The sequence below is a fragment of the Allobosea sp. GW823-FHT01F03 genome, assembly GCF_058798075.1.
Window position 1 is genome coordinate 1,379,468 of record NZ_CM179505.1, and the last position, 55,779, is coordinate 1,435,246.

Annotated in this window: 52 protein-coding genes, 2 tRNA genes and 1 pseudogene (2 of these 55 only partly in view); 31 read left to right on the plus strand and 24 right to left on the minus strand. The window is 66.4% G+C overall.

All coding sequences use genetic code 11. The annotated features are described in order from the left end of the window. Positions 1-628 carry the final stretch of an ATP-dependent nuclease gene (locus AC3RCC_RS06415; RefSeq protein ID WP_492257956.1) on the plus strand. It extends 1,031 nt beyond the left edge of the window, so only the last 628 of its 1,659 coding nucleotides appear in the window; its start codon lies beyond the left edge, outside the window; its stop codon occupies positions 626-628. 663 nt (positions 629-1,291) lie between these two features. On the opposite strand, the gene AC3RCC_RS06420 is transcribed toward AC3RCC_RS06415, so the two are convergent. Beyond that, positions 1,292-1,630: an endonuclease domain-containing protein gene (locus tag AC3RCC_RS06420; RefSeq protein WP_492257957.1), complete on the minus strand. Its 339-nt coding sequence runs from the start codon at positions 1,628-1,630 to the stop codon at positions 1,292-1,294. 804 nt (positions 1,631-2,434) lie between these two features. On the opposite strand from AC3RCC_RS06420, the gene AC3RCC_RS06425 reads away from it, so the two are divergent. Together AC3RCC_RS06425 and AC3RCC_RS06430 are read left to right on the plus strand one after the other, a co-directional pair. Beyond that, entirely contained in the window at positions 2,435-2,785 is a 351-nt protein-coding gene (locus AC3RCC_RS06425; protein WP_492257958.1) for a hypothetical protein, read from the plus strand. Positions 2,786-2,869: 84 nt separating this feature from the next. Continuing rightward, on the plus strand, positions 2,870-3,133 hold the full coding sequence (locus AC3RCC_RS06430) for a hypothetical protein (RefSeq protein WP_291638239.1): 264 nt from the start codon (positions 2,870-2,872) through the stop codon (positions 3,131-3,133). A gap of 179 nt (positions 3,134-3,312) precedes the next feature. On the opposite strand, the gene putA is transcribed toward AC3RCC_RS06430, so the two are convergent. Further along, entirely contained in the window at positions 3,313-6,441 is a 3,129-nt protein-coding gene (putA, locus tag AC3RCC_RS06435; protein WP_492258757.1) for a bifunctional proline dehydrogenase/L-glutamate gamma-semialdehyde dehydrogenase PutA, read from the minus strand. A 155-nt stretch (positions 6,442-6,596) separates the two neighbouring features. Between putA and AC3RCC_RS06440 the strand changes: the two genes are divergently transcribed. The 5 genes from AC3RCC_RS06440 (at position 6,597) to AC3RCC_RS06460 (ending at position 11,664) form a co-directional block, all read left to right on the plus strand. Then, entirely contained in the window at positions 6,597-7,052 is a 456-nt protein-coding gene (locus AC3RCC_RS06440; RefSeq protein ID WP_083533547.1) for an Lrp/AsnC ligand binding domain-containing protein, read from the plus strand. 219 nt (positions 7,053-7,271) lie between these two features. Next, entirely contained in the window at positions 7,272-8,324 is a 1,053-nt protein-coding gene (locus tag AC3RCC_RS06445) for an ABC transporter substrate-binding protein (RefSeq protein ID WP_291638238.1), read from the plus strand. A 72-nt stretch (positions 8,325-8,396) separates the two neighbouring features. Further along, positions 8,397-9,185 carry an ABC transporter ATP-binding protein gene (locus tag AC3RCC_RS06450; protein WP_291638237.1) on the plus strand — a complete coding sequence of 263 codons (789 nt, stop codon included), beginning with the start codon at positions 8,397-8,399 and terminating at the stop codon, positions 9,183-9,185. Then, positions 9,182-9,952, plus strand: a complete 771-nt coding sequence (locus AC3RCC_RS06455) for an ABC transporter permease (RefSeq protein ID WP_291645666.1) — start codon at positions 9,182-9,184, stop codon at positions 9,950-9,952. The genes AC3RCC_RS06450 and AC3RCC_RS06455 overlap by 4 nt, the downstream gene beginning before the upstream one ends. Positions 9,953-10,044: 92 nt before the next feature. Next, positions 10,045-11,664, plus strand: coding sequence for an acyl-CoA synthetase (locus AC3RCC_RS06460; RefSeq protein ID WP_492257959.1), 1,620 nt, complete (start codon positions 10,045-10,047; stop codon positions 11,662-11,664). On the opposite strand, the gene AC3RCC_RS06465 is transcribed toward AC3RCC_RS06460, so the two are convergent. From AC3RCC_RS06465 to AC3RCC_RS06480, 4 genes are all read right to left on the minus strand, one after another. Continuing rightward, positions 11,630-12,760 (minus strand): GNAT family N-acetyltransferase, encoded by a 1,131-nt coding sequence (locus AC3RCC_RS06465; protein ID WP_492257960.1) that lies wholly within the window; start codon positions 12,758-12,760, stop codon positions 11,630-11,632. The genes AC3RCC_RS06460 and AC3RCC_RS06465 overlap by 35 nt on opposite strands. Before the next feature lie 118 nt (positions 12,761-12,878). Further along, a complete protein-coding gene (locus AC3RCC_RS06470; RefSeq protein WP_492257961.1) occupies positions 12,879-13,976 on the minus strand; it encodes a CobW family GTP-binding protein in 1,098 nt (365 codons plus the stop codon). A 26-nt stretch (positions 13,977-14,002) separates the two neighbouring features. After that, the gene (locus tag AC3RCC_RS06475; RefSeq protein ID WP_291638232.1) at positions 14,003-14,923 is read right to left on the minus strand and encodes a DMT family transporter; all 921 of its coding nucleotides are present in this window, start codon (positions 14,921-14,923) and stop codon (positions 14,003-14,005) included. Positions 14,924-14,940: 17 nt separating this feature from the next. After that, entirely contained in the window at positions 14,941-16,503 is a 1,563-nt protein-coding gene (locus tag AC3RCC_RS06480; RefSeq protein ID WP_492257962.1) for a D-alanyl-D-alanine carboxypeptidase family protein, read from the minus strand. Between the two features lie 188 nt (positions 16,504-16,691). Here AC3RCC_RS06480 and AC3RCC_RS06485 point away from each other — a divergent pair, with 188 nt between their 5' ends. From AC3RCC_RS06485 to AC3RCC_RS06495, 3 genes are all read left to right on the plus strand, one after another. Then, positions 16,692-17,597 (plus strand): EamA family transporter, encoded by a 906-nt coding sequence (locus AC3RCC_RS06485; protein ID WP_291638230.1) that lies wholly within the window; start codon positions 16,692-16,694, stop codon positions 17,595-17,597. A gap of 241 nt (positions 17,598-17,838) precedes the next feature. Further along, positions 17,839-19,008: an acetyl-CoA acetyltransferase gene (locus AC3RCC_RS06490; protein WP_291638229.1), complete on the plus strand. Its 1,170-nt coding sequence runs from the start codon at positions 17,839-17,841 to the stop codon at positions 19,006-19,008. 58 nt (positions 19,009-19,066) lie between these two features. After that, complete coding sequence (locus tag AC3RCC_RS06495; RefSeq protein ID WP_492257963.1) at positions 19,067-20,260, plus strand: MFS transporter; 1,194 nt, start codon at positions 19,067-19,069, stop codon at positions 20,258-20,260. Between the two features lie 9 nt (positions 20,261-20,269). Here the strand turns inward: AC3RCC_RS06495 and AC3RCC_RS06500 are convergent, their stop codons facing one another. Then, positions 20,270-20,542: a BolA family protein gene (locus tag AC3RCC_RS06500; protein WP_492258758.1), complete on the minus strand. Its 273-nt coding sequence runs from the start codon at positions 20,540-20,542 to the stop codon at positions 20,270-20,272. An 82-nt stretch (positions 20,543-20,624) separates the two neighbouring features. Here AC3RCC_RS06500 and AC3RCC_RS06505 point away from each other — a divergent pair, with 82 nt between their 5' ends. The 6 genes from AC3RCC_RS06505 to AC3RCC_RS06530 all read left to right on the plus strand — a co-directional run bounded on the left by AC3RCC_RS06505 (position 20,625) and on the right by AC3RCC_RS06530 (position 26,792). Continuing rightward, positions 20,625-21,242, plus strand: coding sequence for a J domain-containing protein (locus AC3RCC_RS06505; protein ID WP_452117115.1), 618 nt, complete (start codon positions 20,625-20,627; stop codon positions 21,240-21,242). Positions 21,243-21,304: 62 nt separating this feature from the next. Beyond that, positions 21,305-22,774 carry an SLC13 family permease gene (locus tag AC3RCC_RS06510; RefSeq protein ID WP_492257964.1) on the plus strand — a complete coding sequence of 490 codons (1,470 nt, stop codon included), beginning with the start codon at positions 21,305-21,307 and terminating at the stop codon, positions 22,772-22,774. A 101-nt stretch (positions 22,775-22,875) separates the two neighbouring features. Then, entirely contained in the window at positions 22,876-24,051 is a 1,176-nt protein-coding gene (locus tag AC3RCC_RS06515; protein ID WP_492257965.1) for a glycerate kinase family protein, read from the plus strand. After that, positions 24,048-25,427 (plus strand): S8 family serine peptidase, encoded by a 1,380-nt coding sequence (locus AC3RCC_RS06520; RefSeq protein WP_492257966.1) that lies wholly within the window; start codon positions 24,048-24,050, stop codon positions 25,425-25,427. The genes AC3RCC_RS06515 and AC3RCC_RS06520 overlap by 4 nt, the downstream gene beginning before the upstream one ends. 25 nt (positions 25,428-25,452) lie before the next feature. Further along, a complete protein-coding gene (locus AC3RCC_RS06525) occupies positions 25,453-26,010 on the plus strand; it encodes an RNA polymerase sigma factor (protein WP_492257967.1) in 558 nt (185 codons plus the stop codon). Further along, entirely contained in the window at positions 26,007-26,792 is a 786-nt protein-coding gene (locus tag AC3RCC_RS06530; RefSeq protein ID WP_492257968.1) for an anti-sigma factor family protein, read from the plus strand. Before AC3RCC_RS06525 ends, AC3RCC_RS06530 begins: the two co-directional genes overlap by 4 nt. Before the next feature lie 23 nt (positions 26,793-26,815). Here the strand turns inward: AC3RCC_RS06530 and AC3RCC_RS06535 are convergent, their stop codons facing one another. The 3 genes from AC3RCC_RS06535 to AC3RCC_RS06545 all read right to left on the minus strand — a co-directional run bounded on the left by AC3RCC_RS06535 (position 26,816) and on the right by AC3RCC_RS06545 (position 30,795). After that, on the minus strand, positions 26,816-28,819 hold the full coding sequence (locus AC3RCC_RS06535; RefSeq protein WP_492257969.1) for a methylmalonyl-CoA mutase family protein: 2,004 nt from the start codon (positions 28,817-28,819) through the stop codon (positions 26,816-26,818). Between the two features lie 267 nt (positions 28,820-29,086). Further along, entirely contained in the window at positions 29,087-30,250 is a 1,164-nt protein-coding gene (locus tag AC3RCC_RS06540; RefSeq protein ID WP_492257970.1) for a mandelate racemase/muconate lactonizing enzyme family protein, read from the minus strand. Between the two features lie 59 nt (positions 30,251-30,309). Then, positions 30,310-30,795, minus strand: coding sequence for an Lrp/AsnC family transcriptional regulator (locus AC3RCC_RS06545; protein WP_291638219.1), 486 nt, complete (start codon positions 30,793-30,795; stop codon positions 30,310-30,312). 185 nt (positions 30,796-30,980) lie between these two features. Between AC3RCC_RS06545 and AC3RCC_RS06550 the strand changes: the two genes are divergently transcribed. Beyond that, positions 30,981-32,204: an aminotransferase-like domain-containing protein gene (locus AC3RCC_RS06550; RefSeq protein WP_492257971.1), complete on the plus strand. Its 1,224-nt coding sequence runs from the start codon at positions 30,981-30,983 to the stop codon at positions 32,202-32,204. A 16-nt stretch (positions 32,205-32,220) separates the two neighbouring features. Here AC3RCC_RS06550 and AC3RCC_RS06555 read toward each other — a convergent pair whose 3' ends face one another. From AC3RCC_RS06555 to AC3RCC_RS06580, 6 genes are all read right to left on the minus strand, one after another. Next, on the minus strand, positions 32,221-33,537 hold the full coding sequence (locus AC3RCC_RS06555) for an MFS transporter (protein ID WP_492257972.1): 1,317 nt from the start codon (positions 33,535-33,537) through the stop codon (positions 32,221-32,223). A gap of 45 nt (positions 33,538-33,582) precedes the next feature. Then, positions 33,583-33,981: a MarR family winged helix-turn-helix transcriptional regulator gene (locus tag AC3RCC_RS06560; RefSeq protein WP_492257973.1), complete on the minus strand. Its 399-nt coding sequence runs from the start codon at positions 33,979-33,981 to the stop codon at positions 33,583-33,585. Positions 33,982-34,168: 187 nt separating this feature from the next. Then, on the minus strand, positions 34,169-34,660 hold the full coding sequence (locus AC3RCC_RS06565) for a DUF1178 family protein (protein ID WP_492257974.1): 492 nt from the start codon (positions 34,658-34,660) through the stop codon (positions 34,169-34,171). A 108-nt stretch (positions 34,661-34,768) separates the two neighbouring features. Then, entirely contained in the window at positions 34,769-35,632 is an 864-nt protein-coding gene (locus AC3RCC_RS06570; RefSeq protein ID WP_492257975.1) for a carbon-nitrogen hydrolase family protein, read from the minus strand. 12 nt (positions 35,633-35,644) lie between these two features. After that, positions 35,645-35,902: a glutaredoxin 3 gene (gene grxC, locus AC3RCC_RS06575; protein ID WP_291645647.1), complete on the minus strand. Its 258-nt coding sequence runs from the start codon at positions 35,900-35,902 to the stop codon at positions 35,645-35,647. 46 nt (positions 35,903-35,948) lie between these two features. Then, positions 35,949-36,749, minus strand: a complete 801-nt coding sequence (locus AC3RCC_RS06580) for a ComF family protein (RefSeq protein ID WP_492257976.1) — start codon at positions 36,747-36,749, stop codon at positions 35,949-35,951. A 179-nt stretch (positions 36,750-36,928) separates the two neighbouring features. Here AC3RCC_RS06580 and AC3RCC_RS06585 point away from each other — a divergent pair, with 179 nt between their 5' ends. From AC3RCC_RS06585 to AC3RCC_RS06615, 7 genes and pseudogenes are all read left to right on the plus strand, one after another. Continuing rightward, positions 36,929-38,062 carry an alkene reductase gene (locus tag AC3RCC_RS06585; RefSeq protein ID WP_492257977.1) on the plus strand — a complete coding sequence of 378 codons (1,134 nt, stop codon included), beginning with the start codon at positions 36,929-36,931 and terminating at the stop codon, positions 38,060-38,062. A gap of 444 nt (positions 38,063-38,506) precedes the next feature. After that, positions 38,507-38,582, plus strand: a tRNA-Glu gene (locus AC3RCC_RS06590). Positions 38,583-38,700: 118 nt separating this feature from the next. Then, complete coding sequence (locus AC3RCC_RS06595) at positions 38,701-40,623, plus strand: site-specific integrase (protein ID WP_291645644.1); 1,923 nt, start codon at positions 38,701-38,703, stop codon at positions 40,621-40,623. Positions 40,624-41,234: 611 nt separating this feature from the next. Beyond that, positions 41,235-42,740, plus strand: a complete 1,506-nt coding sequence (locus tag AC3RCC_RS06600) for an AICE element replication initiation protein (RefSeq protein WP_492257978.1) — start codon at positions 41,235-41,237, stop codon at positions 42,738-42,740. Between the two features lie 710 nt (positions 42,741-43,450). Beyond that, a pseudogene (locus AC3RCC_RS06605) lies at positions 43,451-43,631 on the plus strand (Mu transposase domain-containing protein); the annotation flags it as partial. A 240-nt stretch (positions 43,632-43,871) separates the two neighbouring features. Further along, positions 43,872-44,564, plus strand: a complete 693-nt coding sequence (locus AC3RCC_RS06610; RefSeq protein ID WP_492258759.1) for an ATP-binding protein — start codon at positions 43,872-43,874, stop codon at positions 44,562-44,564. 2 nt (positions 44,565-44,566) lie between these two features. Then, positions 44,567-44,743: a hypothetical protein gene (locus AC3RCC_RS06615; protein WP_365879376.1), complete on the plus strand. Its 177-nt coding sequence runs from the start codon at positions 44,567-44,569 to the stop codon at positions 44,741-44,743. Here AC3RCC_RS06615 and AC3RCC_RS06620 read toward each other — a convergent pair whose 3' ends face one another. The 4 genes from AC3RCC_RS06620 to AC3RCC_RS06635 form a co-directional block, all read right to left on the minus strand. After that, positions 44,744-44,917 carry a hypothetical protein gene (locus tag AC3RCC_RS06620; protein ID WP_291645632.1) on the minus strand — a complete coding sequence of 58 codons (174 nt, stop codon included), beginning with the start codon at positions 44,915-44,917 and terminating at the stop codon, positions 44,744-44,746. It abuts the gene before it with no gap. Positions 44,918-45,639: 722 nt separating this feature from the next. Continuing rightward, the gene (locus AC3RCC_RS06625; RefSeq protein ID WP_492257979.1) at positions 45,640-46,191 is read right to left on the minus strand and encodes a cysteine hydrolase family protein; all 552 of its coding nucleotides are present in this window, start codon (positions 46,189-46,191) and stop codon (positions 45,640-45,642) included. A gap of 153 nt (positions 46,192-46,344) precedes the next feature. Further along, complete coding sequence (locus tag AC3RCC_RS06630) at positions 46,345-46,773, minus strand: low affinity iron permease family protein (protein WP_291645631.1); 429 nt, start codon at positions 46,771-46,773, stop codon at positions 46,345-46,347. Between the two features lie 56 nt (positions 46,774-46,829). Continuing rightward, positions 46,830-47,336, minus strand: a complete 507-nt coding sequence (locus AC3RCC_RS06635) for a YciE/YciF ferroxidase family protein (protein WP_291642680.1) — start codon at positions 47,334-47,336, stop codon at positions 46,830-46,832. Positions 47,337-47,518: 182 nt separating this feature from the next. On the opposite strand from AC3RCC_RS06635, the gene AC3RCC_RS06640 reads away from it, so the two are divergent. Continuing rightward, positions 47,519-48,691: a zinc-dependent alcohol dehydrogenase gene (locus AC3RCC_RS06640; protein ID WP_291645630.1), complete on the plus strand. Its 1,173-nt coding sequence runs from the start codon at positions 47,519-47,521 to the stop codon at positions 48,689-48,691. A gap of 152 nt (positions 48,692-48,843) precedes the next feature. On the opposite strand, the gene AC3RCC_RS06645 is transcribed toward AC3RCC_RS06640, so the two are convergent. Both AC3RCC_RS06645 and AC3RCC_RS06650 read right to left on the minus strand, forming a co-directional pair. Then, positions 48,844-49,143, minus strand: coding sequence for a DUF982 domain-containing protein (locus AC3RCC_RS06645; RefSeq protein WP_291645629.1), 300 nt, complete (start codon positions 49,141-49,143; stop codon positions 48,844-48,846). A gap of 364 nt (positions 49,144-49,507) precedes the next feature. Beyond that, a tRNA-Cys gene (locus tag AC3RCC_RS06650) sits at positions 49,508-49,583 on the minus strand. 180 nt (positions 49,584-49,763) lie between these two features. Here AC3RCC_RS06650 and AC3RCC_RS06655 point away from each other — a divergent pair. From AC3RCC_RS06655 to AC3RCC_RS06665, 3 genes are all read left to right on the plus strand, one after another. After that, on the plus strand, positions 49,764-50,177 hold the full coding sequence (locus tag AC3RCC_RS06655) for a DUF1236 domain-containing protein (protein WP_291645628.1): 414 nt from the start codon (positions 49,764-49,766) through the stop codon (positions 50,175-50,177). Between the two features lie 116 nt (positions 50,178-50,293). Further along, on the plus strand, positions 50,294-50,563 hold the full coding sequence (locus AC3RCC_RS06660; protein ID WP_291645627.1) for a DUF6894 family protein: 270 nt from the start codon (positions 50,294-50,296) through the stop codon (positions 50,561-50,563). 283 nt (positions 50,564-50,846) lie between these two features. Then, on the plus strand, positions 50,847-51,116 hold the full coding sequence (locus tag AC3RCC_RS06665; RefSeq protein WP_291645626.1) for a hypothetical protein: 270 nt from the start codon (positions 50,847-50,849) through the stop codon (positions 51,114-51,116). Positions 51,117-51,435: 319 nt separating this feature from the next. Here the strand turns inward: AC3RCC_RS06665 and AC3RCC_RS06670 are convergent, their stop codons facing one another. Next, entirely contained in the window at positions 51,436-53,952 is a 2,517-nt protein-coding gene (locus tag AC3RCC_RS06670; RefSeq protein WP_291645625.1) for an ATP-binding protein, read from the minus strand. Next, positions 53,949-54,182: a hypothetical protein gene (locus tag AC3RCC_RS06675; RefSeq protein ID WP_291645624.1), complete on the minus strand. Its 234-nt coding sequence runs from the start codon at positions 54,180-54,182 to the stop codon at positions 53,949-53,951. The genes AC3RCC_RS06670 and AC3RCC_RS06675 overlap by 4 nt, the downstream gene beginning before the upstream one ends. 547 nt (positions 54,183-54,729) lie before the next feature. Between AC3RCC_RS06675 and AC3RCC_RS06680 the strand changes: the two genes are divergently transcribed. After that, entirely contained in the window at positions 54,730-55,167 is a 438-nt protein-coding gene (locus tag AC3RCC_RS06680; protein ID WP_291645623.1) for a hypothetical protein, read from the plus strand. Between the two features lie 7 nt (positions 55,168-55,174). After that, positions 55,175-55,779, plus strand: the 5' portion of a protein-coding gene (locus AC3RCC_RS06685) for an exonuclease domain-containing protein (RefSeq protein ID WP_492257980.1). It continues 583 nt past the right edge of the window; 605 of the gene's 1,188 nt are visible here — the first part of the coding sequence; the start codon lies at positions 55,175-55,177; the stop codon falls past the right edge of the window.

Genomic DNA, 55,779 nt, shown 5'->3' on the forward strand with positions numbered 1-55,779 from the left:
ATTCTATGATGGTGTGGTAATTGCTGAGTCAGATAACGATAGGGCGTTTTATCAAGAAATATATCACCGAATGCTAGAGTTTGATAAGAACCTGCCGTCGCTTTTATTTATAAACGCGCAGAATAAGCAGACAATAAAAAATATAATGGGGCCACTTCGAGAGTTCGGTATGCCCGCGGTTGCTGTAACAGATATCGATATCATAAAAGATGGTGGCGCTGTTTGGTCGTCGTGGCTGAAGGCTGCGCAAATTCCGGAGGCTCTTAACAGTTCTTTATCTGTACAAAGAGATTCTATACATAAATTGTTTATTAATAGTGCTAAGGACATGAAGAAAGATGGCGGTATTAACTGCTTATCCGATTCTGACAAGAAGGCGGCTGAGCACTTATTCGATACAATAGCTGATTACGGAATTTTCTCTGTCAAAATTGGAGAGCTCGAGAACTGGCTTAAAGCGCTAGAAATTGATGGAAAGAAAACAGATTGGACAATCTCAGCGCTTGAGAAGCTCGGCAATGATCCCTCGTCGAGTAATTATGTTAAGCCGTCTTGCGGCGATGTTTGGGGATTTATGATGTCAATTTGTAATTGGATTTCGAACCCGGGTAGAAAAGGGACATCTTAGCTAGAATTATTGAAGGTGCTTGAGAGGCGGGGATCTTTGGAAGAACAATCCCCGCCCTCCCAACCTCCCGTATGATGCCCGCATCCCATCCCCGAGGGGCGGCCGACCGGAGGCATGTCGTTTGGCGGGTGGCGCCTGCGGGCGAGGGTTGCGCCTCGCTCCCGGGAGGCTTCGGGATCCGCAACCTGAACCCCTCTCCTGGAAGGAGAGGGGCAGGGGTGAGGTGTTCGGAGCGGAAACGCTGGCCTGAACCCGGGCGCGCGGTGAGGGCGGCGCGGAACTGGCCAAGCGGCGTACACCTCACCCTGCCCTCTCCTTACAGGAGAGGGTTTTGGGTCGAGGTTCCGGCGCCCCGTCGCGGCCTCGATTTCGTCGCGCCATTCGTCTCAGACGCGCTGCCACCGCGAACCGCAACCTGAACCCCTCTCCTGGAAGGAGAGGGGCAGGGGTGAGGTGTTCGGAGTGGAAACGCTGGCCTGAACCCGACCGCGCGGAGAGGGCGGAGCGGAACTGGTCGGGCGGCGTACACCTCACCCTGCCCTCTCCTTACAGGAGAGAGTTCTATGGCGAGGTTCCTCGGCCCACGATCTCGCCATGCCATTTGTACCAAACGAGCCGCTGCGGCGAAGCGCGCGGCAAACCCTCTCCTTACAGGAGAGGGTTCTATGGTGTGCATGCTGCTCTGATCCGCGCGATGACGGCATCGCGGTCGTCCAGCACCTCATCGTTGCGGAAGCGGATCAGCATGAAGCCGTGGCGCTCGATCTCGTTCGTGCGCGCGGCGTCATAGCCCTGATCCCAGCCATGCTGGCGGCCGTCGAGCTCGATGACGAGCTTGCGTTCCGGGCAGAGGAAATCGACGGTGTAGCCGAGGAGGGGGTCCTGCCGCCGGAACTTCAGCCCGTCGAGGCGGCGGCCGCGCAGCAGCTCCCAGAGAACCTCCTCCGGCCCGGTCGCCTGCCGGCGCAGCCTTCTGGCGAATTGCCGGCGTTCGTCGGCCATGAAGCCCCCTTCACAATGCAGGCGCGGGGAGCCCTCTCCTGGAAGGAGAGGGCAGGGTGAGGTGTTCGGACCGGAAACGCCAGCCTGAACCTGACCGTGCGGCGAGGGAAAGCGGCGCTGGTCGAACGGCGTACACCCCACCCCTGACCCTCTCCTTGCAGGAGAGGGGTTTTGCGGCGCGGTTTCGCAAACTTATCCCCGCCCTCCGAACCTTCCGTATGATCCCCCGCATCCCATCCCCGAGGGGCGGCCGACCGGAGGCATGTCGTTTGGCGGGGTGGGTGCGGCGCCTGCGGGCGAGGGTTGCGCCTTGCCCCCGGGAGGCTTCGGGAACCGACCTGGGGGCAATACGACCCCTGCGCGAGGAGCTCGCTAGACTGCGCCGGCCTCACAGGCCGGCGCGATGGAAGCGCGGCCCGGAGTTTTCAAATCGCCGCTGAGCGGAGCGCCACGGGGCGTGCGGATGGGGATCCATCCGCGCCGCTTCCGGCTCAATGGAAGCGGATACCAAACCGCGCCTCGCGGCGCTCCGCTGCCCCTCATTTGCGACAACGCCCGCAGGCGAGCCTGCGGGCGGGGACGACGCTTGGGCGCGGGAGGCACGACCTGCTCCCTCTCCCCTTGCGGGAGAGGGCTGGGGTGAGGGGTCTCGCGACCTGACGGGACTAGCTTTCTACCTGCGGCCGATATCGGAAAGCGTAGCGCGACCCCTCATCCGGCGTTGCGCGCCACCTTCTCCCGCAAGGGGAGAAGGGAAGCGGCGCGCTTCCCACTCCTTGCTGGGAGCCAATCGGAGGACACCCCATGCCCCGCAATCCCGATCATCGCGGCGCGACGCGCGAGGAGTTCCAGCGCCATGAGCGCGAGCGGCCGATCATGCTGCGGAGCATCGCGACGAAGCTGGAGGCCTGGCGCTATTTCTGCCAGATGCCGGAATGCCGGCGGGCGCAGGCCTGTGTCGGGCCGCATGGCGAGCAATGCGCCTTCACCTTCCTGCGTATCGGCTTCAGCGACGAAGAGCGCGCGACCTTGAAGGAAGCGCTGGTTCTGCGCCTCGCAGGAGCTCCCCCGGACGAGGCCTGGTACGAGGCCGAGCGGCGCATCGCCCGGCACAAGGCGCAGATCGAGGCGATCGCGCTGCGCGGCGCGTGGTAGATGGCCGGACTGCGCTTGCCGCGCCCATTCCGGGGGCGGTTGCGCTAAACTCGCCGCGACAGACGATTCACGGAAGGCGCCGCCATGGCCAGGAAGACCCCCGAGCAGCTCACCAAGGAATTCGAGGGCCGCAAGGCCAAGGGGCTGGCCAAGGGCGGCGCGGCCTATTGGCCGAACGTGCTCGCCAACGCCGTACTGAAGCTCGCGGCGGAAGGCCAGGTGCCCGACGTTGCGGCGCTGCTCGCCCGGATCGAGCTGGAAGCGGCCTCGAAGGACATCCAGGTCAAGGCCGGCGCCGAGGAGGCGCTGGCGCGGCTGAAGCAGGCGGCGGCAAGGGGAGCGGAGTAGGGCGCGGGAGGCGGGGTGATAGCTCCCTCTCCCCTTGCGGGAGAGGGATGGGGTGAGGGGTCGCGCAACGCGGCGAGATCGGCGCCCCGCCGCTGGCGATGCCGGACAAGGGGCGAGCGACCCCTCATCCGTCTCGGCTTCGCCGAGCCACCTTCTCCCGCAAGGGGAGAAGGGAAGGGCTATTCCCCCATCGCGATCAGCGAGGCGTTGCCGCCGGCTGCCGCGGTGTTGATCGTCACCGTCTGCTCGGTGGCGAAGCGGGCGAGATAGTTCGGCCCGCCGGCCTTGGGGCCGGTGCCCGACAGGCCGTGGCCGCCGAAGGGCTGCACGCCGACGACCGCGCCGATGATATTGCGGTTGACGTAGATATTGCCGGTCGAGAGCTTCTGCGTGACGCGCTCGACCGTGGTCTCGATGCGCGAATGCACGCCGAGCGTCAGGCCGTAGCCGGTGGCCTCGATCGCCTCGATCACCTTGTCGAGCTCGCCTGCCTTCCAGCGCACGACATGCAGCACCGGGCCGAAATGCTCGGCGGTGAGGTCGGAGACCTTGTCGAGCCGGATGATGTGGGGGGCGACGAAGGTGCCGCCGAGCGAAGGCACGGTGCCGGCATAGGCGACACGGCCCTCGGCCTGCATCGCCGCGATATGGGCGTCGAGCCGCTGCTTGGCGGGGGCGTCGATCACCGGGCCGACATGGGTCTCGATCTCGCGGGGATCGCCGAGCCTGAGCACGCTGGCGGCGCCCTCGATCATCTCGACCATCTTGTCGGCGACGTCGTCCTGCACCACCAGCAGGCGCAGCGCCGAGCAGCGCTGGCCGGCCGAGCGGAAGGCCGACATCACCACATCGTCGGCGACCTGCTCGGCGAGGGCGGTCGCGTCGACGATCATGGCGTTGAGCCCGCCGGTCTCGGCGATCAGCGGGACGATCGGGCCGTCCTTGGCGGCGAGCGCCCGGTTGATGGCGCGGGCGGTCGCGGTCGAGCCGGTGAAGGCGACGCCGGCGACGTCGGGATGGGAGACGAGGGCGGCGCCGAGCTTGCCGTCGCCGGGGGTGAGGTGCAGCGCCGATTTCGGCACGCCGGCCTCGTGCAGGATGGCGATGGCGAGGCTGGCGATCAGCGGGGTCTGCGGCGCGGGCTTCGCGACGACGCTGTTGCCGGTGACCAGCGCGGCCGCGACCTGGCCGGTGAAGATGGCGAGCGGGAAGTTCCAGGGCGCGATGCAGATGAAGGGCCCGCGGCCGCGCAGGACGAGACGGTTCTCCTCGCCGGTGGGGCCGGGCAGGGCGGTCGGCACCGCGAACTTCGTCTCGGCCTCGGCGGCGTAGTAGCGCAGGAAGTCGACGGCCTCGCGGAGTTCCGCGATGGCGTCGTCCAGCGTCTTGCCGGCCTCGGCCTGGAGCAAAGCGAGGATCGGGCCGCGGCGGGCCTCCATCAGCTCGGCCGCCTGGCGCAGCGCCGCGGCGCGGATCCGGGCCGGGGTCGCGTTCCAGGCGGGGAAGCCGGCCTTCGCCGCGAGCACCGCCCGTGCAGCGGCGGCCTCGTCGGCCTCGACGACATGGCCGATCGGCCTCGCATCGATCGGCGAGCGCAGCTCACGGCGGTTGCCGGCGACGGGCTTGCCGTCGATCACGGCGCCGGCCTCCGGGAAGGGCTTTGCGGTCGCGCGGCCGATCTCGGCGAGCAGCGCCTCCAGGCTCGCGGCATCGCCGAGCTCGACGCCGGCCGAGTTCTTGCGGGACGGGCCGAAGAGATCGGCCGGCAGCGGGATGCGGCGATGGCGGGCGGCGCCGGGCGTGCCGATGATGTCGGCTGGCGGCACGAGCAGCTCCGAGACCGGCACGTCGGGATCGCCGGAGACCGAAACGAAGGAGGAGTTGGCGCCGTTCTCGAGCAGGCGGCGCACGAGATAGGCGAGCAGGTCCTGATGGCCGCCGACCGGCGCATAGGTCCGGCAGGCGAAGCCGGAATTCTCCTGCAGCAGGCGCTCATAGAGCGCTTCGCCCATGCCGTGCAGGCGCTGGAACTCGAAGTCCAGGTTTTCAGCAAGACGGCCGCCCGGCTGGGCGCCCTTTTGGTCGCCGGCGAGCTCGGCGACGGTCGCGACGGTGAGCGCGTTATGGGTGGCGAACTGCGGGATGATGCGCGGGCGCAGGGCCAGCAGCTGCTTGGCGCAGGCCTCGTAGTTCAGGTCGGTCATCGCCTTGCGGGTGAAGACCGGATAGTCGGGCAGGCCGCGCTCCTGGGCGCGCTTCAGCTCGGTGTCCCAATAGGCGCCCTTGACCAGGCGCACCATCATGCGCCGGTCATGGAACTCGGCCAGCGCCGCGATATGGGCGATCACCGCGCTGGCGCGCTTCTGATAGGCCTGGATGGCGAGGCCGAAGCCGTCCCAGCCGGCGAGCGAGGCATCGGCCAGCACGGCGTCGATGACGTCGAGCGAGAGTTCGAGCCGGTCGGCCTCCTCGGCGTCGACGGTGAAGTTGAGATCGTATTTCTTGGCCTGGCGGGCGAGCTCGATCACCTTCGGGGTGAGCTCGACGAGCACGCGCTCGCGATTGGTCGCGTCATAGCGCGGATGCAGGGCCGAGAGCTTGACCGAGATGCCCGGCCGGTTCGGCAGCTTGTCATTGCCGGCGGAGCGGCCGATGGCGTCGATCGCAGCGGCATAGGAGGCGTAGTAGCGGTCGGCATCTCCTTGCGTGCGGGCGCCCTCGCCGAGCATGTCGAAGGAGTAGCGATAGAGCTTGCCCGAGCCGGAGCGGGCGCGCTTCAGCGCCTCCTCGATGGTCTGGCCGAGCACGAAGTGATTGCCCATCACCCGCATCGCCTGGCGCGTCGCGGTGCGCACGGCCGGCAGGCCAAGGCGCTTGGAGAGATTGCCGATGATGCTGGTCGGGGTCTCGCCGGGCTGGATGATGCGGGCGGTGAGACCGAGCGCCCAGGACGAGGCCGAGATCAGGAAGGCGTCGGATTTCGATTCATGATGGGCGAAGTCGCCCTGGCCGAGCTTGTCCTCGATCAGCCGGTCGGCGGTGGCGGCGTCCGGCACGCGCAGCAGGGCTTCCGCCAGCACCATCAGCGCGAGGCCCTCCTTGGTCGAGAGCGAATACTCGCGCAGCAATTCCTCGATGCCGCCGAGGCCGACCTTGCGGGTGCGGATCGCTTCGATCAGCGAGGTGGCGCGGGCATCGATCCTGGCCTTGGCTGCGGGCTCCCGCCTGGAGCCGGCGAGCAGGCGCCCGGCGATCGCGCCGTCATCCTCGGCATAGGGCGCGCGGAAAACGGGGGCGGCGCTGTCGATCGGTCGCGGGGCAGGGGCGGCCATGGCGGGGGCTCCGGAGAGGCTGAACGGGATGATCTGAAGGATCGTGGCAATCATGCCGGATATCAATGGACATGTTTGGCTCTCAGATATAAAAACATCTGTCAGACCGTCATTTGACAGAGAAATATCCCGTGTTGGATCGAACCGACCGCCGCCTGCTGGCGATGCTGCAGAATGACGGCCGTGCCGCCGGCGTCGAGCTGGCCGAAGCGGTCGGTCTGTCGCCGACGGCGACGGGCGAGCGCCTGAAGCGATTGACGCGCGAGGGCTACATCACCGGTTATCGTGCGACGCTCGATCCGGTGAAGCTCGGGCTGCATCTTCTGGTCTTCGTCGAGGTCTATCTCGACAAGACCACGCCCGACGCCTTCGAGCGCTTCGCCAATGCGGTGAAACGGGCGCCCGAGGTGCTGGAATGCCATATGGTCGCCGGCGGCTTCGACTATCTCGTCAAGACCAGGGTCGCGGACATGAACGCCTATCGGCGCTTCCTCGGCGAGGTGCTGCTGGCGCTGCCGGCAGTGCGCGAGACGCGGACCTATGCGGTGATGGAAGAGGTCAAGACCGACGGCGCTCTGCCGCTCTGACCGGCCGTGTCCTGACCGCGATTAGGCGCGCCCGAGCCGGGCTGCCGGAAATTTGCGCGACTTGTTTGCCGCGCTGCATGAATTTTCATCGGATCGGCTTGACGCAGATGGACATTGCGCCAGTTTGAAGCTGCCTGCTCTGCGGCACGGGCCTTGCTCGTCGTCGCCGGAACCAATTTCCCGCCCTCGCTCCTCCTGCGCCCCATTCCGGAGTCCCAGATGTCTACGACTAAAGTCTACAGCTCCCTTTCACGCCGGCGCCTGGCCGGGCTGGCGGGCGTGCTCGGCCTGGTCGTCGCGGGGCTCGGAAGCGGCCCGGCCGCGGCGCAGACCGCGGTGCGCTTCACGCTCGACTGGCGCTTCGAGGGGCCGGCGGCGCTGTTCCTGATGGCGCAGGAGAAGGGCTATTTCAAAGCCGAGGGGCTCGACGTCACCATCGACACCGGCAATGGCTCGCGCGAGGCGATCCCGCGTGTCGCCTCGGGCACCTATGATGTCGGCTTCGGCGACGTGAACTCGCTGATCCGCTTCCGCGACGAGAATCCGACCGTCGATCTCAAGGCGGTGATGATGGTCTATGACCGTCCGCCCTTCGCCATCGTCGGCCGCAAGAGCCGTGGCATCACCAGCGATGTGAAGAGCCTCGAAGGCAAGAAGTTCGGCGCCCCGGCAGCCGACGCCGCCTTCGCGCAATGGCCGATCTTCAAGACGGTCAACAAGCTCGACGACAGCAAGATGCGGATGGAGAATGTCGGCTTCCCGGTGCGCGAGCCGATGCTCGCCTCGGGCGAGGTCGACGCCGTCTTCGGTTTCGCCAACTCCTCCTACATCAACCTGAAGTCGCGCGGCGTGCCGGTCGACGACATCGTCACCATGCTGATGTCGGATTACGGTGTCGAGCTCTACGGCAATGTCGTGATGGCCTCGCCGAAGTTCATGGCGGAAAAGCCGGAGGCGCTGCGCGGCCTGCTGCGGGCGATCACCAAGGGTATCCGCGACACCGTCGCCAATCCCGAGCTCGGCGCGCAGCTGGTGATCAAGCGTAACGATGTCGCCAAGCAGGAGGTCGAGCTCGAGCGCCTGAAGATGACGCTGGAGCAGAACGTGGTGACGCCCTGGGTCAAGGCCAATGGCGTCGGCGGCATCGACAAGGCGCGTTGGGCGACGGCGCTCGACCAGATCGGTCTGACCTTCACCTTCAAGGACAAGGCCAAGGCGGGCGAGGCCTTCGTCGACAGCTTCCTGCCGGCCGAGCCCGAGCGGAAGCTCTGAGCTTCCCGCCCTGCATCCGGCCTTCCCGGTGAAGGGAAGGCCGGCTCCTTTTCTGCTGACCATGGAGCGCCCTTGACCGCCTTCGTCGAACTGAACGAGGTCACGCATGTCTATGGCGGCGGGGACGGGCCGCCCGCGGTCGACGGCCTGTCGCTGAAGGTGCGCGAGGGCGAGTTCGCCGCGATCGTCGGCCCGTCCGGCTGCGGCAAGTCTACCCTGATGAAGCTCGCGACGGGCCTGCAGAAGCCGAAGGCCGGCATGGTCACGGTGGCTGGCCAGCGTGTCGCCGAGCCGATCAAGATCACCGGCATGGCCTTCCAGAACCCTGTGCTGCTGCCCTGGCGTACGACGCTCGACAACCTCCTGCTGCCACTCGAAGTGGTGCAGCCGCATCGCCAGCGCCTGCGTGCCAACAAGGACGAGTATGTCGCGCGGGCCGAAGGGCTGCTGGAGAAGGTCGGCCTCAAGGGCATGGGCGCTAAATACCCCTGGGAGCTCTCCGGCGGCATGCAGCAGCGCGCCTCGCTCTGCCGCTCGCTGATCCACGAGCCGAAGCTGCTGATGCTCGACGAGCCCTTCGGCGCGCTCGACGCTTTCACGCGCGAGGAGCTCTGGTGCGTGATCCGCGATCTGCAGGCCGAGCGCGCCGTCACGGTGATCCTGGTCACGCATGATCTGCGCGAGGCGGTGTTCCTGGCCGATCGGGTATTCTGCATGTCGGCGCGGCCGGGCAGGATCATCGCCGAGCGCGAGATCGACTTCGCCCGTCCGCGCGACCTCGAAATCACCTACACGCCGGAGTTCGCCGAGATCGTCCACGAACTGCGCGGCCATATCCGCGAGGCGAGGGCGGCGGCATGAAGCGCTCGATCTGGCTCAGGCTCGCGCCCTATCTGTTCACGCTCGGCTTCTTCGCGCTGTGGGAAGCGGCCTGCCGGGCGCTTTCGATCTCGGCCTTCGTGCTGCCGCCGCCCTCGGCGATCTGGGCGGCGCTGGTGCAGTACCAGAAGCCGCTCTACACCAACGCCTTCCACACGCTCTGGATGACCACGGCCGGCTTCGGGCTCTCGATCCTGTTCGGGCTCGCGGTCGGCCTGCTGGTCGGCTCCTCGCGCCTGCTCCAGGCCGGGCTCAACCCGCTGCTGGTCGGCTTCAACGCCATCCCCAAGGTCGCGGTGGTGCCGATCCTGGTGCTCTGGTTCGGCGTCGGCTGGCTGCCGCCGGTGCTGACCGCCTTCGTGATCTCGTTCTTCCCGATCGTGGTCAATGTCGCGACCGGCCTCGCGACGATCGAGCCGGAGACCGAGGACGTGCTGAAGGCGCTCGGCGCGAGCCGGTTCGACATCATGACCAAGGTCGGCATTCCCCGCTCGCTGCCGTATTTCTTCGGGGCGCTGAAGGTCTCGATCACGCTCGCCTATGTCGGCTCGGTGATCGGCGAGCAGAACGCCTCCAATCTCGGCATCGGCAATTTGATCACCCGTGCCTCCGCCGATTTCAACGTGCCGCTGGTGTTCGCGGCGCTGATCGTGCTGGCAGTACTCGGCATCTTCCTGGTCGCGGTCGTCGATTTCGTCGAGAACCGGATGACCGGTTGGGCCAAGCGCTCGCAGATGGCACGGGGCTGAGCAGAGCGTGAAGACAATGGTCGACACTGGGCCATGGTGACAGCGCTCCGTCGCCTGCCTATCGTGCGCGCCCTCTAGCCGAGGGTCTGCCGATGCTTCCCGATATCCGCGATTACAAGCGCCTGCGCGCCGCCTTCCGCTGGCAGATTCCGGAGCGCTACAATATCGGCGTCGATTGCTGCGACCGCTGGGCCGTGGCCCAGCCCGACAAGACGGCGATCATCGAGCTCAATCCGGACTGGTCGGTCACGCCGGTGAGCTATGGCGAATTGCGGGCCCAGTCTAACCGCCTCGCCAATGTGCTGCGCCGGCGCGGCATCGGCAGCGGTGACCGTGTCGCGATCCTGCTGCCGCAGGGAAGGCATGTGCCGATCGTCCATCTCGCCGCCTACAAGCTCGGCGCCATCGCCGTGCCGCTAGCGGCCTTGTTCGGCGCCGATGCGCTGTCCTACCGGCTGACCGATTGCGGCGCCAAGGTGCTGGTGACCAATGCGGCGGGCCTTGCCAAGCTCGCGCAGATCGAGGAGCCGCTGCCGGAGCTCGAGCTGATCCTCTCCAGCGACGGCGCCGATGGCCGGGCCGAAGGACTTGAGAAGGCGCTGGAGCGCGAGAGCCCGGACTTCACCCCGGTCGACACCTCGCGCGACGATCCGGCGCTGATGATCTACACCTCCGGCACCACCGGCAACGCCAAGGGCGCGCTGCATGGCCACCGGGTGATGCCGGCGCATCTGCCGGGGGTGGAGATGCCGCATGAATTCCTGCCGCAGCCGGACGATCTGATCTGGACGCCGGCCGACTGGGCCTGGGCGGGCGGCCTGCTCAACTGCCTGATGCCGGCCCTGCACCATGGTGTGCCGATCCTGGCGCGGCCGGCGGCGAAGTTCGATCCGGACGAGGCCTTCCGGCTGATGGCGGATTTCGGGGTGCGCAACAGCTTCATCCCGCCGACGGCGCTGCGCATGCTGCGCTCGGTCGAGAATCCGCGCGGGCGCTACGATCTCAGGCTGCGCACCGTCGCCTCGGGTGGCGAATCGCTCGGTGCCGAGACGCTGGCCTGGGGCCGCGAGAAGCTCGGCCTGACCATCAACGAGTTCTACGGCCAGACCGAGTGCAATCTCGTGCTCGCCTCCAGCGCGGCGCTCGGCGTGATCAAGCCCGGCTGCATCGGCAAGGCCGTGCCGGGCCACGAGGTCGCGGTGATCCGCGCCGATGGCAGCCTCTGCGAGCCTGAAGAGGAGGGGCGGATCGCGGTGCGGCGGCCGGATCCCGTGATGTTCCTGCGCTACTGGAACAAGCCGGAGGCGACGGCGGCCAAGTTCATCGGCGACTGGATGACCACTGGCGACCAGGGGCTCTGCGATGCGGAAGGCTATTTCCGCTTCGTCGGCCGCGACGACGACGTGATCACCTCCTCAGGGTACCGGATTGGGCCCGGCGAGATCGAGGATTGCCTGCTGCGCCATCCGGCGGTGTCGCTGGCGGCGGTGGTCGGCAAGCCGGACGCGCTGCGCACCGAGATCGTCAAGGCCTTCGTCGTGCTGGCCGCCGGCCAGAAGCCTTCGGAAACACTGGTTTCGGAGATTCAGGGTTTCGTGCGCCAGCGCCTGGCGGCGCATGAATATCCGCGCGAGATCGAGTTCCGGACCGAACTGCCGATGACCACCACCGGCAAGATCATCCGGCGGCTGCTGCGCGACGAGCCCAGCTGAGCGCGCCGGGGCGTTCCGGCGCGAGGCTGCCGCGCGCTCCCGGCCGCAGCCGCATTTCGGCGAGCGCCAGCCGGTCGGTGACCGCGTGCTGGCCGGCGATCTCGCCGAACAGCTCATGGAGATGGCTGCGCCGCCGCAATTGCGCGAGAAGCTGCGCCAAGGGCGCGAAGCTGGCGAAGCGTTCGTCCTGGGCGCTGGCGTAGAGCCAGCGGCGCTTGCCCCTGCCGAGCAGGATCGCCCCGGCGATCGGCTGGCCGTCCAGCGTCAGCAGGCTGGCGCGGCATTGCCGGCTGCGGGCGAGATTGCGGGTCATGGCGCGCAGGAAGGCGGTCTCGCGAATGTCCTGCAGGGTCGCGGCGCCGGCCCGGGCGCGCGGGCCGGAAGCCTCCAGCGCCAGCAGCATCTCGACGACGTCGCGCAGTTCCTGCCGCGAGGCCGAGTCGACCAGAGCGAGCTCGCCGTGGCGGGAGAGCCCATGCCGCAGCGCCGAAAGATCGGGACCGCCTTCGGCCGGAGGCGCTGGCGGCGTGGTGCCGGCGCCCAGGCTCGCTCCCCAACCCATTGCGGGCGCCTGCCTCAGGATGGCCTGGGCGAGATCGCCATCGCGATCGATGCCTTGCAGCAGGAGGCCGCTCGAGGTGGTGCTGCCCCAGCTGCCGCGCATACCGAGCACGGCCTCGACCACCGGGACGAGCTCGTCGCGGTCGATCAGGGGGGCGGCGCTGCCGAGCCGGGCGTCGTTCCAGCCGGTCAGGACATCGCTGCCGAACAGGCGGCGGCTGGGCTGAAGCGGGATGAAGCCGAGCAGGCGACCGGTGCCGCTCGGTCTGCCCTGACGGACCAGCAGGACGCCGACATTGCGGAAGCTGACGAGATGCTGTGCCGCCGGCAGCGCGAAGCCGGGCTCGTAGAAGGGGTTGGGTTCGATGGCGCGGGCGGCCAGGGCAGCCCATTCGGCTTCGATCGCGGCGCAAGCAGAAAGCTGGCGGCGCTCGATATGAAGCGTGCCGCCTGCCTTGGCGGCATGGCTGGTGCCGGCCCGCGCAGCTGGCCGACGGCCATCGGCCGGTGTGTTCAGGGCGAAGAGGTTCGGCATGGTCCTGCCTCCGGAGCCAGGCCGGATCGATACTGTTCCGTACCGGAATGGCACGTCGCGACAGCGAGAGCGGCAGGCTGGTTGGCAGGGATCAAGAAGCGGGCCAGATGCGCCCGGTTCAGCCGTGATGATGACGGGCGTGGCTGCCCACTTCCGCCGGCGCGGCACGGCCGAGAAAGGCGCTCCAGAGCCGGGCGACCACCGCCTCGTCGAGGTCGCGGGTGATCAGGACGAGGCGCGAGCGCCGGTCGGAATCGGGCCAGGCCGAAAGCTGGATCGGTGGGTGCAGGATCTGCTGGACGGCGTGGACCAGAAGCGGAGCCTCCGGTTCCTCGGCCAGCGCGACCAGGCCCTTGAGGCGCAGCAGCCTGGGGCCATGGGTCGAGCGCAGCAGGGTCCAGAACAGTTCGAAGGTCGCGCGTCGGATCGGCTCCTCTGCGGTCAGGACGAAGGCGCGGATGCTAGCGTCGTGGCGGTTGACGTCGTGGTGGTGATGATGCCCGTGACCGTCTTGGTCATGGTGGTGATCGTGGCTAGCTTCGAGCGTCTCGGCGGCGAGCCAGCGGCGCAACTCGCCGGGCCGGTCGGCGAGATCGTAGAGCCCGGCACCGACCAGCGCCTGCGCCGGAGCGTCGGCGGGCAGGATCGCGGCACCGGGATTGAGTTCGCCGAGACGGCGGCGCAGAGCGGCGACGGCTTCGGGATCAGGGGCGATTTCGGTCTTGGTCAGGACGATCCGGTCGGCGGCGATCACCTGGCGCAGCGCCTCGGCATGGGCATCGAGCGTGGCCGGGCCATTGACCGCATCGACCACGGTGACGACACCGTCGAGCCGGAAGCGCATGGCGAGATAGCGGTGGTTGATCAGGACGTTGAGGATGGGCGCGGGGTCGGCGAGTCCGGTCGTCTCGATCACGATGCGCCGGAAAGGGGCGATCCGGTGATTGTCGCGCCGGCGCAGCAGATCCTCCAGCGTCACGATCAGATCGTCGCGGATGGTGCAGCACAGGCAGCCGGAGGCGAGCAGGACCATGTTGTCCTCGGCGCCTTCGATCAGGAGGTGGTCGAGGCCGATCTCGCCGAACTCATTGACCAGAACCAGCGTGTCGGCCAGCGCCTCGTCCTTGAGCAGGCGGTTGAGCAGCGTCGTCTTGCCGGCGCCGAGAAAGCCGGTGAGCAGGGTCAGCGGGATGGGCGGAGGCGGCATTGCAGACATGATGGACGATCGCTCTGGCGAATGATTCAGGTCGGAGGCGCGAGCGCCAGCTTCGAGGCTCGCATCCGCTTTTGTTCTAATATTACATTGACCATGATCGCGGCGACGACAAGGCCTCCGCCGGCATATTGCAGCATGCCGACGCGCTCGCCGAGCACCGCGGCGGCAATGACCACGGCGAAGACCGGCTCGGCGCAGAAGGCCAGCGCCGCCGGGCCGGGCGCGACTCGCGCCAGCGCCAGGACCTGCCAGAGGAAGCCGACGAGATAGCCGCCGATCGTGACGAGCACCGCAATCGGCGCCAGGGCGAGGGCGCCAGGCGGCTGCATGCCGCCGGTGAGCAGCAGGATCAGGAAGGTCACCGGCAGGATCATCAGATGCGACCAGAACAGCTTTGGCAGCGTCCCGGTCTCGCCGAGCGCGCCGGCGGCGAAGAACTGCACCGCCGCGGCGACGCTGGCGAGCAGCGCGAGTGCGAGGCCGCGCGGATCGAGCCCATGCCAGTCGGGCCCGACGACCATGGCGACGCCGAGAAAGGCGACGAGGACGACGACGATGCGTTCCAGGCGCGGCCGCGTCCGGGTCAGCAGCGGCTCGGCCAGCACGACCAGCACCGGGAAGGTGTAGAACACCACGGCGGCGACGGTGACCGGCAGGAAGGCGACCGAGGAGAGATAGGCGCTGCCGACGAGCCCGGTCGAGAGGCCGAACAGGATGAGGGCCGGCCAGCGGCGGCGCGGCACGGAAAGCCCGGAGCGCCAGAGCAGGATGACGCCGCCGACCAGGGCCAGCATCACGAAGACGCGGTAGAAGACCAGGAGCGGGCCGCTCAGCCCGGCCATGCCGGCGATCTGGGCGCTGACGATGTTGGTACCGAAGGCGGCGGCGGAGGCGAGCGCCAGCGCGATGCCGCGTTGGCTATTGGAGCCGTCGCCGTCGGTGCGCACGGCGTCTCCGGCAGGTTTCAGGCGTCGGGCTTGGCGGCGGAGGCTGCCGGCTTGGCCGGGCGCGGGGGAGGCTTGACCAGCGCCGTGCTCGGCTTGGGCTTGGCTGGCGCAGCCTTCGACTTGCTGGCCGGCTTGGTCAGCAAGGGCTTGGCCGGCGCAGCCTTGGCGGCGTTGCGTGCTGCCGGCTTGATGCCGGCGGCAGCACCGGGACGTAGGCTCGCCGGGGTCGCGGCGCCCGGCTGGACGGCGCCCTGCAGGCGCAGCGGGCCGGAGCCGAAAGCGTTGGAGGGAGGCTGGACCTCGTCGCCCGGCGCCGTGGCGGCGAAGGCGGAGGAGCGCGCCGGAATGGCGCCATTGGCGGAGGCGGTGCGGCCGGAGCCGACGAGCCCGGCCGCGACCGGTGCGCCCGGCTGGATGGTTTCGCGCGCGAGCTGGGTGTCGGGCTTGGCGACGACATTGGCAGCGAGCGGAGCGGAGGCCGAGGCGGGCGTGCGGCCGAAGGCGACGGGGACGGTGGCGAGCGGGGCGCGCTGGCCGAGCGTGATGCGGCCGGAGGGCGAGCGCGTCAGGACCGCGCCGCCGACGCCGGATTGCGGCACGCCGACGGCGAAGCGGTCGGAGGTGCCGTCGCTGTTGCCGCCGACACCAGGGGCGGCGGAGACGGTGATCGGACCGCTGGAATCGACGTCGTCGCCGAGCGCGCCGCCGCCGCGGCGCACGGCGTCGCAGACGCTGTAGGCGCGTCCGCCAGTGCCGGAGGGAAGGCTGGCGACCGTGGTGCCGAGCCCGCCCCATTTGCCGAAGCCGTCATCGAGTAGCTGCGCCGCCTTGATGGTGCGCTCGGCGCCGGAATGGGCGCCCATCACCACGGCGATCAGGGTGCGTCCGCCGCGGGTCGCGGTCGCGACCACATTGAAGCCGGAGGCGCAGACGAAGCCGGTCTTGAAGCCGTTGATGCCATGATAGCGGCCGACGAGTCCGTTCGTGTTCTTCAGCACCTGCTTGCCGAGCTGGACGGCGCCGGTGTTCCAGTAGTCGGAATAGTCGCCGAATTCGCTCATCAGCGCCATGGCCAGCACGGCGAGGTCGCGGGCGCTGCTCTGCTGGTCGGGGTGGTGCCAGCCATTGGGATTGACGAAATTGGTGTCGCGCATGCCAAGGCGCCGGGCCTCGGCATTCATCATTGCGACGAAACTCTCGACATCGCCGCCGACGCCTTCGGCGATGACATAGGCGATGTCGTTGGCCGACTTCACCATCATGATGCGGATGGCGTTGTCGAGCGTCACCTCCTGGCCGGCGCGGATATAGACCTTGACGCGCGGCTGGCTGGCGGCCCGCTTCGAGGCCGGGATCGCGGTCTCGAGCCCGATCTTTCCGTCGCGGACCGCCTTGAGCGCGACATAGAGCGTCATCATCTTCGTAGTCGAGGCCGGGTGCCAGGCCTGGCTCGCATTCTCGCTCGAGAGCACGGCGCCGCTCGAGGCGTCGATCACCAGGCTCGTGCCGGCGTGGGCGGGCATGGCTGCGGCGAGGAAGCTGGCGAGGGTCGCGCCGGCGGCGAAGCGAAATGCGTTCATCGGCTGAGGTCTTGAACCTGTCTTGACGTGTAGTCGAGGGGCTTCAACGCGACGCTTGAGGCATTTTCGAGACGGCGGGCGATTTCCGGCCTCGCCGATCCTGCATACCTACCCTTCGCAGAGCGATTTGCCTAGCGCCGTCAACCGGTCCACAAGCGGGCAAATCGCTTTTGTTTCGGGACTTCCGCGTGAGCTTCGCCCTTTTGTGGATACCGGCGACGCTCGCCGCCTCGCTGCTCCAGACTGCCCGCAACCTGACCCAGCGCTCCTTGACCGACGCGATCGGCGTGGTCGGCGCCACGCAGGTGCGCTTCGTGTTCGGCCTGCCTTTCGCGCTGATCTTCCTCGTCCTGGTCTGCCTGGCGAGCGGCCGCCTGCCGCCGCCGCCGGATCTGCGCTCGCTCGGCTTTACCCTTTGGGGCTCGGTGGCCCAGATCCTGGCGACCGGGCTGATGCTGGCGGCGATGCGCGAACGCTCCTTCTCGGTGACGACGGCCTATACCAAGACCGAGCCGGTGCAGGTCGCGCTGTTCGGGGCGCTCCTGCTCGGCGATGCGTTGAGCTGGCCGAAATTCGCCGCCATCGTCGTCGCCACCGCCGGCGTCGTCGTGATGTCGTGGAAGCCGGGCGAGAAGCTCAGCGCCGCGGGCCTGCGCCCGGCCGTGCTCGGCATCGCCGCAGGCGCCTCCTTCGCGCTGTCGGCGATCGGTTTCCGTGGCGGTATCCTCGCCCTGCCGGACGGTAATTTCGTGCTGCGCGCCACCACCACCCTGGCCTGGGGGCTGGCGTTCTCCTCGGTGATCCTCGTCAGCTACATGGCGGTGGCCAACAGGGCCGCGCTGCGACGCTCGCTCGAGAACTGGAAGCCTTCGCTCGCCGCCGGCTTCCTCGGCGCCGCCGCCTCGCAGTTCTGGTTCATCGGCTTCTCGCTGACCAGCGCCGCCAATGTCCGCACGCTCGGCCTGGTCGAAGTGCCGCTGGCGCAGATCGCCTCGCGCCGGATTTTTGCAGAGGGCACGTCGCGGCGCGAGATCCTGGGAATGGCGATGATCGTGGCCGGTGTCGGCGTGCTGCTGGCACTCTCGGTCGGCTAGATCGCCGCGCGTCCGTTCGGACGCGGTCACCGTGATCTATCTCAGTGTTATCGCATCGGAGTTTTCCGAAAAGTGGAGGCCACTTTTCGGTCCGATGCTATAGCGCGCTGCGGGTGCGCTTGACTGGCGTTCGCTTTCGGTGACCTTTCCACGCACGGCAGAAATGCACCCATGCCGCTTGTGGCGGCGCGCGCCCGAAGGCAGATAAGGTGTAACTGCACATCATTCGGGAGATGACGCCATGAGCGCTGCAATCGTTGGCTGGGCCCACACGCCCTTCGGCAAGCAGGACGCCGAGACCATCGAGAGCCTGATCGTCAGGGTCGCGACCGATGCGCTGGTCGATGCCGGCATCACCGCCGATCAGGTCGACGAGATCGTGCTCGGCCATTTCAACGCCGGCTTCTCGGCCCAGGACTTCACCGCCTCCCTCGTGCTGCAGGCCGATCCGGCGCTGCGCTTCAAGCCGGCGACGCGGGTCGAGAACGCCTGCGCCACCGGCTCGGCCGCGGTGCATCAGGGCGTGCGTGCCATCAAGGCGGGCGCCGCCAAGATCGTGCTCGTCGTCGGCGTCGAGCAGATGACTACGACGCCGGGGCCGGAAATCGGCAAGAACCTGCTCAAGGCCTCCTATCTGCCACAGGAAGGCGACACCCAAGGCGGCTTCGCCGGCGTCTTCGGCAAGATCGCGGGGGCCTATTTCCAGCGCCATGGCGACCAGTCCGACGCGCTCGCCATGATCGCGGCGAAGAACCATAAGAACGGCGTCGACAACCCTTACGCCCAGATGCGCAAGGATCTCGGCTATGCCTTCTGCCGCGAGGAAAGCGAGAAGAACCCCTTCGTCGCCGGGCCGCTGAAGCGCACCGACTGCTCGCTGGTCTCGGACGGCGCCGCTGCGCTGGTGCTGGCGGACGAGGAGACCGCGAAGACCATGCGTCGCGCCGTCGGCTTCCGTGGCATGGCCCATGTCCAGGACTTCCTGCCGCTGTCGCGCCGCGACATCCTGAAGTTCGAGGCCGGCGCGCGCGCCTGGCAGCAGGCGCTCGCCAATGCCGGAGTCGCGCTCGACGATCTCTCCTTCGTCGAGACCCATGACTGCTTCACCATCGCCGAGCTGCTCGAATATGAGGCGATGGGCCTGACCAGGGAGGGCGACGGCGCCCGGGCGATCAAGGAGGGCTGGACCCAGAAGGACGGCAAGCTGCCGGTCAACGTCTCGGGCGGTCTCAAGGCCAAGGGGCATCCGATCGGAGCGACCGGTGTCTCGATGCATGTGCTCTCGGCGATGCAACTCGTCGGCGAGGCGCCGGAGGGCATGCAGGTCAAGGATGCCCGCCTCGGCGGCATCTTCAACATGGGCGGGGCCGCGGTGGCGAACTACGTCTCCGTGCTCGAGCGGCTCAAGTGAGAGCCCCGGGAACTTCGCGGCCGGCCGAGGCCGCCTCGGCCCGGTGTGAGGGTTCCCGGTGACGATCTTCTTCGCGCTGCTGCCGGCCTATATCCTGTCGATCTTCTACCGCTCTTTCCTGAGCGTCATCGCCGGGCCGGTCATGGCCGATCTCAAGATCGGCCCGGCCGAGTTCGGCACGCTGGGCGCGGCCTGGTTCATCACCTTCGCCGCCGCCCAGTTCCCCGTCGGCTGGGCGCTGGACCGGCTCGGCCCGCGCCGCACGGTCGGCACGGCGATGGCGATCGGCACGGCCGGCGCCTTTCTGTTCGCCACATCCGAGAACGCCTGGGTCGCGGTCTTCGCCATGGGGCTGGTCGGCATAGGCTGCTCGCCGATCTTCATGTCGGCGCTCTATCTTTTCGCTCGCACGCAGGATGTCGCGCGCTTCGGCGTGCTGTCCTCGGTGTTCATCGGACTGGGGTCGCTCGGCAATCTCGTCGGCGCGGCGCCATTGGCCCTGGCGGCGCAGAGCTTCGGCTGGCGCGCGACCATGCTGGGTTTCGCCGCGATGTTCCTGCTGGCGACAGTGCTGGCGGCGGTGCTGGTCCGCGATCCGCCGGTGGCGACCGACGCCTCGGGCAGGCAGGAAGGGCTGCTGCAGGGGCTGAAGAGCATCGTCAGCATCGGCCCGCTCTGGCTGCTGGCCCCGATCACCCTGGTCGGCTACGCCATCATCGCGACGGCGCGCGGCCTGTGGATCGCGCCCTATATGACGCAGGTTCACGGGCTCGACGCGGTCATGGCCGGCCATGCGACGCTCGGCATGGCAACGACGATGGTCGTCGGCGCTTTCGTCTATGGCGCCCTTCAGAAGCGCACCGGCCGCAGCAAGCCGCTGGTCGCCTGGGGCACGGCCGCGACCGGGGTGGGTTTCGCCTTGCTCGCCTTGCTCGGCGAGCGCTCGATGCCGGGCTCCGTGCTGCTGTTCGCGATCGTCGGGGGGACCGGCTTCACCTATGCGATCCTGATGGCGCATGCGCGGATCTTCTTCCCCGAGCATCTGGTCGGGCGCGGCATGACCTTCGTCAATTTCCTGTTCATCGCCGGGGCGGCGATGGTCCAGTTCGGCTCGGGCTGGTTCATCGCGATGCAGCGTGGCTCCGGCCACGACGCGGCGACCGCCTTCGCCAATCTGCACTGGGTGTTCGCGGCGCTGCTGCTCGCCTCGACGGCGATCTATCTGCTGACGCCGGAGCGGAAGGCGGCATAGAGCCGCGCCTCAGCCCTCCTCGGGGGCGCGCGCGACGATGGCGAGCGCGTGCACGCCGCCGGCCAGTTCCTCGGCGAGGGCGGCGTTGATCAGACGATGGCGCTCGAGCCGGCTCTTGCCGGCGAAGGCCGGCGAGACGATATCCACCCTGAAATGGGTTTCGCCGCCTTCGCGCCAGCCGGCATGGCCGTGATGCTGGTGCGATTCGTCGAGCACTGCGAGCCGCAGGGGCGCTAGCGCCCGCTCCAGTTTGGTCTTAATCCGTTCAGCCATTGCGGTCATGATCATGCCCTTGTCGCGCGGCAGATATCGCTGCTGCGATGCCCTTGTCGCTTTCGCCTTCCGGTCCCATAACCCGTCCAGCATGAACTTCAACTCACGCCTTTTCGACCGCATCAGGATCGGCGCTTCCGAGGCGGAAGCGGTCGAGGAAATCCCTGCGCGCCGCTGCGATCATCCGGGCTGTGCCAAGAGCGGCGAGTTCCGGGCGCCGATGGGGCGCGGCAAGGAAGGCAAGTTCTTCCAGTTCTGCCTCGACCATGTGAAGGCCTATAACGCGACCTATAACTACTTCGCCGGGATGAACGACGAGGCGCTCGCCGCCTATGCCAAGCAGGAAGAGATCGGCCACCGGCCGACCTGGAAGCTCGGTGTCAATTCGAAGGCGGCGCGGATGGCGCAGCGCGGCCGGGTCGCCGGCGGCGCTGCCGGGCCCGAGGTGCAGGACGGCTTCAACATCTTCGGGGCGCGCGCCGGCCAGGAGGCAAGCAAGCCGGAATCGCGCGTCGGCATCCTGGCGCGCAAGGCGCTCGATACGCTCGGCCTCGACGACAGTGCCGACAAGGCGGCGATCAAGGCGCGCTACAAGGAACTGGTGAAGCGCTTCCACCCCGATGCGAATGCCGGCGACCGCTCGCGCGAGGGCACGCTGCAGGAAATCCTCAAGGCCTATCAGACGCTGAAGGCGCAGGGGCTGGTCTGAGCCCGGCATAGATTCTTCGCAGCATCGGGGAATAAGCAGGGCGGCGCCGTCGTTTGCGGGGCATGAGCATTGTCCCGACCCCGACCCTGACCGGGGAGCGCATCGGCGCGCCACGGTCCTTCGCCCTTCCTGCCCTGACGATGCGGCCGGCGGTCCGCACCGGAATCCTGCCGCTCGGGCTCGCCGTATCGCTCGGCGCGGCAATCTGGCTCTGCCTGCCCTTCGCGGCCGAGGCAAGGATCGCGCTCATCGTCTTCGGCCTCGCGACGGTCGCCTGGTGCCTGACGGGGCTCGACGACACGCTGATCGCGCTCGCCGCGGCGGCGGCGCTGGTCGCCACGCGCACCCTCCCGGCTCAGCAACTGCATGGCGCGCTCGGCAGCGAGCTGATCTGGCTCCTGATCGGCGCCTTCATCATCGCCGCGGCGCTGCGCGCTTGCGGGCTGGCCGAGCGGCTGGCGCTCTCGGCCCTGGCCCGTGTCCGCACCGTCAGGGCGCTCTTCCTCGCCGTGACCGGGGTAATCGTTGCCACCGCCTTCGTGGTGCCCTCGACCTCGGGCCGGGCGGCGCTGCTGCTGCCGGTCTATCTCGCCCTTGCCGCGGCGATCGACGATGCCAGGATCAACCGGGCGTTCGCTCTGCTGTTCCCGACGGTGATCCTGCTTTCGGCCGGCGGCTCGCTGATCGGCGCGGGGGCGCATCTGATTGCCGTCGAGATGATCCTGCGCAGCGGCGGCGCCGGCTATGGCTATCTCGGCTGGATGGCGATGGCGCTGCCGCTGGCGGTGCTCGCCAGCCTCGCAGCCATGGCGATCATCCTGTGGCTGTTCCTCGAACCGGTCGAGCGGCGGCGGGCTCTGTCCCTGCCAGCGCCCGAGACCGGACCGCTCTGCCGCCAGCAGTTCTATGTCGGCGCCGTCATCGGCTTCGTCGTTCTCGGTTGGAGCACGCAGGGACTGCATGGCCTCGATGCCGCGGTCGTCACCCTGCTCGGCGCCGTCGCGGTGACGCTGAAGCCGTTCGCTCCGGTCTCGATGAAGCAGGCGGCGAAAGCGGTGGAATGGCAGCTGATCCTGTTCCTCGCCGCGACCACGCTGATGGGCAGTGCGCTGATCGCGACCGGCGCGGCGAAATCGCTGATGGAGCTTCTGCTTGCAGCGTTGCCACCCGGCGCACTGGGCTCGGTGCCGGTGGTCGCGGCGCTGGTCGCCGCGGTCGCGCTGCTCTCGCATCTGCTGATCACCTCGCGTAGCGCGCGAGCGACCATCCTGATCCCGCTGCTCGCCCTGCCGCTGGTCGCGCATGGCTATGATGCCAGCGCGCTGATCGTGCTGATCGTGATGGGCACCGGCTTCTGCCAGACGCTGGCGGTCAGCGCCAAGCCGGTCGCGCTCTATGCCGATCTCGAAAAGCCGACCTATGCGGCGCGCGACCTGATGCTCCTTTCGCTGGCGTTGCTGCCGGTGATGTTCGCGCTGTTGATGGGCTTCTCTCTCTGGATCTGGCCGCTTTTCGGCCTGGCTTTGCGTTGAGCCGAGGCGCGAAAATAATGAGCCGGCATCGGAATAAGCCCGGAGCGGCGTCGTTTACGGAGCAGAGGCGCAAGGCCTCGTGGCACTGTGAGGATCATCCGATGACGCTCAACATCCTGATCGCCCCTTCGGGGTTCAAGGAGAGCCTGGACGCCAGCGACGTCGCCGCCGCCATCGCCTCGGGCGTCCATGCCGCCATGCCGGACGCAAGGACCTTGCTGGCGCCGCTGGTCGATGGCGGCGAGGGCTTCACCCGGGCGCTGGTCGCCGCCACCGGCGGTCAGCTCCATGAGCTGACCGTGACCGGGCCGGTCGGCCAGCCGGTCGTCGCCTGCTTCGGCTTCCTCGGCCGCCCCGGCCCGAAGACCGCGGTGATCGAGATGGCTGCTGCCGCCGGTCTCGCTTTGGTCCCGCGCGACCAGCGCAACCCGATGCTGACGACGAGCTATGGCGTCGGCGAGCTGATCCTGGCGGCGCTCGATGCCGGTGCGGAACGCATCCTGATCGGCTGCGGCGACAGCGGCATCAATGATGGCGGGGCCGGCATGGCCGAGGCCCTCGGCATCCGCCTGCTCGATGCGAAGGGGCAGCAGATCGCCCGCGGCGGCGGCGCGCTTGCCGACCTCGCCCGCATCGATCTTTCCGGTCGCGATCCGCGTCTCGACCACGTCAGGATCGATGCCGCGGTGAACTGGCACAACATCCTGCTCGGCCCGAAAGGCGTGGCGCGCGTCTTCGCGCCGCAGAAGGGGGCGACGCCGGAGCAGGTCGTCGTCCTGGAGGCCGCGCTCGAGACCTATGCCGCCTGTCTGCGCGAGGCGACCGGGCAGGATCTGTCCTGCGCGCCCGGCGGCGGCGCCTCGGGAGGGCTCGGCGCCGGCCTGCAGGGGCTGCTGGGCGCAAGGCTGCACCCGCGTTACAATATCGTGATGCAATATCTGGCTTTCGACGATCTGCTTGGCCAGGCCGACCTCGTGATCACTGCCGAGGGCTGCCTCGACGAACAGACGCCCTTCGGCAAAATCCCGGCCGAGGTGGCGCGGCGCGCCAAGGCCCTGGGCATTCCGGTGGTGGCGCTCGCCGGCACGATCGGTCGGGGCAAGGTGCGGATCAATTTCGAGCATGGCATCGACGCCTTCGCCAGCATCCTGAAGCGACCCTGCACGCTGGAGGAGGCGATTGCCGAAACCGAAAAGCTGCTGCGCCGCGCCGCCGAGGATGCGGTGCGCATGATCGGCGTCGGCATCCGCCTGCGCGGCGAGAGGACGGCGGCATGACGCATTGCCGTCCTTCCTCCGCCGGCCTGACGCGGCTCGCGCGGGCCCTGACGCTCGGCTTCGGGTTGGCACTGATGCCCTTTGGCAGCCTGCCCGACGCCTCCGGCCGTTTCGCTGCCGCTCTCGCCGACGATGATGGCGGTGGCGATGACGGCGGCGGAGGTGGAGGAGGAACGGGCGGCAGCGGAGCCGGCGGTCCCGGAGGCGGCAGTGGAGGCGGCAGCTCGGAGCGCAGCAGCAGCGGGCGCCATATCCGTTCCTTCAACCTGTTCGGCCTGTTCGAGATCGGGCAAGGCGCGCCGCGCCGGACGCAGCGGAATACGCAGCGTCCGGCGCGGCAGGCCGTGCCGCGCGAGATCGTCGCGGCGGGATTGAACGAGGCGGATATCGCCCGGTTGCGCGAGGAAGGGTTTCGCGTTGTCGCGCAGCGCAGCCTCGGCCTCGTCGGCAACCAGACGGTGCGCATGCGCGTGCCGCGGCGTCTCTCGACGGCGCGGGCACTGGAGCGGGTGCGCACGCTGTTTCCGGCGGCCCTGGTCGATCTCAACCATCTCTATCGCGGCGTCGCGGCGCCATGCCCGGAACATCGCTGCTTCTCGCTGCTGGCGCCCGAGGCCCGCATTACCGGCAGCTGCGTCGCGCGCGGTACCATCGGCATGGTCGACACCTCTGTCGATCTCGCGCATCCGGCGCTCGCCGGCCGGGCGATCGAGGCCGAGAGCGTACGCGAGGCGGGCTACCGACCGGCGGGCGACGCGCACGGAACCGATGTCGCGATCCTGCTGACGCGAGGCACCGGCGGCGAGGGGGCACGCATCATCGCCGTCGACGCTTTCCACCGGCGTGGCGGCAGCGCCAATGCCGACAGTTTCGATCTCGTCGCGGCGCTCGATCTTCTGGCTCGGCGCCAGGTGCAGACCGTCAATCTGAGCCTGGCCGGGCCGGCGAACCTGCTGCTCGAGCGTCTCGGTGCCTTGATGCACGAGCGCGGCGCGGTGCTGGTCGCGGCCGCCGGCAATGACGGGCCGGGCACCGAGCCGCGCTATCCGGCGGCCTATCCCTGGGCGGTGGCGGTGACCGCGATCGATCGCGACGGCAAGGTCTATGCGCGGGCCAATCGTGGCGAACATCTCGCCTTCGCGGCGCCGGGGGTGCGCATCCAGTTCCCCGACAAGGCGATGCGGCCCGGCCCGCCGCGCTCGGGTACCTCCTATGCCGCGCCGCTGGTGACGCTCGCCTTCGCCCATCGCCGGATGCAGGACGAGAAGGCGGCGCCGCAGGCGCTGCTCGCCGCGCTCTCGGCCGAGGCCAGGGATCTAGGCGCGCCCGGCCGCGACCCCGTCTTCGGCTGGGGCAGCTTGTCCTGCCCGCAATAGCTTCGAGCAATACCGAGAGACACAGATGTCTGACAGGCTATCAGGCCAGAATGCGAGCGGACAGCCGCCGCCGGGAGGAGTCGGCGGGCTCTCGCCCTTCGCGACAGAGCTGGTCGCGCTGCTGCCGCGGCTGCGGCGCTATGCGATGACGCTGACGCGCTCGGCCAGCGAGGCCGACGATCTCGCGCAGGCGAGCTGCGAGCGGGCGCTGAAGGCGCAGGCGCAGTTTCAGGAGGGGACTAGGCTCGATGCCTGGCTGTTCAGCATCACGCGCAATCTCTGGATCGATGCGCTGCGCAAGCGCCAGCGCGAGGGGCGCACCGAGGAGATCGACGCCCATCTCGATCTGCCGGGCGAGGATGGCCGGCAGGTGAACGAGGTCGCGCTGACCGTCGATTCCGTCCAGCAGGCGCTGGCGCAGATGCCCGAGGAGCATCGCCGGCTGCTGATGCTGATCTGCGTCGAGGGCTGCAGCTATCGCGACGCCTCGCAGCAATTGGCGATCCCGATCGGCACGGTGATGAGCCGCCTGTCGCGGGCGCGGCAGGGTCTGGCGGCAAGACTGGGAATGGAAGCGAAATGACGAAGCCCGTGGTTTCCGACGAGATGCTGATCGCCCTCGCCGATGGCGAACTCGCCGCCGGCGAGGCGGACCGTCTGCATGCTTTGGTCACGGCCGATCCCGAACTGGCCGAGCGCTTCGCCGTCCTGGCCGAGACGCGCTTCCTGCTCGAAGCCGAGGGCGAGGCGAAGCAGGAGCAGGAGCCGGTGCCGGAGCGGCTGCTGGCCGCGATCGCCGCCACCGATATCCGCCCGACGCCCGTTCAGCCGCAACTGACGGTGATCGCCGGCGGCGCCCCGGAAAAGCAGCCAGCAGCGCCGCGTCCCGCCGTCCCTCGCGCGGCCTGGCGCCTGCCGCTGGCGGCGAGCTTCCTGCTCGTGGCGGGCGGAGTGGCTGGCTATCTCGCCGGGCGCGGCGGGCCGGGCGCCGAACCCGGCATCGCGGTCGCAGGCCTCGCGCGCGCTGGGCTCAGCGCGGCGCTCGACACCGTGGCGAGTGGCGGCACGGTTGCGCTGCCGGCGGGAAAGCTGCGCATCATCGCCTCGCACAAGCTCGCCGATGGCCGGCTCTGCCGGGAGTACACGGTCTCCGGCGCCGGTGAGGGCGCGCCCGGCTGGAACGGGATCGACTGCCGGGACGGGCAGGGCTGGCGGACCGAGTTCGTCGCGGCGACCCCGCCCGAGACGGCGGGATACAAGCCGGCGAGCGGCGGCGCGCTGGCCGAGGCTTTCCTGCTCGATCGCGGCGCGGAAGGCCCGCTCGATCCGGCGGCCGAGCAGGGGCTGCTGAAAGGGGCGAGGTAGCCGGCCGGGGGACGCGGCCGGCGTCAGCGCTCCTTCGCCGCGAGCCCGGCGACATCGGCGATGATGCCATCGAGGGCGAAGTCCTTGGGCGTGTAGACCGCCGCGACCCCCATATTGCGCAGGGCGTTCTCGTCATCGGGCGGGATGATGCCACCGACCACGACCGGCACCTCCATGCCGGCGACGCGCAGGCGCGCGGTGACGTCGCGCACCAGCGGCAGATGCGAACCCGAAAGAATGGAAAGGCCGATGATATCTGCCTCGGTTTCCTTCGCCTGGGTCACGATCTCCTCGGGAGTCTGGCGAATTCCGCCATAACTGACCTGCATGCCGGCATCGCGCGCCCTGACCGCGATCTGCTCGGCCCCGTTCGAATGGCCGTCGAGCCCGGGCTTGCCGACCAGGAAGCGCGGCGTGCGGCCGAGCTTTTCGGTCGCGCGGGCGACGGCGGCCTTGACCGTGGCGAGCCCGGCATCGTCGCCGAGCTTGGTCGTGTCGACGCCGGTCGGGGCGCGGTACTCGCCGAATATCTCGCGCAGGGTCTGGGCCCATTCGCCGGTGGTGACGCCGGCCTTGGCGCAGGCGATCGAGGCCGGCATGACGTTGCGGGCTTCCTTGGCGGCGCTCGCCAATTCCGCCAGCGCGGCCTCGGCCGCTCTGGCGTCGCGGGCCGAGCGCCAGGCCTTCAGCCGACCGACGGCCTCGATCTCGACCGAATCCGGGACGGTCACGACATTGCCTTCGCCGGCCGAGAGCGGCGAGGGCTCGCTATTGGTGAACTTGTTGACGCCGACGACGATCTGCTCGCCGCGCTCGATCGCCTCGATCCGGCGCGCGCCGTTCTCGACCAGCGCCTGCTTCATATAGCCGGTCTCGATCGCGGCCAGGGCCCCGCCCATGGCGTCGATCTTCGCCAGTTCCTCGAGCGCCGCCGCCTTGAGCTCGGCGACCTTGCTGTCGATCACGGTCGAGCCGTCGAAGATGTCGCCGAATTCGAGCAGGTCGGTCTCATAGGCCAGCACCTGCTGCATGCGCAGCGACCATTGCTGGTCGAAGGGGCGCGGCAGGCCGAGCGCCTCGTTCCAGGCCGGCAGCTGCACGGCGCGGGCGCGGGCCTTCTTGGAGAGCGTCACCGCCAGCATTTCGATCAGGATGCGGTAGACATTGTTCTCGGCTTGCGGCTCGGTCAGCCCGAGCGAATTGACCTGCACGCCATAGCGGAAGCGGCGATGCTGCTCCTCGGTGACGCCATAGCGGCCGAGGGTGATCTCGTCCCAGAGTTCGACGAAGCTGCGCATCTTGCAGAGCTCGGTGACGAAGCGCATGCCGGCATTGACGAAGAAGGAGATGCGCCCGACGACGCTGCCGAATTCCTCCGCCGAGACCTCCGGCCGGGCCCTGATCGAGTCGAGCAGGGCGATCGCGGTCGCGAGCGCGAAGGAGAGTTCCTGCACCGGCGAGGCACCGGCTTCCTGGAGATGGTAGGAACAGACATTGGTCGGGTTCCATTTCGGCAGTTCGCGGGCCGTGAACACGACGATGTCGGTGGTCAGCGCCATGGAGGGGCGCGGCGGGAAGACATAGGTCCCGCGCGAGAGGTATTCCTTGACGAGGTCGTTCTGGGTCGTGCCCTGCAAAGCCGGGCGCGGGGCGCCCTGCTCGTCGGCGACGGCGATATAGAGCGAGAGCAGCCAGGCCGCCGTCGCGTTGATCGTCATCGAGGTGTTCATCTGCGCCAGCGGAATGTCCTGGAACAGGGTCCGCATGTCGCCGAGATGCGTCACGGGCACGCCGACCTTGCCGACCTCGCCGCGCGAGAGGACATGGTCGGGGTCGTAGCCGGTCTGGGTCGGCAGGTCGAAGGCGACGGAAAGCCCGGTCTGGCCCTTGGCGAGATTGGTCCGGTAGAGCCTGTTGGATTCGGCGGCGTCGGAGTGGCCGGCATAGGTCCGGAAGATCCAGGGTTTATCACGCGACAAAGGCTTGTCGCGCTGGGCCTGCTTGCCGAGAGGATCGATCGCGTTCATGGCCGCTCCCTGCCGTGCCGTCTTCTTGAGCTCGTGCAAACTGATTGTTGCACTGCAGCGAAGATAACGCCAGTGGGGGCGAAAGGTCGCCTCAGACCTTGGGATGAGGGCGGAGCAGGGCTATCGCTCGGGATGAGCTGGGTCGTTGCCTCTCCGTCATGCTCGCCCTTGTGGCGAGCATCCACGTCTTGAGCGTCGTCTTCGATTGCCGAAGACGTGGATGGTCGGGACAAGCCCGACCATGACGATGGAAAGCGGCGCGGAATGCTACTCCGCCAGTTCGCGCATCACCTTGATCAGGTCGGACTTGCCCTCAAAGCCGATGCCCGGCAGGTCCGGCATGGTGATGAAGCTGTTTTCGACCCGAACCGTGTCAGGGAAGCCGCCATAAGGCTGGAACAGGTCGGGATAGCTCTCATTGCCGCCGAGGCCGAGGCCAGCGGCGATGTTGAGCGACATCTGGTGGCCGCCATGCGGGATGCAGCGGTCGTAAGCCCAGCCGGCGACCTTCAGCGCGGCGAGGGTGCGCTGGTATTCGCAGAGCCCGTAGGAGAGGGCGCAGTCGAATTGCAGCCAGTCGCGATCCGGCCGCATGCCGCCATGGCGCAGGAGGTTGCGCGCGTCCTGATGGCTGAACAGGTTCTCGCCGGTCGCCATCGGGCCGGGATAGAATTCGGCGAGGGCAGCCTGGAGGGCGTAGTCGAGCGGGTCGCCCGCCTCCTCGTACCAGAACAGCGGATAGTCGCGCAGCGCCTTGGCATAGGCGATCGCGGTCTCGAGGTCGAAGCGGCCATTGGCGTCGACGGCGAGCTGCGCATCCCCACCGATCTCGGCCAGCACAGCCTCGATCCGGCGCCGATCTTCGGCGAGCGAGGCGCCGCCGATCTTCATCTTCACGACGCGATAGCCGCGGTCGAGATAGGAGCGCATCTCGGCGCGCAGAGCATCGTCGTCCTTGCCGGGATAGTAGTAGCCGCCGGCGGCGTAGACGAAGACCTTCGGGTCGGCCAGCCGGCCATGGCGCTCGGCGAGCAGGCGGAAGAGCGGCTTGCCGGCGATCTTGGCGGTGGCGTCCCAGATCGCCATGTCGAGCGTGCCGACGGCGACCGAGCGCTCGCCATGGCCGCCCGGCTTCTCGTTCTTCATCATCGCCGCCCAGCAGCGATCGGGATCGAGATTGTCGCCGGTTTCGTCGACGAGGCTCTTCGCCTCGGCTTCCAGCAGGCGCGGCGCGAAGCGTTCGCGGATCAGCCCGCCCTGGCCGTAGCGGCCATTCGAGTTGAAGCCGTAGCCGACGACGCGACGTCCGTCGCGGACGACGTCGGTGACGACGGCGACGAGGCTCGTCGTCATCTTCGAGAAGTCGATATAGGCATTGCGGATCGGCGAGGCGATCGGTTGCGTGATCTCGCGGACGTCGACGATGCGCATGGTCTTCTGCTCCCCTTTGGGGCGCTTATGCCGCTGGGTGGTCGGTCTGACAACGGCCGCTATCGGCGGGGCTGTTCGGTGCCGGCTACATGGAGCAGCTCATTCGAAACATGGGTTTCGAGGATCACCATGGTCGAGGTTTCCGCGACGCATGGGATCGATTGCAGCCCGGCGCTGATGAAGTTCCGGAGTGCGTCGATGTCCTTGACCCAGACGCGCAGCAGATAATCGACATTACCGGTCACCAGCAGGCATTCCGTGATTTCGGGACGCCCCTGGATGGCGCTCATGAACTGGCTGGCGGCATCCGGGCTCTGCTTGGCGAGCTTGACGCTGACCATGACGCAGATGCCGAAGCCGAGCGCCATCGGGCTGATCCGCGCCGAATAGCCTTCGATCACGCCTGCATCTTCGAGCCGTTTGATGCGCCGGGTGCAGGGCGTTGCGGACAGGCCCACCAGCTCCGCCAGTTCCAGTATCGAGATGCGCCCGTTGTGCTGCAGAGCAGCGAGAATGCGCCGGTCGATGCGGTCCAGTTCGATCATGGGTGAGTTCCACTAGCAGTAGTCGAATCTGATAGCTGAAAAATGGATCTCTGAGCGAATTTCCACGAAAGATCGCACGGATTCGCTCAAGCTCTGAGTGCTATGGTGGCGTCAAACCCTGGGGTAGAAGATGCCCGCTGTCGACGAGAAGGTGATCGAGCTCCATGCCGAAACTTGACGGGCCCATGCCGAAATCGCGTCCTGCCCTCGCCAGCTGGCTCTCGACCGGCAACAGCATCACCCAGCAGTTCATGGCGATCGGCGGGCAGGCCGATTTCGTCAGCCTCGCCGGCGGGCTACCGGCGGCGGAGCTCTATCCGGTCGAGGCGATGGCGGCCGCGCAGGAGCGGACGCTGACGCGCTGGGGTTCGGCGATCCTGGAATACGGGCCGATCGAAGGGCTTCCGGCGCTGCGGGCGGCGGTGGCGGAACGGGTCTCCGCGGCGAGCGGGCGCCGCTTCGGTCCGGAAAACGTGCTCCTCACCACCGGCGCGATGCAGGGGCTCGATCTCGTCGGCAAGCTCCTGGTCGACCCCGGCGAGCTGATCGTCTCGCAATTCCCGACCTATCTCGGGGCGCTCGACGCCTGGCGGCCGCGTGCGCCGCGCTATGAGAAGCTCGACTGGAGCCTGCAGGCGCCGGGCCATGACGTGGCGCTGCGGCAGGCCAAATTCGTCTATGCCGTGCCGAATTATTCGAACCCGACCGGCGTGCTCGTCTCGCAGGAACAGCGGGCCGGGCTGCTCGACAAGGTGATCGAGGCCGGGACCTGGCTGGTCGAGGACGACCCCTATCTGCCGCTGCAGTTCGACGGGCCGGCCGGGCCCGGCATCCTCGCCCATCATGCGCAGCGCCAGCCGAACGGCGCCTATGACGGGCCGGTGATCTATCTCGGTACGCTCTCGAAGAGCCTGGCACCGGGAATGCGTGTCGGCTGGATCGTCGCCGAGGCCTCGCTGATCGCGGCGCTGGCGCTGGTCAAGCAGTCGACCGACATCGCCTCCAGTCTGCTGACGCAGGCGCTGGCGCTCGAAATGATCGAGAGCGATTTCGAGGCGCAGCATGTGCCGAAGATCGTCGCGACCTATCGCGAGCGGCGCGACGCGCTCTGCGCCGCCGCGAGCGACCATCTCTCCGACTGGTTCGAATGGGAGGTGCCGCCCGGTGGCATGTTCGTCTGGATGCGGGCGAAGACGCCGGAGATCGACACCGACGTGCTCTATGCCCATGCGTTCCAGGAGAAGGTCGCCTTCGTGCCATCGAGCGTCTTCGATCCCAATGGCGCCCTGAAGAGCGCGATGCGGGTGAACTTCACCCGCTCGGCGCCGGATGTGCTGGGCGAGGGCGTGCGCCGGCTGGCGCGGGCGACAAGGCGCCAGCTCGAAGCGCGGCCAGACCGGGCGGCCTGAACGACCTCGCTTTGGCTCAGGCCGGCTTCGCGACCAGCGCGCCGGCCTTGCCGCCGCGCATGGTGATGCAGAAGGCGGCGGCGAAGAGGCAGAGTGCGCCGGCGATGAAGAAGGCCGGCAGATAGCTGTCATAGACGGTGCGGCTGAAGCCGGCGCCATAGGCGGCGAAGGCGGCGCCGAGCTGGTGGCCGGCGAAGATCCAGCCGAAGACGAGGTTCGCCTTCTCGCCGAAGCGATCGGCGGCGAGCTTCACCGTCGGCGGCACGGTCGCGACCCAGTCGAGCCCGTAAAAGACCGCGAACAGAGCGAGGCCGTAGAACGAGAAGCCGGTGAAGGGCAGGTAGAGCAGCGAGAGCCCGCGCAGCCCGTAATACCAGAACAGCAGCCAGCGGCTGTCATAGCGGTCGGAGAGCCAGCCCGAGCCGACCGTGCCGAGGAAATCGAAGATGCCGATCACGGCGAGCACGCCCGCCGCCGTCACCGCGGCCATGCCGTAATCGCCGCAGAGCGCGATGAAATGGGTCTGCACCAGCCCGTTGGTGCTGGCGCCGCAGACGAAGAAGGTGCCGAACAGCACCCAGAAGGTGCGGGTCCGTGCCGCCTGGCGCAGTGCGACGAGCGGCGAGACGAGCATCGCTACAAGGCTTGTCGGCGCGGCAGGCGCGGGCACCAGCGCCGTCTCGCCATAGGGCGCGAGCCCGACATCGACCGGCCGGTCGCGCATCAGGGCGAGAACGGCGAGCGCCGCGACGACGATCAGACCAAGGACCAGCAGCATGGCCGAGCGCCAGCCGACCTGACCGGTCAGCCAGGCGAGCAGAGGCAGGAAGACGAGCTGGCCGGTCGCGGTGCTCGCCGTCAGCAGGCCGACGACGAGGCCGCGCCGGTGCGAGAACCAGCGCGTCGCGACGGTCGCGCCGAGCACCATGGCTGTCATGCCGGTGCCGAAGCCGAGCACGACGCCCCAGAGCAGCATCAGCTGCCAGAGCTCGGTCATGGCAAAGGAGCCGAGGATGCTCGCGGCGATCAAGGTGAGCGCGACGGCGACGACCGGGCGCAGGCCGAAGCGGTTCATGAAGGCGGCGGCGAACGGGCCCATCAGGCCGAACAGCGCGAGCCGGACCGCCAGAGCCGAGGAGATTTCGGAGGTCGCCCAGCCGAACTCCTTCTGCAGCGGCCCGATCAGCACGCCGGGCGCGCCGACCGCGCCCGCGGTCACCAGCATGGTCAGGAAGGTCACGGCGGCGACGACCCAGCCGTAATGGATGCTGCGGCGGGCGAGGGCGCCGGCGAGGCCTGAAGGGGCGGGCGGGGCGGCGAGGTCCGGTTGCATGGCGGCTTCCTATTGCGGGTAGATGCCCGTATTTGTGTGAAGAAATCAGAGTGAATCGAGGGCGGAGCGCAGCTGCTTCATGAAATCGGCCCCGTGTCGATCGTCGAGGGCCTTCTGGGCGCCATCCCAGAGCGGGGCGCCATCGGCCAGAACCTGGCGCCCGGCATCGGAGAGCTGAACCGTCGCCTCGCGCTGGTCCTCGCCGCGCCCGAGCGCGACGAGGCCCATCTTCTCGAGCACGCGGACATTGCGGCCGACGGTCGAACGGTCGAGGTCGACGCGGTGGCCGAGCTCGGTCAGCGTCGCCGGCTCGATGCGGGCGATCGAGCGCATCAGGCTGAACTGCGCGATGTTGACCCCGACCGGCGCGATCGCCTCGTCATAGAAGGCGATCATCCGCCGCGAGGCCGAGCGCAGGGTCGTGCAGATGCAGGGCGAGGACATGAGTGCGGGTATATGCCCGCGATGAGGCGATTGCAAGTCACAATGCGTGCCGGGCTGATCCCTGTTGGCGAGGCCCGTCATGCTCGCCCTTGTGGCGAGCATCCACGTCTCGAACGCTTCGCGCACCCAGTGGGCAAAGGCGCGGATGGTCGGGACAAGCCCGACCATGACGCGGGGAAGGCTGTCGTTAGTTCCTCGCGCCCGGCAGCTTGGGCAGCGGCAGGAAGTCGACGCCTTCCTCGTTCAGCATCTTCGCATCCTCGGCCGTCGCCTCGCCATAGATGGCGCGGCCTTCGCTCTCGCCGTGATGGATCTTCAGCGCCTCCTCGGCGAAGCGCGGCCCGACATGCTCGGCGTTCTTGGCGACATGTTCGTGCAGGGCGGTCAGCATGGCGCGGAAGGCGACTTCCTTCTCGCCCATCAGCGCGACGGGCGCGGGTGTCGCTGGCGCTGGAGCCTCGGCGGCGGGCGTTTCCGCCGGTTCGGCCTGCTCGGGCGGGCGCGGGCCGCGATCCGTGCGCGCGACCGCCGGGGCCATGACGCCGCGCTCGATCTTGATACTGTCGCAGAACGGGCAGGCGACGAGGCCGCGCCTGGCCTGTTCGTCGAAACCGGAGGAGCTGGCGAACCAGCTCTCGAAGCCGTGGCCATTATCGCAGATGAGAGCGTAGCGGATCATGTCTTCTCTGGTCGGGGCGCCACACTGCGCGGCGTGCCGAAGCGTCTCAAGGGCTCAATCAGTTAAAATGGGGCCTGCCGCCTCCGGCGCCAAGCCCGCGGGGCCGCATCATTCGGCCGCGTCGCGCTGCGGGCGCTCGGCCTGCCAGGTCTCGACCGTGAAGGGCCGCGTATGCCGCAGGCTCGGAATCCGGGTGCGGGCATTGGCGACCTCGGCGAGGTCGATCTCGGCGAGGATCACGCCCGGCTCGTTGCCGGCCTCAGCCAGGACCCGGCCCCAGGGATCGACGATGATCGAATGGCCATAGCTCTCGCGGCCATCCTCATGCACGCCGCCCTGCGCGGCCGAGACCATGAAGGCGCCGTTCTCGATCGCCCGCGCCCGCTGCAGCACCTGCCAATGCGCCTCGCCGGTCTGGCGGGTGAAGCAGGCCGGCGCGGTCAGCATGAAGGCGCCGGCTTCCGCTTGCGCCCGGTAGAGATATGGGAAGCGGACATCGTAGCAGATCGACATGCCGACCAGCCCCCAGGGCGTCTCGACCAGGGCCGCCTCGGCGCCGCCGCTGAAGGTGTTCGATTCGCGCCAGGTCTCGCCATTGGGCAGGTCGACATCGAAGAGATGGATCTTGTCGTAGCGCGCGGCGATGTTGCCCTCGGGGTCGATCATATAGGCGCGGTTGGCGATCTTCTCGCCAGCCTTGACCGAGAGCGAGCCGATCTGCAGCCAGATCTTGCGGTCGCGCGCGGTCTCGCGCAGCCCGGCGAGGACGTCATGGGTGTCCTCGGCCTGACAGGTCTCGCGCAGGCGCTTGGTGTCGCGCTCGCAGAGATTGGTGACCTCGGGGGTCTGGACGAACTGCGCGCCCTGGGCGACGGCCTCGCCGATCATCCGCACCGCATCGTCGCGGTTGCGCAGCGGATCGCGACTCGAACGCATCTGGACGCAGGCGGCGATGAAGCGCGTGCCGGACATGGCTCTCTCCGTTCAGGCGGCGAGCAGGGCGTCGAGCTTGCCCTGCGCCTCGAGGGCGTGAAGATCGTCGGAACCGCCGACATGGCTTTCGCCGATGAAGATCTGCGGCACCGAGGTCCGCCCGCCGGCCTTGGCTGTCATCGCCTGGCGCAGCTCCGGCTTGCCGTCGACGCCGATCTCCTCGAAGGCGACGCCCTTCTTGGTCAGCAGGGCCTTGGCGGCATGGCAATAGGGGCACCAGCTCGTGGTGTAGATCGTGACTTGCGGCATCGCTCGGGTCCGGTCGCTGTCTCCAGCCTTCGTATATAGGGCCGGCTCAGCTTTCCGTCACGACCCGGGCGAAGCTCAGCATGTCGACGGCCGTCGCCCCGCCGCGCAGCAAAGCGCGGGCGGCGGCATTGGCGGTCGCACCGGTGGTCAGCACGTCGTCCACCAGCAGGACGCGCCTGCCTTCGAGACGCGGGCGCATCGCCGGCGGCACCTTGAAGGCGCCCTGCAGGTTCTCGCCGCGCTGCGCCCGCGTCAGCCCGACCTGCTGCTTCGTCCGCTTGACGCGGGTGAGCGCCTGGTGCTCGCAGGGCAGGCCGGACTGCCGCGCCACCACCTGCGCCAGCGCAGCCGCCTGGTTGAAGCGGCGCGTCCAGAGGCGGAAGCGATGCAGCGGCACCGGCACGACGAGATCGCATTCCGCGGTCAGCTCATGGCCGGCCTGCGCCATCATCCGGCCGAGCATCAGAGCGAGTTCAAGCCGGTCGCCATATTTCAGCCGGTGTACCAGTTCGCGCGCCGTGCCGTCGAAGCGGCAGGCGGCGCGGGCCCTGGCGAAGACCGGCGGATCGGCGATCGCGGCGGGCGAGACCAGCCCGGCGCCGAGATCGACCTCGAAGGGCGTGCCGAGGCGCTCGCAAAAGGGCCGCTCGATGAAGCCGATTCCCGACCAGCAGGCGGCGCAGAGCCCCTGGGCCTGGTCCGTTGCTGCCCGGCAGGCGATGCAGGATGGTGGATAGATGAGCTCGACCAGTCCCTCCAGTCCGGTGCCGAGCCAGCGCCTGCCGCTGCGGAGCGCCCCGGCGGAGGCGATTGCCATCGTCTTTTGCAGCTTCTGCGGAAGGCTCATCCCCGCGATGCCTCCGCGGCGAATGGATTTTGGCTTTTTGCCGTGCGAGCCTCTCCGGGCATGTCAATTCGCCGGGCGGACCCTATCTCAGAAACGAAGGCGCGGCCCGGCCGGCAAGGCCGGCACGCCGTCTCCCCTCCCGCCGGCCGACCGGCCGCCTCCCGACAAGGACCGCCAAGATGAGTCATTCCGGTGCTTCCGTCAGCGCTTCCTCTGCGAAGCTGTTCACGCCCTTCCAGCTTGGCGATCTCACGCTGAAGAACCGCGTCGTGATGGCGCCGCTCACCCGCAATCGCGCCAGCAAGCATGATGATGCGCCGAATGCGCTGAATGTCGAGTATTACCGCCAGCGCGCCGGTGCCGGGCTGATCATCACCGAGGCGACGCAAATCTCGCAGCAGGGCCAAGGCTATATCTGGACCCCGGGCATCTATCGCGACGCGCATATCGCTGGCTGGAAGGCGGTGACCGACGCTGTCCATGCGCAGGGCGGCGTGATCTTCGCCCAGCTCTGGCATGTCGGCCGGGTCAGCCACAGCGTGCTGCAACCCGGCAACCAGGCGCCGGTCGCGCCGTCTGCCCTGCGGGCCAACACCAAGACCTATATCGAGAGCGGCTTCACCGATGTTTCGGAACCGCGGGCGCTCGCGCTCGACGAGATCCCCGGCATCGTCGCCGACTTCGTCCGGGCGGCTGAGAACGCCAAGGCCGCCGGCTTCGACGGCATCGAGCTGCACGGCGCCCATGGCTATCTGCTCGACCAGTTCCTGCGTGACGGCTCCAACAAGCGCGACGACGCCTATGGCGGCTCGATCGAGAACCGCGCCCGGCTGACGCTGGAGGTGATCGACGCCGTCGCCCAGGTCTTCCCGAAGGGGCGCGTCGGCATCAGGATCTCGCCGGTGAGTCCGGCCAACGATGCCCGCGACCAGCATCCGCAGGAGCTGTTCGGCTATCTCGTCGGCGAGCTCGACAAGCGCGGCATCGGCTTCATCCATGTCGTCGAGGGTGCGACGCGCGAGGCACGCGACTATCTGCCCTTCGACTATCAGGCGCTGCGCAAGGCTTTCCGCGGCGCCTACATCGCCAATAACGGCTTCACCCGCGCGCTCGCCATCGAGGCGGTCGAGAAGGGCGAGGCCGATCTCGTCGCCTTCGGCCGGCTCTTCATCGCCAATCCCGACCTGCCGGAGCGCCTGCGCCGCGACGCGCCGCTGAACACGCCGGATACGGCGACCTTCTATGGCGGCGATGCCAGGGGCTACACCGACTATCCGGCGCTGGCGGGGCCGGCCGGCGCGCCGGCGACCTGAGGTTCACCTCGTCGCCTTCTTTCGACGGCGGCCCTGGAGCCTGTCACCTGCCTGCGGAGGCAAGTCGTCATTCCCGGCGAATCGCTGGCGAGGCGGGCTGTCGACCGGCTCAGGGGCGAGCCTCCATAGGGCGGCACAGGTGCCCAAGCTCGGCCTGCGCGCCCCGGATGACTCGTGGTCAAGGTCCTGAATGATGCGGGGCTGTGGATAAAAGTGCCCGCGCCCCGGCCTGCGAGTACGGCTGCTTTGGGCCGAATGAGCGTATGAAGGCGGGCAAATGCCGGCGTTCCGGCTGCGCGCCCGGGCAGGGCAGGGGGCCCTGGCGCGGAGATGCACGAGGCGGCCGGGGCCTCCGCCCGGGCCTGTGTGAAGCTTTTGTCATCGCGGTGCAGGAAAGGCTTGCAGTGCGGGCAAGGCCCGACTATACGGACGGCCTGCCGCGCTGCTCCCTTCGTCTAGCGGTCTAGGACGTCGCCCTCTCACGGCGAAAACAGGGGTTCGAGTCCCCTAGGGAGCGCCATTTTCGCCGGAAATCCTTGATTTTTCAGCGTTTTTATGCGAGGTTTAGCCTCGCTGCGACGGCTGGTAGGAATTCTGGTAAGAATCCTGGTTAGAATCCGGCGCTCTGGAGGTGCCGGATGGGCCGCATCAACGCCAACGGAAATCCGTTTCTCGTCGAACGCGCTGAAGGCGGTTTCACCTATTTCCGCAACATCCCGCCTGCGCTTCGGGCTGCTGCAGCGGGAGAGGTCGCATTGCCATGGACGGGCGAGCGACGCGCGGTTGGTGGACGTGCCACCATCAAGATCGCACTAGGCACGCGTGACATCGCCCTCGCGCGCAAGCGTTGGTTCGATGTTCACCCGCAAGTCGAGGACATCATCGAAGTCGCGCGCCTTCGGCTGGTCCGATCGAAGCGTCCCGAAACGCCGCGCGCGGTCACTGGCTTGTCCCCGTCGGATATCGAAACGATGGCGAAGCGCTACTACCAGCAGATTCTGAGCCGCGATGATGACGAGGCGTTGAGTGACGACACGCTCGCCGACGAGACGGAGATCGTCCTGGAGGAGGCTGGCTGGTCGAAGTCCGATCCGGGCGCCATCCGGGCGGCGCGGCGAGAAGCGCATGAGCGCGAACTCGGAGCGCTAACGCGCGGCTTGGAGGACATGAAGGCCTTCGACTACGACAGCTCTTCTCTTGTTCCGAGGCTCGCCTCGCTGACCGCCGATGGGCATTCGGAGGCCAGCGCTCGCGCGATCAGGCAGATGCTCGACGATGCTGTCGGAGAGAACGAGGTCGATGCCGTTCTCGCCGAAAACGGCGTGATCATTCCCCGCGTGCATCCCGATCGCCGACGGCTTGTTCTTGCCCTCTTGAGAGCAGGGATGGAAGCCCATCGGGACGTGCTTGCGCGACTGAATGGAAAGCCCGTCCAGACGCCGGTTCCGGTCGAGCCGCTGAAGCTATCCGACCCCGACGAAGGTTCGAAGTTGCGGGATGCCTACGAGGCCTGGAAGCTCCAGCAGAAGCCGGCCGACAAGACAGCAGAGGAATACGGTGTCTATGTCGAGCGTTTCATCGCCATCAACGGCAACCTGCCGATCCGCTCGATCACGAAGAAGCAAGTCCTTGCCTATCGCGACGGGTTGAGCCTCTTCCCGCGGAATGTACCGGCCGACCTCCGGGAGGCCAGTGTCGCAGTCATCCAGGAATGGGCGGCGAAGAACCGGGCGAAGCTTCTGTCGCGGAGCACGATCAACGACAAGGCGATCGGAGCGATTTCAGCGATCCTTGCCATCGCGCTGAATCACGACGAAATCCCGAGCAATCCCTGTGCTGGGACGAAGTTCAAGCTCAAGGAAGGCGAGGTTGTCAAACGCCAACCGTATACCGACCAGGATCTTGAAAAGCTTCTGGCCTCGCCCGTCTTTTCCAAGGGGACGCGCTATTCCGCAGGCGGAGGCGAGGCGCAGAAGTGGCTGCCGCTGATTTCGATGTACAGTGGCGCGCGTCTGGAAGAGATCGGTCAGCTGCGGACGGCGGATATCCGCTGCGAAGACGGAATTCATTACTGCGACATGGAGACGATCGACGATACGCCCGGCCAGGAGACGCGCCGGAAGACCAAGTCGTCGCGGCGCAAGGTCCCGATCCACCAGCGTCTGATTGACCTCGGGTTGCCGACATACGTCGCTGCGCAACGGAAGGCAGGAGCGGTTCGGCTCTTTCCCTTGCTGACGCCGTATCGTGGGAAGATCACGCACGGGTTCAGCAAATGGTGGGGACGCTACGCGCGAAAGTTCGTGCCGGCTGAGGAAAACAAGACCTTTCATAGCTTTCGCCACCGCGTCACCGATCAGTTCCGCAACCAGGCCAAACCGCTCTACGCGGTCATGCAGGAGGTGCTTGGCCACGATGTCTCCGACACGACGAGCGGGTATGGAGCCGGCTTCGATTTGCCAACGCTCAATTCCGCGGTTCAGGCCCTCGATTATGGCCCGAAGGTCGAGAAGGCCCTCAGGGCCATGGCAACCGTCGGCGTTTCGTCGGCTCGACGATAGCGCTAGCGCCGCGCCGACATTCCGCACGTATGCGTCGGCTAGAAGGACCCTTCCTTCTTGATTCCCTGCCCGCGCGACACCCAACTCACATTTCGGGCCGGCGGACCGAGCGTGACATGTCGGTGGATGATGACCTCGATGATCCTGATCAGGCGTCCGCAGGCCCGGCTGGTAGCGCGAGCGGAACGGCGCCGTCAGGAACGCATCATCCTGCAATGGGAGAAGGTTTTCGCCGCAAATGCGCGGCCACTGCGTTGGAAACCAGCGCCCGACGGCGCCAGCCGACCCTTCCGGCAGGAGCGCGCTGCCGATCGGCCTTTTGGAGGGCCGCTTGTCGATAGTCGTCATGATTTGGTCCTTTTCGTGCAGGGTTCCCCCGGGGCATTCCCGTTTCCTTCTTCTCCGTGGCGACTTCGATCAGCGCAGAGCTGCCTTGAGCATGCTGGGCTGCCATCGCACCGGCGATGCAGGATGGCAGGCAAGGCCGAGCGGGTCGCGCGTGCGTCATGAGCGAGTGCGGACACGATAAACGGATTCTTGGGTGCTCTCACGATACAGCAGGCCGCCGCGTGTGCGGCGGGCGACGTGGCGACCAGCCGGGGGCAGCAGCGGTGAGAAAAAAGGACGATCCACCGCCATCCGACCTCGATCTCCTTCGCAAGATCTTGTCACCGACGGGTGCCTTCATTGAGTTGTTTTCCTGGCAGGGAGAGGGCTTTGCCTCCGTTCCCATCGGCGCAGGTCGCCAAGCCTTCGCGGTCGCGTCGCGTGGGTTCAGGGCATGGGTACGCCGAGAATTCCTGCGCGAGCACAAGCGCCATCCATCGCCTCATGCATTGCGGACGGCGATCAATGAAATCGGTGATCATGCAGCCGATGAACCGGAGAAGCGCATTTTTCGCCGTGTCGGTTCAGACGGAAAAGACTGGTTTATCGACCTCGGCAACGAAGCGCGCGACGTCATCGTCATCAGTCAGGGTTTATGGAACCATGCCACGCGAGCACCGGTGCATTTTGCCAGAAGCCGCGCGATGCGCCCCTTTCCCAAGATTCGCAGCCAGGGTGCGGTCAATGGCAATACGAACGAGCTAGATGTCGCTTGTCAGGCTAAGCATCGAGAAGCGTTCAAGGCTTTCAAGGCGCTTCTGAACCTTGATACCGCTGATGATTTTCAGCTTCTCATGACGTGGTGCGTATGCGCGCTCACTCCGGATGGTCCCTATCCAGTCCTGACCGTATGTGGTGATCAAGGCTCTGCAAAATCGACGCTTGTCCGACTGACCCATGAGTTGGTCGATCCAAGCAGCGCGCCTTTGAGATCGCTGCCCTCTTCGGAGAAGGACTTATTTGTCTCGGCCAGCAACGCCCGTCTCCTTGCTTTCGACAATGTCTCGCGCATCTCGGCGCCGATGAGCGACAATCTGTGCAAGATTTCGACGGGCGGAGTTTTCGCGATGCGGCGGGCGAGGACCGACGCCGACGAGGTTTATCTCGAGTTCAAAGCTCCGGTCATCCTAAATGGAATCGGGGATCTTATCCTAAGACCTGATCTCGCCGATCGTGCCCTGGTCATCAACACGACTGCGTTTCCTGAGGGTGGCCGCCGCGATACCGCATCCGTCAACAAGGCCTTTTCTGCTCTTGCACCAAGATTGACGGAGGCCCTGCTGGATCTTCTCGCTTTTGCGCGTCGCAAGTTCTTGAGCGAGGAGTTCGGTGAATGGAGCCCGGGCCCCCTGCCGCGCATGGCTGAATTCGCGATGCTCGGTATCGCGATCGAGGATCTTTTCGGCGGGCCTGGAAGCTTCATGAACGCCTATGACAAAAATAGGCAGACTGCGGCGGACGAACTTGCCGAGCTGGATCCGATCCTGCTGACCATCCTCGAACTGTGGGACGAGAATAAAAACTGCTGGAGCGGAACGATGCAGGAGCTCCAAGCCGAAATCGCCCGACGCCTGAAAGCCTCGGGTTCGCGCCTTCCCGTTCCCACCGGTCTCGCCCAGATCTCAAGCCATGTGAAGCGGATCAAGCCGATCCTCATCGCCAAGAAGATCAACGTCGCGTTTCACCGAGCCAAAACCAAAGACCGGCGGCGCACGCTCCATTTGTTTTAGCTTCTGGCAAAAATCGTGGGTCAGCCATTCTCAGCCTCGTTCGGACGATCCCGGACGGTGATTTCACTGCTGGCCCAGGTAGCGTCCGCAATCACCCCTGCTTGAATCTATCGAACGAGCTTCGGAGGCGGAGGTCGCTCAAGCTTCGAAAAGGCTGCGAAAGGTCAGCCGTTGCTGGAATGGGCCGCCGATGCCGGCACTCGCTCGAGGAGAGCTGACTTCGTGATCCGAGCCGTTCAAATCAGGCGATATTGCCCAGCGGGTCCTTGCCGGACGCTGCGGACGCTGCGGACGGCGAAATCAAGAAAAAGGTCTCATTCAAATTTTCCTGCGCCCATCCCGCGAGAAGCTCCTGACTGCGATATGGGGGCGACCCGTGGGACTCCCGGGGTGCGACGAGCCCGCGCGATCACCCCGGACCTACCACGGTCCTCTGAGCTTGTTCTCGCGACAGAACAGCGAGGGAGCGCGTTCCTGTCGGCCAGATATGAGACAGGTCGATTATTGGCCTATTCGGCTGCCCTGGTTCGGGTGGAATCTCGGTCGCAGCTGTTGCTCCGTCCTCCTGCTCCGAGCACGCGAACGGACCGTCACGGCTCTCCCTGCGCCCCGCCACGCTCCAGCGCGCGCTCTGCGGGCTCCCACGCCCCAACACGCCGGGCAGCCCCTCGGGCCCTGCGTGCCGGATGCCGCTTGCGCCCTACCAGGCGGTGCTTCGGCTCGAACGGCGCGTGTCGCACGAAGGCATGGTCTGCGTCGGCGGCAATTTCTACAGTGTGCCGGATACGACGGGGCGCCGCGTTCTCGACGTTCACGTGCTCGCCGATTCCATCCGCATCTTCGAGGACGGCGCGCTCATCGCCTGTCACGCCCCGCTCGAAGGGCGCGGCGAAAAGCGGTTCGATCCCACGCACCGCAAAAATCCGGCTCTGCCGCGCCGACGGCCAAGCGAGGCCAGCCCGCCCCTGATCCTGCGCGCTGGCGATCGTGCCGCGCGTCGCTCGCTCGACTTCTACGAAGCGGTCGGGCGGCGGCTCGCCCAGGGAGGCGCGCTATGAGCGCCCTCTCAAGCCGGCCGGCGCCGCGCCGGCGCTCATCGATCGCGTCAAGCGCAATCTCGTCGGCCTCAAAATGCCGCGCGCCCTGGAAATCCTCGACGTCACGCTACGCGGCATCGAGCGCGGTGAGACGACCGCGCTGGAAGCGATCGACATCCTGCTCGCCGAGGAACTGACCCTGCGCGAGAACCGGCGCATCAAAATAGCCATGCAGATGGCCCGCCTGTCGGCGGTCAAGACGCTGGCTGGCTTCGACTTCTCCTTCCAGCCCTCGCTCGACAGGAACCGCATCATGGCGCTCGCCGAGCTGCAGTTCATCGATCGCGCCGAAGCCGTCCATCTGATCGGCCCGCCCGGCACCGGTAAAACCCATCTCAGCCTGGCGCTGGGCGTCGAGGCGGTCAACCCCGTGTTTTCTCTCCAGCGTGATGTGAACTGGATCTTTGAGGACTTCTGGAAACGGTTCGATCAGCCGTTCGCGGCGTTCCGGCACTGGGCTCCTGATGGTCCGAGAACCGATGTTGCCGAAACGCAAAGCGCACTGGAGATCTCGATTGAACTTCCGGGCATTGACCAGAAGGAGATCGACGTTTCGCTCACCAACAATACCCTCACCATCAAAGGCGAGAAGAGGAGTAATCGCGAGGAGAGCAACAGAGGTTATTACCTATCGGAACGCTCCTACGGCTCGTTCTATCGCTCGATCCCCCTGCCGGGGGTCTCGACACGGACAAGGCCAGCGCCGAATTCAAGAACGGCGTCCTGATCGTGACACTGCCAAAAACACAGGAGGCGTTGTCGCAGGTGAAGAAGATCGCGGTGAAAGCGGCTAGGAGGCACTCCATGCGGCGGATCTCAGACCGCCGCATTTCGAACGGCGAAGGTGACGCAAGGCTGTCGTCAAGCTCGCTTGGTGTGAGGTCATCTTCACCTGTCCGGACATGATCAGGCGGTCGCGACCAGCCTCCTTGGCGAAATACGCACCCGATCGGCCGCTTCGACCAATGATCCAAAGCCTTTGACAGCGGTAGGATCGCCGGCATCTTTATCGCGGCGTTCGCCGCCTGGCTGTTCAAGCTGATCCGCGAAAAGCTCGGGCTCGACATCGAGGCGCGGCATCGCGAGGCATTGCTGACCGCGCTGACGCGGGGGGCGGGCCTCCTGATCGGGCGCCTTGGCTCCGGCGCGCTGGCGGCCCGGCGGCCCGTCGACGGCCCCGGATCGCCGAAGGCTTCACCTACGTGCAGCAGGCCGTTCCCGATGCCGTCGCGCGCTTCGGGCTCGATCCGGACGCCATCGCCGAGAAGCTCGCTGCGAAGATCGGTGTCGTTGCCGCCGGCGCCACTCGCGGCTGAGGAGCGCGCCCGTGGATATTTCCGGCCTGCCGGTGGTTCTGCTCAATGCAGGGCCATTGGGCGCCGTCGTGCTCTGGCTGCTCTGGGACCCGCCCGGATAAAGAGATCGCATCCGCCATCGCCTCGCGGGCTGTCTGAGTTTCGATGTTGGCGCTGTCGCGCGGAACTTTGCGCCCGCCAGTAAATTTTCTCCCGGATCTTGGGAGGATGGTGTGGAGACTGGGGCGCTACTCATCGGCATCGCTCTCTTCGGTCTGGCCGTTATTACAAAGCGCTGGCCGTACTAAAAACCGTCGCATGAGCACGCCAATTAGGCGGTCTCGCTAACGCGGGACGGGGCTTTGTCTCGTTTGTAGATGGCGCGTGGCAACGAGGCACCGCGGCTCGCAATTGGGACCAGTGAGCGTTCCCGCCAGCTCATAGGGCGCGCAAGTGGAGGAACCCGTCGCTGGGAGCATCCGCCGATGCATGTCGTCGAGCCTGCGATCAAACAGCGCGCCAGCGATCCAAAATCTCGCTGGTTGGGGCAACCGCAATCTGTTGGCTGAAGCGCGCGCGAAAGAGTCCCAGCAGGGCGTCGTGTCCCACATCCGAGTAGCTGCATACAGCGTCCGTCGCGATCACGACTTTGAAACCATGGTCGACCGCGCTTAACGCTGTCGAGAGCACGCAAACGTCGGTCTCGGCGCCTGACAGAATGACTGTGTCGGCCGACCGGTCACGGAGATGAGCGAGTAATCTACGGCTTGCAAATGCCGAGTAGACGGGCTTGTCGAACACATGGGCGGGCGGCGCGTACCGAGCCAGTTCTGGGACGAGCTCTAGCAGGTCCGCTTGGAGCCGATCACGCGTCGTGTGTGGCCAGCGGTCATAGAAATCGCGCCAGGCTCCGACCGCGTGGTCCATGGTCGAAGGCGTGATGAACCGTGTGAAAATGGTGGCTTGCGGATGGCGCTCCACCAAGGCGACACACTGCGGCAGCACACGAGCCATCCATGGCGTGGGCCACGGTCCTTCCGGACCGAACAGCCTCTGCATGTCGACGCACAAATGAACAGTACGTGTTGTCAGTTCAGGAAGACAGTCGCCCACAAGCTCTTTTCCAAAACGGCAACCTGGCCTCGCGAAAGCGGATCAGGGAAGAAGACAACTGAAGTCACATTGAGCCAGTACGGCGGCCCCGTCACTCGATCAGGTAACGCCCGGGACGTTGCAGTCCGGTTGGCTGCGCGCTCGCTTTGCTCGACGCTCGTAGTCGTCGCGGATTGTCGCGAGCTTCTCTTCGTCGAGTTCTTCGAGATCCATGAGCTCCTCACGAGCTCCTTCGACCTTTGAAAGCAATTCGTCGAGTTTGATCTGCATCGCCGCAGTGTCGCGGTTCTGGCTGTTTTGGATCACGAACACCATCAGGAACGTCACGATTGTGGTCGAGGTATTGATGACAAGCTGCCAGGTGTCGTTGAAGCCAAAGAACGGGCCGGAAAGAGCCCAAGCGACGACGATTCCGAGCGCCGCAAAGAAGGTGCCAGGCTTGCCCGAGTAGCGCGCAACGTTTTGAGAAAGCCGGGTGAAGAAGGAAGAATTTCCAAGATCGGAAATCGGGTCTGATTGGTCGGGCATGGTTGCCTCGGAGTGGGAAAGGGTGGCTCCGACGCGCCGCCGAAACCACCCGTAAATCAGGCCGCCTTGGCCTGAGCCTGCTTGTTGATCTTGCTCTCGCCGAGCTGGGACAGCGTCTGGTCCGTCTTCATCTCCTCGGTGAGCGTCTGGTCCAGAAGTTTGGCGGCGTTCGCCATTCCCAGTTGCTGGGCCCAGGCCTTCAGTGTGCCGTAACGAGAAATCTCGTAGTGCTCCACAGCCTGCGCCGAAGCGAGAAGGCCAGCGTCGAGGGCGGGGCTGCCTTCGAACTCCTCGATGATCGACTTGCCCTCTTCGATGATACCGAGGATGGCGTCGCAGGTTTTGCCGCGCGGTGCCTTGCCGACGATCTCGAACACATCGGCCAGGCGCTCGACATGCATTTCTGTCTCATCCCGGTGCTTTTCGAACGCCTGCTTCAGTTCCGGCGCCGTCGCTGCCTTAGCCATTTTCGGCAAGGCCTTCAGGATCTGCTTCTCCGCGTAATAGATGTCCTTGAGCGTATCGAGGAAGAGGTCATTCAGGGTCTTGGGGTCGTTCGCCATCGTCAGTCTCCTATGGTGGACCGTGCCGATGAAACCGGTGTGTCAGCGGCATGTTCCAGCCCAAGTTCGTCGCTGGCTCGAGGTCGTTGTATCGCAACTCGCCGAAGCTCCTAAAAGCCTGGGAACGCTTGTCGGCTTGTGACGTTCGGAACCATGGCGGGGGCCATCCGCAGGAGAACGTCATGAAAGCCCTCTGCTGGCACGGCAAGAGCGATATCCGCTGCGAAACGGTGCCTGATCCGCAGATCCAGGATGCCGGCGACGTGGTGATCAAGGTCACCGCGTGCGCGATCTGCGGGTCCGACCTTCACGTCTACGATGGCTATACGCCGAGCATGGAAGCCGGGGACGTTCTGGGTCATGAGACCATGGGCGAGGTCGTCGAGATTGGAAGCGGTGTTCGCAACCTCAAGGTCGGCGATCGGGTGGTCGTGCCTTTCAATATCGCCTGCGGTGACTGCTTCTTTTGTCGCAAGCAGCTGTTCTCGCTCTGTGACCGCTCCAACCCGAATGCCGACGAAGCCAGGAAGGCGATGGGGCAGTCACCTGCCGGCCTGTTCGGCTACTCGCACATGCTGGGTGGCTTCCCAGGTGGGCAGGCGGAGTTCCTGCGAGTGCCGTACGCCGATGTCGGTCCTATCAAGGTCCCGACAGGCATCCCTGATGAGCAGGTGCTTTTTCTCTCGGATATCTTCCCGACCGGCTACATGGCGGCGGAGAATGCCGAAATCGAGGAGGGAGACACAGTCGCCGTCTGGGGCTGCGGGCCCGTCGGCCAGTTCGCGATCCAGTCAGCCTGGATGTTCGGTGCAGGCCGAGTCATCGCCATCGACAACGTGCCTGAGCGCTTGGCCCTGGCTGCCTCTAAGGGGCGAGCTGAGATCGTCAACTCCGATGACGGCCCGGTCTACGACAGGCTTATGGAAATGACGGCGGGGCGTGGTCCGGATCGCTGCATCGAAGCAGTTGGTGCCGAGGCGCACGGCAGCGGATCATTCGATGCCATCGTCGACAAGATCAAGGCTGCAACCTATCTCGCGACCGATCGTCCGCATGCGCTCCGGGAGGCAATGATGTGCTGCCGAAAGGGCGGAACGATCTCCATGCCCGGCGTCTATTTCGGTTATCTCGACAAGATGCCGATGGGCGCTTTCATGAACAAGGGCCTGACGCTCAAAACTGGTCAGACGCATACGCACCGCTACCTCGCGCCGCTGCTCGAGAAGATCACCTCCGGCGAAATCGACCCTTCCTTTGTCATCACGCACCGTGCCGGGCTGGAGGACGGCCCGGGCCTCTACAAGACATTTCGCGACAAGGAGGACGGCTGCATCAAAGTCGTTCTCACCCCGTGAGCGAAAGACAGGCAATTGGAAAGCTCACCCTGGTTACCGGCGCGTGGCCAGGATCCAGCCCGGCCACGACATCGTGGGCCTCAAGGCGTGGGCTTAGCCGCATTGTTCCAGTCCGTGCGCCCGGTCCCTGACGACGGGGCCGGGCCTTTGCGTTAGCGGGCGCCGTGCGAGCTTCCGCGCCGGCTGCTGATGAAAGCTGCGACGTCGGGCGCGAGGATGTCGCGTCGTTCCGCCCATGAAGCGAAGAGCCCTCGCGCTGTCTCAGTTTCGATGTCGCCACGAACGGCTGCCAGACAGCCTTTCAGTGCCAGCGAATAAACAACGTCGCGCTGCGAAGCAGGCCAGTCGGTCAGGAACATGTAGGCCTCCATCGCCGATGAAACTGCGGTGGGAACGCCGAACTGGGTCAGCACCACGACAGGACGCTCGAATTGATCTGACGGAAGTGCCAAGGTCGTATCCTCCTGTAGTAACATGGATGCGATTGCCGCAGCAGGGCAGGAGCTCCGGGCTGCAGCGCCGGAAGATTTATGGGCAATGGCAGTCGGTTCAAGGGGCAGCCGGCGGCTGCCGAGCGTCTTGCTGACGTCCTAGAGAGCCCCTCGCGAATGCAGGCCGGCCTAAGCGGCTCCGAGTGGCTCGGCGCCGCTTCGTCAAGGGCCCCCGAAGGACAGCACCGCTAGAGTCCCGAGGATGAGGGCAAGAGTGCCCAGCCATAGCGATGCGGGAAGCGACATGGGCGGGACTCGACAAAGGAATGGGCGGCTGACAACGCGGGTATCTCAAGAGAGTTCCGCTGCGCCGATTGTGCGTCCCTGGCGACCTTGCCCTGGACTCGAGCCAGGGACCTGAGGATATGCAATCCCCCGCGTTTCCATTCCGCCACAAGGTCGAAGAGACGCGACCGCGCCTCACGCCGCGAACGCAGCAGCTCCGGTGAATGCCATGCTCCCAGCATGCGCTCGCAAGTTGCTGTTGGCAAGGAAAGCCCAAAGCCAACCGATCCCAAGTGGAACCTTTTACATTGATTCTAAGTTGTGGCGCCAACTGGGGAGCAACGGGAGTTCAAGTCATGAAGAAGATCATTCTTGCTGCCGCAATCGCCTTGGCTCCGATGGCGGCTTACGCTCAGAACCCCTCGGGAGCCCAGGGTGGCGCGGCCGGCGGCGCAGCTGCTGGCGCAGTTGGCGGTGCGGTTGTCGGCGGCCCGGTAGGCGCTGTTGTGGGCGGCGTCGGGGGCGCCGTTGTCGGAGGCATCATCGGCGACAACACTCCGCGCTTCAAAACCTATGTGACCGAGCAGCGCGTCCCATCCTACACATACAGCGAAGAAGTTCGGGTCGGCGCCGTGCTGCCCGAGCGTGGCGTCACTTACCGTGAAGTGCCGGCTGAGTATGGCGTGAAGGATTACCGCTATACCGTCGTCAACAACCGCACGGTCCTGGTCGAGCCGAAGACTCGCAAGATCGTCCAGGTCATCGAGTAAGCAGGGCAAGCCAAAAGGCCCGGTCTCGCTCACGCGGGGCCGGGCCTTTTTTGTTTCCAGCTGCAGGAACCGGATACGGCCATCGGCATTTTCCCCGGAGTTGATGGGAGGTGCCGATGCCGCTGTACCGGTTTGCTGTGAACGACGAGCACCATGTCGATCTGACTGACCCTATTGAACACCCGAGCGACGCGGTTGCAGTGAGAGACGCTCACCGCGCGCTGGCCGAGCTGGTTGCAGATCTGCCTGAGGCGGCTCAGGCCGAATTCCGGATTGCGGTCCAAGATCCCTCGGGGACGGTCATCTATCAGGCCTCTGTCACCTTTCGAGGCGAGGCGGCCGCCGATATCAAGGCACGTGGTTTGAACGGCGGATCAGCCAAGTAATCGCCCTGCGCTCCGCGGTCTGCGACCCTTCGCCGCCATTCTGCCTTCGCAGTTGAAGTTACGCTGCGGCTGTCGCGTAGACACCGTGATCTTTCCAGAAACATGGGTGCGAAGTGTGGACTGTCTTGGCGGTCATTTGCGGGATGTTGGCTGTGGCCGCCACGTCTTGGTGGGCCTCCAGACGCTGGCCTCTGTAAGCCGCACGGCCTCTTGAAAACGAGGGGAGCCGGCATCTTATTATGGCCGCAATCTCAAACAGTGCCCTGTGAAGGAGGAGGGTGGGATGCCTTTCAGTTCGTTGCGAGACCCGGTCGATATTGCTCGGGCGTTGGCCGCTTGGGAAGCCGCCTGGGCAAGGGTTCAGAACGAGCAGATTGTGATGCTGGGGTCGGAGGAGGCCGAGCGAACCAGGCTCAAGTTCATCGTCGCTTCCCTTGCGCCGGTGGCGCTAGACGAGCAGGATCTCGTGGAGCGTGCCATTGATCACTTTCGGCAAAAAGCTACCAGCGACGGGGTTGTCGCGGAGAACCGGCAGTCAGACTCTATGGTGTGAAGGCCTGCGTGTGCTCATCTTGCGGCGTCCCAGGGGCTTGGGCGTGGCGTAGGGGTCGCTGGAAAGCTGCTCCAGCAACTGTCTCCATAGATCCCTTGCCGATGCGTTCTGTTTGAGCATGCGCGGTTGTCTCAACAGCGTGTAGTTGGAAGAGGGGGCTGCAATCGCCGCTCCAGAGACTCACCCGGGCGGTGCTTCTAATTGAAGGGGTGCGCAGCAGTCGATGATCGTCCAGCCGCGACCCGAAGTGGCCATAGGCCGACATGATCGCATCTAAAGCTCTTCCGCGCGCGGAGCAGACCTGAACTCGGCTCCAAGATCATTTGATGACGGGCTCAACCGCCTCTTCTTTTGTGGAGGCGGGTGCGGTGGCGGGCTTCGCCCCGACCGGCTTGACGATCAGGTTCAGGCTGGCGTCGCCGCAAGCACAGCAGAGCTGCTCCTTCGGCTTGTACTCCGGTGTGACCCAAAGCAGCTCCAAGCAGTTCGCGCATTCGAAATGCGCCGCGAACGCCTTGTAGGCGTCGACCACGTGTTGAAAGTCCTCGCGCGTCAGGTCGGCCCAGGGATTGTAGTGGACGCCGGCGTTTAGCTGCCACTGGTCCACTTTGGCTGCCTCCCTTGCGGCGGTGAAGGCGGAGGCCCGCTCTCCGATGGCGGTCACCACCTCCTGCTTGTTCCACGAGTTGGCTGAAGCCTTGGCCTTCTTGTAGGCGTCGGTCAGGGCGTTGGCGGCGCCGGTGATCAGGTCACCGAAGCCGAAGTTGCCGTCGCCCCGGTATTCGACGACGCCGCGCAGCCGGTGGCACATCTCCCCGGCGAAGTGTTCGAGATGGTGGCGTAGCGCCGCCGCCGCCGGCTGGACGTCCCCCTGCGCTAGATGGGCGTCGATCTCCTCCCAAATTCCGGCGTCCGTCCACTCGGCCGGGCCCGTCGCGACGCTCCAGTGCTTGAAGTGAGCGAAGCTCTTTCCCTTGATCAGGCCCTCGGCCTTCATATGCCGCAGCCACACCTCGTCGTGGGTGGTCAGAATAAACTGGGTATTTGGAAAGCGCTTCTTGAGAAGCGCGCACACCTCCCGGCGATGCCCCCGGTCGACCGACATCAAAACATCGTCGAGGACCGCGAACGTGAAGTTGGGGCCGAGCAGATGACTCATCAGCGCCAGGTACAGGCAGAGTCCCATACCGTCTTGGTGGCCTTCGCTGTGGAAGGCGCCGGGCGGGAACTGGCCGCGCCCATAGAAGTCCACATTGAAGCCGAGCTTGCCGAGCGAGGGCAGCAACTGGGCCGTGAATTTGCCCTCATCAGGCTTGTTGATCTCGCGGTAGAGGTCAGAGAACGTGCTCTCGACATCGGCGTAGATCGCCTCCAGGGCCGCCGTCGTAGAGGCACCGTAGGTCTCATAGACCCGGGCCGCCAGCGTGGCATTGGCTTTAGCGATCTCGTGCGCCGCTTTCGCTTCCCGATAGGCCGTCAACCGCGCCTGGGAGTTCAGCAGGAACGTCCGCGCCCCGACCTCAGCGTTTGGTTCGGGCACTGCCTTGATGGCGGCCTCGACCGCACCGAGGTCCGCGGCGAGCGGCGCCGTGTCGAACCCGGTCTCGACGATCGCAAGCGTGTCCTCAAGGGGCAGCAGCTTGCTGAGCTGCTGATATCGGCCGCCCAGGAGAACTCTGAACTCGGCCAAGTCCTTGAGTTCGAGCTTCGGCTCGAACATCGCCCCATATGGGAGGATCGTTCGGATTGCCGATCCCGCAGCGGTGATCACGTCGAGCAGAGGCGCGATCTCCGCCTCGATCGCCTTCCGCTGCTGGGCAACCTCGGATAGATGATCGAGCTTGCCTTTCAGGTGGGCCGTGAAGTGGTCGGGCGTCTGTGGCGTGTCGCAAACCGGGCATTGCTCGTCATCGTAAAGATCGAGCGCCGTCTTCAGCAGCGTCTCGCGCTTGACCTCGTTGGCGGCGTCGGCGTCGCCAGATAGCGCCAATGTTGCATCGGCGACCTTGGCTCGCCGGGCGTTAACCTCGTCGCTGCCCAAGGTTGTCAGAGCGCTGCGTAGCGTCGCCAAGTCCGCGGCGGCCTGCGCCTTGGGAACCTTCTGCACCACCCCGTCGCCTTCGGCCTTGAGACCGTCCGCCAGGTCCGTGGTCGCCGTAACGTCATCAAGCGGGATCAGGCCGAGCAGGGCGCGTTTGGCGTTGGCCGCGCCCAGCATGGCCGTCCTGCTGAGACTCTCGATCCCAAGGGCATCGAGCAGCGGCTGCGTCGCCGTCCGCACGGCGCGCTCAGCCGGCGCCACGTCCTTGCCGCAGGCGTTGTTTATCTTATTGAGTACGCCGCGCAGCTTCTCGACATCGCTGAGGCGCAGCAACGCTTGAACCTCGTCTGACCGGTCCCCGGGCTCCGCGATGATGTAGCGGATCAGCTCGCGCCGCGACAAAACGAATTCGGGATGGAGCTTGACATCGGCGAAGGCGGCCAGGACGTCAGCGTCGCCCGGCTCAATGGTCGGCACCGTGGACGCCTTAACCGTGCGAGTGATTGACGCTTTCTTGCCTAGCGACGGCAGGCTCACGTCGAGCCGGACCCACGCCTCCTCGGGCTTCTTAACGTAATCGACGTGCGGCCCATGCTGCTTGACCGACAGCTCCTTGGTGCCGCGACCGGACAGGCGAGAGAGATTGCCGGTTAGGGCGAATTCGATCGCGTCGACGATGCCGCTCTTGCCAGTGCCGTTCGGCCCGCACGCCGCGAAGTTCTCTCCCTTGGGCTCCAACTCCAGCTCGATGATCCCGCGGAACTTGCGGATGGTGATCTTGTCGATGCGGATCATGTCGCATCCGGGAAAAGGATCGCGCGGATGGCGGGCTCTGCCATGACCCCCTCGCCGAGAATGAGCGCGCGCAGCTTGCCGGCTTTGTCTTTGAGGTCTTCGGTCTTTTCGAGTTCGTCGAAGAACGCGCCCAGCACGCCGCTCGCCACGGTAGCCACGGGCGCTGCGTCGCCGGCGTGGGGCGCTTGTTCTTGCGCAGGCTCCGCCTTTTGCTGGGTATCGTTTGACATTCCTTCCTCTTCAAAACCGTCCTACTATAATGGGCTCATTACCCAATCTAGGTCGAGGCCTCAGTTCACGCTTGGATAACAGCTTCCGTCCACCAACCGCCCCGAGATGCCGGCGATGCCCGCAAATGGATCTTCTTCCTGCTCCAGCTTGCCACTGACCCTTCTTGAGCCCTAGGCGATCCCCCGGTCCGGCCTTCAAGGCGGGCAAAGAGATCTCAGACCTCGTCATTCCATTCGGCTACGACGCGAGCGTCACCTAGGACAAGGCGTGCGTCGTTCTGGGCTATTCTCCCGTCCCATCGGGCGCGCCTATGCGGCAACTACAAGCGGAACTTCGCAAGTTCGCCTAATGGCCAGCTCCGGCCGCGGCGTGGCTGCCAACCAGGTTACCGGAAAGCGGACGCTCCCGACGTCAGGAATGGGCCAACTTCGGAAGAATTGGCCAAAGGGGCTGAGAAGGGCGCAGGGCGGAATCTCCTTTGAGATCACCCCCGAGAGTGAAGATCCCTGGAGCGGGTCCTCGGGCCCGCGCTCCTTGGATTTGAATATGACGAACGAGACCTTTGCCGCCGGCCACGGCAACCTGCCCGACGACGACCAGATGCGGCTCTATGCGCGTGCTTACGCAACGCAAAAGACCGCTGACGAACTCTTCCTGCGCTGGGAGGCCTGCCACTCAGACGCCTTTTTGCTGGAGGAGGCGCCGGAGCACTTCCATGCTGACTACGGCCTCAACGGCCGCCAGCTCGCCGAGGGCGCGAGGATCGCCGCTCGCCGAATGGCGCTGCTGCTGGCCGAGGCCCCGACCGAGCTTCGCGCGGTCCTTGCGCTGAAGATCCACGTCTTTGAGTCGATGGCGCAGCTGGATGGGGAAGGTGCGCGCTCGAACGCGATCTTCATGGTCGAGGCCGCGATGAAGAACGATGCCGAGCGGCTCGGCATCGTGCTGACGCCCTTGCCGCACCCGCCTGGCCGGGCACAGTGAGGCCGTCATGTACCTGTTCTACGACCTCGAGACCTCGGGCCTCGAACCCTGCTGGGACGTCCCGCTGCAGGCGGCATTCTTGCAGGCCGATGCCAAGCTTGCGGTGCAGCGCGAACTGACGCTGCGCTGCCGCCTGCCCATCCATGTCGTGCCGTCGCCCGACGCGCTCCTCATCACCGGCGTCACGCCGGAGATGCTCGATGACCAGCCGCTGAGCCATATCGAGATGATGGCACAGATCGCCAGGATCATCGCGGACTGCAAGCCCGCGATGCTGATCGGCTACAACACAATCCGCTTCGACGATGAGGTCCTGCGGCAGAGCTTCTACCAGACCCTGCTGCCGCCGTATCTAGGAGCCATGACCGGCCATGGTCGGGCCGACGTCCTGACCATGCTTCGCGCTGTCGTGATGCTTGAGCCGGACGCGGTCGCGATCCCCCGCGATGCAACCGGTAAGCCCGTCCTCAAACTCGGCGACGTCTGCCGCGCCAATGGCATCGCCCTGTCCGAAGATGAAGCCCATGACGCGTTGGCGGACGTGCGGGCGACGCGCGACCTGTTCGCGCTTCTGCTCGACCGGGCGCCGTCGACGATGGCGACGATGCTCGG

Coding starts and splice junctions, on each gene's coding strand:
- AC3RCC_RS06420 (WP_492257957.1), bottom strand. CDS start 1,630: ATGGCCGACGAACGCCGGCAATTCGCCAGAAGGCTGCGCCGGCAGGCG.
- AC3RCC_RS06425 (WP_492257958.1), top strand. CDS start 2,435: ATGCCCCGCAATCCCGATCATCGCGGCGCGACGCGCGAGGAGTTCCAG.
- AC3RCC_RS06430 (WP_291638239.1), top strand. CDS start 2,870: ATGGCCAGGAAGACCCCCGAGCAGCTCACCAAGGAATTCGAGGGCCGC.
- AC3RCC_RS06445 (WP_291638238.1), top strand. CDS start 7,272: ATGTCTACGACTAAAGTCTACAGCTCCCTTTCACGCCGGCGCCTGGCC.
- AC3RCC_RS06455 (WP_291645666.1), top strand. CDS start 9,182: ATGAAGCGCTCGATCTGGCTCAGGCTCGCGCCCTATCTGTTCACGCTC.
- AC3RCC_RS06460 (WP_492257959.1), top strand. CDS start 10,045: ATGCTTCCCGATATCCGCGATTACAAGCGCCTGCGCGCCGCCTTCCGC.
- AC3RCC_RS06465 (WP_492257960.1), bottom strand. CDS start 12,760: ATGCCGAACCTCTTCGCCCTGAACACACCGGCCGATGGCCGTCGGCCA.
- AC3RCC_RS06470 (WP_492257961.1), bottom strand. CDS start 13,976: ATGTCTGCAATGCCGCCTCCGCCCATCCCGCTGACCCTGCTCACCGGC.
- AC3RCC_RS06480 (WP_492257962.1), bottom strand. CDS start 16,503: ATGAACGCATTTCGCTTCGCCGCCGGCGCGACCCTCGCCAGCTTCCTC.
- AC3RCC_RS06490 (WP_291638229.1), top strand. CDS start 17,839: ATGAGCGCTGCAATCGTTGGCTGGGCCCACACGCCCTTCGGCAAGCAG.
- AC3RCC_RS06500 (WP_492258758.1), bottom strand. CDS start 20,542: ATGACCGCAATGGCTGAACGGATTAAGACCAAACTGGAGCGGGCGCTA.
- AC3RCC_RS06505 (WP_452117115.1), top strand. CDS start 20,625: ATGAACTTCAACTCACGCCTTTTCGACCGCATCAGGATCGGCGCTTCC.
- AC3RCC_RS06510 (WP_492257964.1), top strand. CDS start 21,305: ATGAGCATTGTCCCGACCCCGACCCTGACCGGGGAGCGCATCGGCGCG.
- AC3RCC_RS06515 (WP_492257965.1), top strand. CDS start 22,876: ATGACGCTCAACATCCTGATCGCCCCTTCGGGGTTCAAGGAGAGCCTG.
- AC3RCC_RS06520 (WP_492257966.1), top strand. CDS start 24,048: ATGACGCATTGCCGTCCTTCCTCCGCCGGCCTGACGCGGCTCGCGCGG.
- AC3RCC_RS06525 (WP_492257967.1), top strand. CDS start 25,453: ATGTCTGACAGGCTATCAGGCCAGAATGCGAGCGGACAGCCGCCGCCG.
- AC3RCC_RS06530 (WP_492257968.1), top strand. CDS start 26,007: ATGACGAAGCCCGTGGTTTCCGACGAGATGCTGATCGCCCTCGCCGAT.
- AC3RCC_RS06535 (WP_492257969.1), bottom strand. CDS start 28,819: ATGAACGCGATCGATCCTCTCGGCAAGCAGGCCCAGCGCGACAAGCCT.
- AC3RCC_RS06540 (WP_492257970.1), bottom strand. CDS start 30,250: ATGCGCATCGTCGACGTCCGCGAGATCACGCAACCGATCGCCTCGCCG.
- AC3RCC_RS06545 (WP_291638219.1), bottom strand. CDS start 30,795: ATGATCGAACTGGACCGCATCGACCGGCGCATTCTCGCTGCTCTGCAG.
- AC3RCC_RS06550 (WP_492257971.1), top strand. CDS start 30,981: ATGCCGAAATCGCGTCCTGCCCTCGCCAGCTGGCTCTCGACCGGCAAC.
- AC3RCC_RS06555 (WP_492257972.1), bottom strand. CDS start 33,537: ATGCAACCGGACCTCGCCGCCCCGCCCGCCCCTTCAGGCCTCGCCGGC.
- AC3RCC_RS06560 (WP_492257973.1), bottom strand. CDS start 33,981: ATGTCCTCGCCCTGCATCTGCACGACCCTGCGCTCGGCCTCGCGGCGG.
- AC3RCC_RS06565 (WP_492257974.1), bottom strand. CDS start 34,660: ATGATCCGCTACGCTCTCATCTGCGATAATGGCCACGGCTTCGAGAGC.
- AC3RCC_RS06570 (WP_492257975.1), bottom strand. CDS start 35,632: ATGTCCGGCACGCGCTTCATCGCCGCCTGCGTCCAGATGCGTTCGAGT.
- grxC (WP_291645647.1), bottom strand. CDS start 35,902: ATGCCGCAAGTCACGATCTACACCACGAGCTGGTGCCCCTATTGCCAT.
- AC3RCC_RS06580 (WP_492257976.1), bottom strand. CDS start 36,749: ATGAGCCTTCCGCAGAAGCTGCAAAAGACGATGGCAATCGCCTCCGCC.
- AC3RCC_RS06585 (WP_492257977.1), top strand. CDS start 36,929: ATGAGTCATTCCGGTGCTTCCGTCAGCGCTTCCTCTGCGAAGCTGTTC.
- AC3RCC_RS06595 (WP_291645644.1), top strand. CDS start 38,701: ATGGGCCGCATCAACGCCAACGGAAATCCGTTTCTCGTCGAACGCGCT.
- AC3RCC_RS06610 (WP_492258759.1), top strand. CDS start 43,872: ATGCCGCGCGCCCTGGAAATCCTCGACGTCACGCTACGCGGCATCGAG.
- AC3RCC_RS06620 (WP_291645632.1), bottom strand. CDS start 44,917: ATGCCGCGCCTCGATGTCGAGCCCGAGCTTTTCGCGGATCAGCTTGAA.
- AC3RCC_RS06625 (WP_492257979.1), bottom strand. CDS start 46,191: ATGCAGAGGCTGTTCGGTCCGGAAGGACCGTGGCCCACGCCATGGATG.
- AC3RCC_RS06630 (WP_291645631.1), bottom strand. CDS start 46,773: ATGCCCGACCAATCAGACCCGATTTCCGATCTTGGAAATTCTTCCTTC.
- AC3RCC_RS06635 (WP_291642680.1), bottom strand. CDS start 47,336: ATGGCGAACGACCCCAAGACCCTGAATGACCTCTTCCTCGATACGCTC.
- AC3RCC_RS06640 (WP_291645630.1), top strand. CDS start 47,519: ATGAAAGCCCTCTGCTGGCACGGCAAGAGCGATATCCGCTGCGAAACG.
- AC3RCC_RS06655 (WP_291645628.1), top strand. CDS start 49,764: ATGAAGAAGATCATTCTTGCTGCCGCAATCGCCTTGGCTCCGATGGCG.
- AC3RCC_RS06660 (WP_291645627.1), top strand. CDS start 50,294: ATGCCGCTGTACCGGTTTGCTGTGAACGACGAGCACCATGTCGATCTG.
- AC3RCC_RS06665 (WP_291645626.1), top strand. CDS start 50,847: ATGCCTTTCAGTTCGTTGCGAGACCCGGTCGATATTGCTCGGGCGTTG.
- AC3RCC_RS06670 (WP_291645625.1), bottom strand. CDS start 53,952: ATGATCCGCATCGACAAGATCACCATCCGCAAGTTCCGCGGGATCATC.
- AC3RCC_RS06675 (WP_291645624.1), bottom strand. CDS start 54,182: ATGTCAAACGATACCCAGCAAAAGGCGGAGCCTGCGCAAGAACAAGCG.
- AC3RCC_RS06680 (WP_291645623.1), top strand. CDS start 54,730: ATGACGAACGAGACCTTTGCCGCCGGCCACGGCAACCTGCCCGACGAC.